This window comes from Serratia sp. ME47 (assembly GCF_903970925.1).
GTDB lineage: Bacteria > Pseudomonadota > Gammaproteobacteria > Enterobacterales > Enterobacteriaceae > Serratia > Serratia ureilytica.
Genome location: NZ_CAJCKE010000001.1, coordinates 227,028 through 282,270 on the forward strand (window position 1 = coordinate 227,028; position 55,243 = coordinate 282,270).

Consider the following 55,243-nt stretch of genomic DNA (forward strand, 5'->3'; position numbering starts at 1 on the left):
TGGCCATCTCGGCCCACTGCTTCTCGCGCGCGGCGTCGTCGGGCGCACCGCCCAGTTCGGGCAAGTTCGCCGCCGGATCTGCGCCGGCCTGTTCGGAAGAGACAACGCTGTCCGGCGCCGGTGGGGATTCGGCGCACGCGGGCGCCGCGCCGGCCAGCCACACCAGCGGCCCGGCCAGCCACGCCGTCTGGCGTCGGCGCCAGAATCGTTTTTTAGTCTTGATGAGTACTGCCTGAATGACGTCTTTCATGACACCGTTGGCTTCCCTCCTTCCTGGAGCACGCCAACCCACTGCTTTGCCGCCGCCATTCCCGCGACAGCGCTGAAAAACCTCACGTCCCCGGCCCGGCGGGGGCGCCTATGTCCTCATAGCCTAACGGCTTGACGAGCAGAAACAATAGGATAAACCCCAATCGCTCCCCAGTGACGTCGTCACTTGTACCCTTTACCGATCCATTCCGGCCGCCAGGTGAATTCACCGCATTTTAGCGCCGATTTTGCCGATAAAAAGCACAGTACCCCGCGGCTGCGCGCCACCGCGCAGGGCATTGTACACCCCTGCAATACGCAGCGTGGCGATGCGAACGCCTGCGCACTCCTCACAACTGACCGCGTTTTCCCCTGATGAAATACGCATTTTGCCGTTATTTTAGCCGTCTGTTTACGACTGGCGGAGTCCGGATGTTACTTTCTTTACTGTGGCACGCGCTGTTTTTCACCGCGCTGCTGTCGGCGGGCCTGATCGCCTTCGCGCTCATTACGTGGCTGGAACGCGTGGAGGGCGTCAACGGTCGCCCACAGAGGTTGCGCCTTCAGGGGCCGCTGCTGACGGCACTGGGGCTGGCGTTGGCGACGCTGCCCCTGAGCCTGGCGGCAGCGCCTCGATGGGGGTTAGTGCCGGCCGCGGCGCTCCTGATCGCCCTGGCCTGGCTGGACTGGCGCCATCGGTGGCTGCCGGATCGACTGACTCAGCCGCTGCTGTGGGGCGGGCTGCTGTGCAACCTTGACGCTCGCTGGGCGCCGCTGGAAGACGCCGTGCTGGGTGCCGTCGCCGGTTACGGCGCGTTATGCCTGCTCAATGCGCTCTACCGGCTGACGCGGCGGCGTGACGGCATCGGCCAAGGCGATTTCAAACTGCTGGCGGCGCTGGGCGCCTGGCTCGGCTGGACGATGTTGCCACTGCTGGTCTTTCTGGCGGCGGCGTTCGGATTGGGCGTCGCGTTGGCGCGTGGCCTGCACAACCGCCGAGCCTGGCGAACGCCGCAACCTTTCGGTATCGGGTTAGCGGCGGCAGGCTGGCTATGCCTGCTGACCGGTCCCGTCTCACCTGGCCCGCAGTGGAATTTCATTTATTTCACAGCATCAACCCCACATGAAATCGAGGCAGAACGCGGTTCTGCGCGTTTCGCACCGTTTTTACCCAGCCTCGCCGACGGCTATTTTTCCGCTGCCGGCAAGGGATGATAGCCCGGTGAAATTTTGCCTATTTCACCAAAACTCACTGTGTCCCTTTAGGCCCCGGTGTTATGTTCCCCAGCTGGATCACGCCATGGAGCATCCCATGCAAAACCCGGTCAGGCCACTCGCCGCCCTTCCCGACAGCGAACAGGCGCATTCTTCCGTGCAATGGCTGCTGCTGGGCGCCGTCGCCATCACAGGCGTTTGGTTCGCCCCCTATTTATCGTTGGTGATTTGCAGCGGCTTGATCGCCGCCTTTATGCTGCTGCGCCAGCAACCCGATCGCGTACTGAATCTCACCGCTTTCCTGCTGCTGACCGTGATATCCGCGGTGCCGCTGGCGACGAAGAACCTCGAGCCGGTGATGAACGACAAGGTGAACTACTACCTTGAGATGCAGCAGTACAGCGGCTACGGCCTGATGGACTGGCTGGCGCAGTTTTCCGGCACCGACTTTGTCTCGCACCTGTTGTTTAAACTGACTGCCACCTGGTTTGGCGTCGGTAATGGCGCATTCGCCGCCTTCTTCCTTATCAGCTTTTCGCTGCTGGCGCTGGGCGTTTACCGCCTGTCGCGCACTTACTTTGCCGTGATCCTGTTTTTGTTCTGCTGCCAATACAATTTCCAGGGGCTGTACGGCAACCTGTTGCGGCAGGGGCTGGCGCTCTCTTTCCTGGTGCTGGCCGTGTCGGAACAGCACCGCGGCCGCATGCTGCTCTGGATCGTGATGGCGTCCTTCAGCCATTTTTCCGCTTTCCTGTTTCTGCCCTATCTGCTGCTGCCCGCGCGCTGGCGCACCGTAGGCACCCTGCCGGTGCTGGCGCTGTTCGCCGCCTGTTACCTCGGCGGCGCGGTGCTGATGCCTAAACTGATCGCCGTCGTCGGCAACGACTTTCTGGCCTCGCGCGCCGAAGCCTACGTCAGCGGCGACTTCGGTAATAACCCGGTGCGCAAAATCCAAATCACGCTGCTGTACGTCGGCGTGGTGGAGGCGCTGTATCAATTCGCCCGCTACAAGTTCCGCACGCCATCGCCTCAGTTTGTACAAGCCGCCTATGCCGTGCGCCTAATGTTCCTTTATAACTGCGCGGTGTTCTTCGCCACCATCAGCTTTGAAGAGGTGGCTAACCGCTATTCATTCAACATGATGATCTTCGTGCTGATCTTTATGGTGATGGTATGCGGCAATCTGAAAGACGCGGTAAGCCGGGTGCTGCTAACGTTGCTGTGCTTCTCGCTGGGCATCGCGTCCTATCTGTATATCAACCAGGTCGGCGTGCAGCAGTTTTGGTACGGCGATCTGCAGGCGCTGGTGACCGACAGCCTGCCGACAATCCTCAATAAGCTGAATCTCGCCGGCACGCCGTGGTGAGCTCGCCGCGTTAACACCGGCCAGGCCCCCTCTCCTCTCGGCGGCGAGGGGGCATTTTTCGTTCACGGCTGCGTCTTATTCACCCGATCCAGATACAGCATGCTGTTGGCGATATCCACCCGGGCATCTTCAACATTGTCCCGTAATGCCACCAGCGTTTGCCCCTGCAGCGCCAGCACATAAGGCGAACTGGCCTGCAGTTCCCGTTGCAGCGCGGCGTAACGTGCGCTGCGCGCTGCGCTGTCGCCTTCCGCAGCCGCCGCACGCGTTTCCGCGCTGATGGCGGGAATGCTCCACTGGGTGCGCCAGGCCAGGGTCTTCGGCCCGCCCGGCACATTGTAGGCAAAGGCGCTGGCGTTGGTGTTCGGATCCAGATAGTCGGCGCCCCAATAGGTGAAGATCGCCTGGAAATCGCGGCCGCGCATCTTGCCCCACAGATCGCTCTCCACCACCGGATGAATGTCCAGCCGCAGCCCAGCCTGCGCAAAGCTGGCCTGCAGCGCCTGCGCAATGTCGGTATACGGCGGCTGGTTGATAACGATCAGGCTGATGCTTGTGCCCTCGTTGATGCCGGCATCGCGCAGGATCCGTTTGGCCTTGTCCACATCGAGCTTAAACGGCCGCTCGTCGAGCGCACCGTCCAAGCCCTGCGGCAAGAAGGCCTGATGCACGCGATATTGCCCTTTCAGCAACCGTTCGGCGATGCTCTGATAATCCACCAGCCAGCGCGCCGCCTGCCACAGCGCCGGATTGCCCAGCGCCGGGTTGTCTTTGCTGCCGGTATTGAAACCGAGGTAATACACCTTGGGCGCATCGGCCTGCTCAATACGCACGCCCGGCGCTTTGCGCAGCGAGTCGAACTGGTCGGCGCCCAGATCGTAGGCCACGTCGGCATCCCCCTTCAGCAACAGTAAACGGCGGGTGCCGGCATCGCTGACGTTCTTGAATAACACCGTTTTCAACCGGGCCGGCGACGGCGCGTAGTCGTTGCGGCCAAACAGCAGCGCCTCATGCGGCACATAGTTGTTCACCCGATACGGGCCGCCGCCGGCCGAATGGTTGCGCAGCCAGGCGTTCCCGAAGTCCCCCTGCTGCGCGTGTTCGCTCAACAGCTTCTCATCCACGATCGAAGCCACGTTCGCCGTCAGCAGCCGCAGCGCCAGCTCGCTGCCGATGTTGGCCGACCAACTGAGCTGCACCTGGTTATCCCCGATCTTCTTCAGCTGCTGCTCGACGTTATCCGGCGTCCAGCCAAACTCAGCGAGAATAAAGGACGGCGCCTTGTTCAGCTTCACCGCACGCACCAGTGAGTAAATCACGTCCTCGGGACGCAGCGGATTGCCGGAAGCGAAACGTTGCTGCGGCTTCAGGGTAAAGATCAGGCTGCGCCCATCGGCGCCCGCTTGCCAACGGGCGGCGGCGTCCGGCGCCAACTTTTGCGGCGCACCGCGATCCGGCGCCACCAGGCGCTGATAGAGATTAACCAGATTGGCCGAGCTGACGGTTTCAAAGCTCTCCGCCGGATCGAGGCTGATGATGCCCTCGAGCGAACTGACCACCACCAAGGTATCCGGCGGGGTGGCGGCCTGCGCGCCGAAAGCGGTCGCCAGCGCGCCATACAATAAGGTTGGGATTAACCGTTTCATCGATACACTCTCCACAATCACGCGGTTGCGTTGTTTTTCGAGTGTAGGGGGTAAGAATTAACAGAAGAACGACGATAAATTGCTTTATTTATTACCAAGATGGATATGCCCGCCGCATTGACGGGCATTGGCTCAGGCAAGGAGACGGCCGTGCGCCATCGCCACCGCGCGATCGCACATATGGTCGATCACATCCGCATCGTGACTGACCAGCACCAGGGTCAGATCGCCCGCCTGTTTCAGCTCGTTGAGCAGGTTGAGGATCTCCGCCTGCACCGACATGTCCAATGCCGAGGTCGGCTCATCCAGCAGCAGCAGCTTCGGCCGCAACAGCAAGGCGCGCACGATCGCCACGCGCTGCCGTTGGCCGCCCGACAGCTGATGCGGATAGCGATCCAGCAGGCGCGGATCCAATCCTACCTGGCGAAAGCCCGCGCTGATTTTGCGTTCGATGTCGCTTTCTTGCAGCAGTTTGAGCGGTTCCGACAACGTGCGCAACAGCCGGTGCTTGGGGTGAAGCGAAGCATAAGGATCCTGAAACACCATCTGCACTTCACGCCGCAGTTCGCCGGTGAACGCCTGTCCCGGCTGCAGCCGCCGCCCGAGCAGTTCAAAACCGCCGCGCCAGCTGTCGTTCAGCCCGGCCAACACCCACAGCAGCGAGGACTTGCCGCAGCCGGAAGGCCCCACCAGGCCGAAGCACTCGCCCGGTTCGATACGCAGGTTAACGTCGTGCACCACGGTGCGCTGTTCATAACCCTGGCGATGGCTGACGCTGAGGTTCTCCAGTGCAATCACGCTCATTTCAATGCCTCCAGCAGCGCGCGATCCAGCACCGGCAGCGGCTTGCCGCGCGTCTCGCGGCTCGGCCGACACGCCCACAGCGTGCGAGTATAAGGGTGCGTGGCCTGCGCCAGCTCTGCTGCCGGCAGCTGATCCAACAGCTCGCCTTTGTACATCACCAGTACCCGCTCGCAGTGGTGCGCCACCTGCTGCAGATCGTGGCTGATCAGGATCAGCCCCATATTGCGTTGCGCCACCAGATTTTCTATCAGCTGCAGCACCTGATCGCGCATCTGGTGATCCAGCGCCGAGGTGGGTTCGTCGGCAATCAGCAGCTGCGGATCGTTGATCAGGGCGATGGCCAGCATCACCCGCTGCCCCATCCCGCCGGAGAGCTGATGCGGATAGCGGCGACACAGCGCCGCCGGATCGGGCAAGCCCACCGCCGCCAGCATCTCCAGCACTTTTTCACGCCGCTCGGCGCGGCTCAGCTTGGCATGCAACACCAGCGGCTCCTCCACCTGACGGCCAATCGGCTGATTGGGATTCAACGCATGTTTGGGATCTTGCATCACCATCGCCACCCGGTCGCCGCGCAGGCGGCTCCACTGGCGCTCGCTCAGGCGCGTCAAGTCTTCGTCGTCCAGCGTCAGGCGCTGCGCCCGCAGCTGCAACGGCGGCGGCAATAGCCCCATCAGCGCACGCGCGGTCAACGACTTGCCGGAGCCGGACTCACCGACCAGCGCCAGCCGCTCCCGCCCCATGCTGAACGAAATATTCTTCACCAGCGCCGCCGGCTGCGGCCCCGGCACGCCGATCGCCAAACGTTCAACGGTCAATAAGGTGTTATCAGTGCCCATGACGAGGATCCATTTTATCGCGCAGGCCGTCGCCCAGCAGGTTAAAGGCCAGGCTGGCGAACAGGATCGCCCCGCCCGGTGCGGCGGCGACCCACCATTGATCGAAAATCACTTTACTGCCTTCGGCCACCATCGAGCCCCATTCGGCGGTCGGCGGCGCGACGCCCATGCCGAGGAACCCCAGACCGGCGGCGGACAGGATGATGCCGCCCAGGCTCAGCGCCGCGCGCACCACCGCGCTGGGCAGGCATAAAGGTAAAATGTGGCCGACCATCAGCCGCAGCCCGTTGATGCCCTGCATGCGCGCCGCCGCCAGATAATCGCTGCGGCGCAGCGCCAGCGTTTCGGCCCGCGCCTGGCGGGCAAAGGCCGGCCAGCTGGTCAGTGCCAGCGCCAGCGCGCCGTTCATCAGCCCCGGCCCCATCACCGCCACGAACGCCAGCGCGATCACCAGGCTCGGCAACGACAGGAAAATATCGGTCAGACGCATCAAAATGCGTTCTGCCCAGCCGCCGAGATAACCGGCGCAGATGCCCACCAGCAGACCGATAGGGATGGTCAGCACCAGAATCAGCGACACCAGAATCAGCGTCGGCCGCGCGCCGTAAATCACGCGGGAGAGCAAGTCGCGGCCGAAACCGTCGGTGCCCAACCAATGCGTGGCGGAAGGCGGCAGCAGCCGCAGCTCGATATGCTGCAAATTGGGATCGAAAGGCGCCAGCCACGGGGCCAGCAGTGCGGTGACGATCAGGATCGCCACCAGCGCTGCGCCGAGCGTCAGCGTGGTCAGCCGCTGACCGGTGCGATAGCCGACGGCCGGCTCGCTTTGCGGTTCGTGTTCAGAGAGATGTTGGCTCATCGGGTTCGCGGATCCACTAGATAGGTCAAGGCATCGGCCAGGGTATTCAACAGCACGAAACAGGTGCCGATCAGCAGCGTGGCGCCGAGGATCGCCGGGGTGTCGGCGGCAAACAGCGCCGAGGTCAGATAGCGCCCGACGCCGGGCCAGGCGAACACCGTTTCGGTCAATACCGCGCCCTCCAGCAGGCTGGCATAGGAGAGAGACAGTACGGTGATCAACGTCCCCAGCACGTTGGGAAACACGTGGCGCAGCAGAATGCGCAGGCGGCCGGCGCCTTTGGAGCGCGCCAGCGTCACGTATTCCTTGTTGCACTCTTCCAGCATCGCCGCGCGCAGCAGCCGGGTGATGCCCGCCATCGACAGCAGCGCCAGCGCCACGACCGGCAGCCACAGGTGGCTGATGGCGTTGTAGAACATCTCGCGATCGCCGGACAGCCAGCTGTCAATCAACACGAAACCCGTACGCGGCTCCATGCTGTACAAGTAAATGTCATCCAGGCGCCCCGGCCCCGCCGACCAGTGCAGCGTGGCGTAGAACAGCAGCAGCCCCAGCAGGCTCAACCAGAAAATCGGCACCGAATAACCCACCAGCGACAGCAACCGCGCCGCATTATCCAGCCAGCTCCCCGGTTTGAGCACCGCCAGAAACGCCAGCGTAATGCCGCCTAACGCGCCGAGAATAATGGCGCAGGTGGCCAGTTCCACCGTTGCCGGGAAGGTACGCAACAGATCGCTCAGCACCGGCTGGGCGGTAATGCGCGAAATGCCCAGATCGCCGTGCGCCAGGTGCACCAGATAGCGCCAAAATTGCACCGGCAGCGGCTGATCCAGCCCCAGGTCATGACGCACCTGCGCATAGGTGGCTTCGCTGGCGTGATCGCCCGCCACCTGCAGCGCCGGATCGATCGGCGCCAGGTGCGACAGCATAAAGGTGAACAGCAGCAGGCCGAGCAGCGTTAACGCCAGCGACAACACGCCGCCGAGCAGCCGCCCGCCCCAGCGCCAATACCGCCGGGCTAGCCCGGCGGAGGCGGAGAGTTCAGCGGCCATTACTTGCTGACCTTGCTGTAGAACACCATGTCAGGGTTGATGCCCTGCACATAGCCCTTGAGGTTGTCACGCACCGCGATCAGGCTGCGCGCCTGCAGGCCGATGACAAACGGCGAACTTTGCTGCACCTGTTTTTGCAGTTGCTGATAGTCGGCCACCCGTTTGGCGGTGTCGTTTTCCGCGGTGGCGGCCAGCGTCAACTTGCTCAGCGCCGGGATCTGCCAGTTGGCTCGCCAGGCCAGCGTCTTGCTGCCGTCCTCCGGGTTGTAGGCAAAGGCGGCCGCGTTGGTGTTGGGATCGAAGTAATCCGGCCCCCAGGAGGTCAGCGTCGCATCGTAGTTAAGCGCTTTCACCTTGGTGGAGACCTGCGAGCTGATGCCCGGCACCAGTTCGACCTTCACGCCGCCCTGAGCAAAACTGGCCTGCAGCGCCTGAGCGATATCCAGGTACGGCGGCTGGTTGTTGACGTCCAGACGGAAACTGACGTTGCTCAGCCCCGCTTTGGCCAGTATTTCTTTGGCTTTCTGCGGATTGAAGCTGTACGGCCTATCCTTGAGCGCGCCCAGATAACCGTCCGGCAGGAATGCCTGATGGCTCTGGAACTGCCCTTTCAGCAGATCGTCGGCGATGCCTTGGTAATCGAACAGCCAGCGCGCCGCCTCCCAAAACGCCGGGTTGCCGAGCGCCGGCGACGCCTTGGCGTTGAACTGCAGGAAATAAAGCGAGGCGTAAGGAATGGCCAACGGTTTGACGCCCGGCTTGCCCTTCAGGGCCGCCATCTGGTCCGCCCCCAGGTTGCGCGCGATGTCGGCATCGCCCTGCTCAATCAGCAAACGGCGCGCGGCCGGATCGGGCACGTTTTTGATCAGGATGGTTTTCAACGTCGGCGCCCCTTCCGGCGAGCCGGGGTTCGCGTCCAACACCACCACTTCGTGCGGCACATAGGTGCGGATTTTGTAAGGGCCGCTGCCGGCGGAGTGGCTGTTCAACCATTGGTGCCCCAGATCGTCGCCCTGCTGGTGCGCCAGCGCCTCTTTGGCGTCGACGATCGAGGATACCGGCGCCGACAGCAGGCTGAGCACGAAGGCCGGGCTGACGTTTTCATCCCAGCTGATTTTTACCGTATGGTCATCCACCTTGGTCAGGTGTTGATCCACGTTCTTCGCGTTCCAGCCCAGCTGCGTCAGGATAAACGACGGTTCGAGATTGAGTTTCACCACCCGTGAAAGCGAAAAGATCACGTCCTCCGGCCGCAGCGGGTTGCCGCTGGCGAATTTGGCGTCCGGGCGCAGGCTGAAGGTCAGGCTGCGGTTATCGGCGCCGGCCTGCCAACGGCTGGCCAGGGTCGGTTTGAGATCGACGGGATTGTGCGGATCGGACTGGATCAGACGTTGATACAGGCTGTTGAACGACTGCACCGTGGTTAACTCAAATCCCTGAGCCGGGTCAAAGCTGACCACGTCATCGATAGACTGCGCGATCACCAACGTGTTGGCCGGCGTCGCCGCCTGTACGTCAACGCTGGCCGCCACGGCCAAAAACAGCAAAGAAGGAACGAGCGCTTTCATCTGAAACTCTCCAAGCGGATGGAATTTATAATAATTTCGCGAGTGTATGCGAGCGCGATCGGCAGCTGAAGGTACTTAAATCACTATAGATATTCTTTTTATGTATATAGATGGGGTTTTGATTATTAGGCGGGCAATGCAGAATGCGCGGCAGGAATTGCCTGCCGCTTATCGGTTAAATCTGGTAATCAATCACCGCGTCCAGCTGCGACGAGAAGACCTTGTCTTTTATTTCGGTCAGCGACAGCGTCGGGTTGCACAGTTGGATAAAGCGCCAGGCATAGTTGCGCTGCAGCTGGCTGCGTTTCAGGCCCAGCCATACCGTATTAGGCTCAAACAAATGCTCGGCGTTGAGACTGACCAAGCCGCGATCGCGCTCTTTTTCATACGACATGTCCGCCAGCACGCCCACGCCTAACCCCAGCTCGACGTAGGTTTTAATCACGTCGGAGTCCTGCGCGCTGAGCGCGATGTCCGGGGTCAGGCCCGCCGCTTTGAACGCCGCATCCAGCTTCGCGCGCCCGGTAATGCCCTGGCGGTAAGTGATCAGCGGCAAGGTGCTGAGCATCTCCAGCGTCACCTGCGGCTGACGCGTCAACTCATGCCCTTCCGGCACCAGGATGGTGTGATGCCAGCGGTAGTAAGGGAACGCCGCCAGCGATTCGTCACTCATCAGCCGTTCGCTGGCGATGCCGATATCGGCTTCTCCGGCGGCCAACATCGAGACGATCTCCTCAGGGCTGCCCTGATTGAGCACCACCCGCACCCGCGGATAAAGCGCGCGAAACTCTTTGATCACCCCCGGCAGACTGTAACGCGCCTGAGTGTGCGTCGTTGCGATATGCAGCTGCCCCGAGTCGTTGCTGCTGAAAACGTCCGCCAGGCGACGGATGTTGTTGGCGTCGTTGAGAATGCGCTCCGCCACCACCAACAGCTCTTTGCCGGGTTCGGTCATGCCCAGCAGCCGTTTGCCGCGGCGAATGAATATTTCAATGCCCAGCTCTTCTTCCAGCTCGCGAATATGCCGACTGACGCCGGACTGCGAGGTAAATAACGTATTGGCGACCTCAGTCAGGTTGTAGTTGCAGCGCGCCGATTCACGAATAATTTTTAATTGTTGAAAGTTCATCCCCGTCTCCCTGTTTCTTCCAGTAGCGTTAGCCATATTGATACGGAGTCCGACGAGTCTGAACAAATAAGAAATAACCTTTACTTATGCAATTTAATACTAAGTCGATCATTCTGCTTCGCAGGTGGGGTGGGAAACTGACAAAAAACAGCTAATGACTTTAAAAATAACGGGATAGATAACCACAATAAAAGCATGCCTTAAATCACTGTGGAAATTAAGTTATTAAATATAGGCATTAGATATAAAAAAGGGCTCAGCATGCTGAGCCCCTCACCGTTCGTATTCCCGCAGCAGCCTCAGGCGGTGGCCTCGCTGCCGATGCCGCCGGTGCGGTTCTGCTGCAGCCACTGCTGTACACAGCGCACCAGATCGCCGATGCAATCATCCTGCATGCCGTGGTGCTTCAACTCGTTATCCAGCGCAAACAGATATTGCGCGTTGGTGCCCAGCGGGCCGCTGGCGCTGGCGATCAATGGCGCAATCACCTGGTAGCTGGTGTCTTCTTCAAACAGCGGATGCTGCGGGTTCATCACGAACACCAACGCAGTAACCTTCTCGCCGCCATCCAACTGCAGCTCGCACCAGGTGGGCACGTAGCAATCGGTCACCATTTCACGCTTCCAAAGCAGCTCCAACTCTTCACGCAACTTGCTTTCCGGCAAACGAAACGCCAGGCCCGTGGTGTGGCCGCCGGCTTTTAACGCCAGCATGCGCCCCGGCTGATGCAGCGTGCCGCGCCCGGCGGTCAAGCGCATGCAGAACGCCCGGTGCCAGCCGTGCAGCGTGGCCGGCCGCACTTCTTCCGATTCGAAAACCGGGTTCCACATCAGCGAACCGTAACCGAATATCCATACGGGGCTGTGATCCGGCCGGCGCGATAAGGTGCAATCCAACGAGGCTGCACGCTGTTCAGGCGTCAGCAACAACGACTCCTCAATAGCGCCGAATGCAGTTTTGCAATCCGCTTTTTGCAGAAAATCTCGCGTTAACACTGATATTACCTCCCGGGAATACGATTTCTCGCCTTCCCTCGCCACTGCTGAACCTTTGATGTTTTATTTTCGGCTGCGGATTTTTATTAATTCAATCACCGCGCCTTATAAGAATGACCTTATTCTTTTCCTGACGTGCAATCAAGTTACAAAGCGGCGTTAAAGTGAAAAAGTATTTGTACTGAGCAGCAATAATATTAATTGCCGAGCTCCACATAATGTCTGCGCGATTTTACTGCGTGATAATTCGTTACTTTTTATGCCAGCGTTCGTCGTCGCCCTTGCGATAGCTTTGCTTGACCGCCGCCCAGGCCACCTTATGCGCCGTCTCTTCCCGGCTGTCGTCACCGCGCCGCTCATCGGGATCCCGGTATTGTTGCCAGGCGCTGTTGAACGCTTCTTTATAGATCGCCTGCGCATGTTCCGGCAGCACATGCTTAACGTTGTCCGGCAAGTCGTTCGTGCTGTGGTAGGGCATATGGCCTCCCCTTTCAGGATGAGTGAACCTTAAGCCTAGCCCACATGCGGTTTCGTCTCAATTAGCAAACAATTCTCATTATCAAACGACATGTTATACTCACCGCCAAACGAACTATAAGGAGAATCCCGTGACTACCGAAGCCCCTCGCTCACGCGCCCCCTACCTGATCGCCGTCAGCCGCGTACAGGACATTACGCCGCACCTGCGCCGCATTACCTTTACCGCTCCCGATCTGCGTTACTACCCGGCCAATGCCGCCGCTGCACACATCAAAGTCTTTTTGCCGCTCGCCGGCCAGACGCAGCCGGACCTGCCGACGCTGACCGAAAACGGCCCGCGTTGGGCTGCGGACGCCGTGCGCCCGATTGTGCGCACCTATTCCATCCGCGCCGTGCGCCCGGAACTGGCGGAAGTGGACATCGAGTTCGCCATTCATGATCATCAGGGCCCGGCGGTGGACTTTGCACGCCAGGCGAAAGCCGGTGATAAAATCGGCATCAGCAACCCGGGCGGCCCCAAGCCGATGCTGCCGGCCGCCGACTTCTACTGCCTGGCGGGCGATCCTTCCTCACTGCCTGCGCTGGCAGCACTGCTGGAAAACCTGCCGCCACACAGTGCCGGACGCGCTTTCGTCCGCGTCGACAGCAACGCTGACGTCATTGACCTGAAGAAACCCGCCGACGTTGAGGTCAATTGGGTCGTCGGCGGCACGGAGAAGACCGACGAGTTGGTCGCTCGGTTCCGCGCGCAGTCCCTGCCGCAGGGCGAAAGCCACTTCTGGCTCGCCGGTGAAGATCGCCTGGTGGTTGAGCTGCGCCGCTACCTGCGTCGCGAACGTCAATGCGATCGTAATCGTCTTTATGCCGTACCTTACTGGCGTGAGGGGCTAAATGAAGAGGGTTACCACAATAAACGGCATGAAATCATGGACAACATTGACGACTGACGCTCTCATTTTCCTTGATTAACCACGAGCTAAACAAGTAAACACGACTTTTCTCAAATCTAACGCTAAAAATTGGCGTTATTGCGTAAAAGTAAGTAAATAAAACCGCACCCCGTGCGGTTTTTTTGCTACCCTGATCACATAAGCAAGCAATTGCTTTCTCAGATAAAACAACATCACACCGGCGCCGCGGGTGTATCCTAATATAAAATACCTACTGGAAACGCAACGTTGCCGTATCACGGCGACCGGCGCTGACGGGCTACGCTGTTTGAGAAGGAGTGCCACCCTCATGAAGTCGCAACACGATCCTGGCCGATCCACCAAATCTCGCCACACCGAATACTCGCTGATCTTCCCTATCGCCGCGCTGGTGGTGTTAAATCTATGGGGCAGCACCGATAACTTTCCGCTGATCGTCGGCATCAATATTCTCGCGCTGGTGGGGATCCTCAGCAGCGCCTTCAGCGTGGTGCGCCACGCCGACGTGCTGGCTCACCGATTGGGCGAACCCTATGGCTCGCTGATCCTCAGTTTGTCCGTCGTGATCCTCGAAGTCAGCCTGATTTCCGCGCTGATGGCCACCGGCGACGCCGCGCCGGCGCTGATGCGCGACACGCTGTACTCCATCATCATGATCGTTTCCGCCGGCCTGGTCGGCTTTGCGCTGCTGCTCGGCGGGCGCAAGTTCGCCACCCAGTACGTCAACCTGGGCGGCATCAAACAGTATCTGATGGCGATTTTCCCGCTGGCGGTGATCGTGCTGGTGTTCCCGAGCGCGCTGCCAGGCGGTAACTTCAGCACCGGGCAAGCGCTGCTGGTGGCGTTGATCTCCGCCGCCATGTATGGCGTGTTCCTGGTGATCCAGACCAAAACCCACCAGAGCCTGTTCGTGTACGAGCATGAAGACGACGATGGCGACCCGCACCACGGCAAGCCCTCTTCCCACAGCAGCGCCTGGCACGCCGCCTGGCTCATCGTGCACCTGATCGCGGTTATCGCCGTCACCAAGTTCAACGCCAACCCGCTGGAAGGCCTGCTGACCAAGATGAATGCACCGGCGCAGTTCACCGGTTTCCTGGTGGCGCTGCTGATCCTGTCGCCGGAAGGCCTGGGCGCGCTGCGCGCCGTGTTGAACAATCAGGTGCAACGCGCCATGAACCTGTTCTTCGGTTCGGTGCTGGCGACCATCTCCCTGACGGTGCCGGCGGTGACCATCATCGCTACTCTGACCGGGCAGACGCTGATCTTCGGCCTGCAAACGCCGCATATCGTGGTGATGTTGACGGTGTTGCTGCTGTGCCAGCTGTCGTTCTCGACCGGCCGCACCAACGTGCTGAACGGCACCGCCCACCTGGCGCTGTTCGCCGCCTACATGATGACTATCTTCGCCTGATCAAAAAGGGGCGCACTCTGTGCGCCCCTGCCTTCGTTATACCGAGAAGAATATCGCCGCGGCGATCCCCCCGAACAAAATCCACTTGATGATGTAATAACCGGTGCGGTTCCAGGCCTTCAGGCGTTTCCCCACCCGGCGTATCGCATAGATGTATTTGAACATCTTGTTGACGCCGCCGGTGCGATCGCCCTCTTCATTCGGCGCCGTGGCGGCGCTCATCAGGTTGCGCCCCAGCCAGTGATTTACCGCCTGCGCCCAGCGGTAGCGCATCGGCCGTTCGATGTCGCAGAACAGGATCAGACGATTCTGCCCGCTCTGGTTTTCCGCGTAGTGCAGATAGGTTTCATCGAACATCACCCCTTCACCGTCGCGCCAGCTGTAGCGCTCACCGTCCACCTCAATGAAGCAGCGGTCATCGTTGGGGGTAATCAACCCCAGGTGATAACGCAGCGAACCGGCGTAAGGATCGCGGTGGCGCGGCAAACGGCTGCCGTCCGGCAGTTCGGCGAACATCGCCGCTTTGACCGAAGGCAGGCTGCGCAGCAGTTCCGTGGTCTGCGGGCACAGGGTCATGGCGGAAGGATGGCTGTCTTCATACCATTTCAGATAAAAGCGTTTCCAACCGGTCTTGAAGAACGAGTTGAAACCGGCATCGTTGAATTGATCGGACGCTTTGATCTGCTGGATCTCCATCAGCTTCTGTCCTTCGTCGCGGATGGTTTCCCAGTTCTCCCGCAGTACCGCCAGCTCAGGGAACTGCTCCGGCTTCAGGTACGGCGTAGTCGGCACACGAGAAAACAGATACATGAAGACGTTCAGCGGTGCGGTAAAGGTGGAATGGTCAGACAGCTGCCGCCAAACGTTATAGCGCACCCGTCCGCGGTAATGCACATAGACGACGCATAAAATAAGCAAAATCAGAATGATATATTTCATGTTTGAATCGCAGCAAGGAACCCACACTCAATGCGCCGCGCGGCGCACACCCCAGAAAATGTCCTTTTGGCGGCGCAGGCAAACTGCGCGCCAATCTGGAACCCATTAATCATTAACGCTAACTCAACGAAAATCTATACAGAAAACCACAATAATTTACACAAAGGTTAAACGAGAGGGGAAATGGGGGGCGATAAAAAGGCCGCCGAAGCGGCCTAGCAAAGATATATTAGTCATTTGAAGTAAAAGGATTTACTTCTAAGCGTGTCCACGCATTGACCACACTTCGAAAAAAAGCCCCGGATTTCCGGGGCTTCTTCGTTCGGTTACATCAACATGCTTTGCTGACCGTAATTGTTTGGGTGCGGCAATACCGGCACCACATGGCCGGGCTTCATAATGGTGCGCTCGATGGTTTCCATGGTGACAAATGTATGACTGCAATTGATGTTCTGACACTGGTGATAGCGCTCTTTGGTGTTCTCACTGAGATAACGACTTGAGCGAGCGTGTGCAGCAGTTCCGCAGATATTGCAATGAAACATAATTTATCACCTCCACCATTCAACATTGATAAAGTGATTTTAGACTTTTTATCTTTAATATCAATGAATTATTATCGATTTAATCTTGTGAGATTTCCTCCTCGTACTCCACATCAGAAAGCTTCACCTCAAGCTCTAACGCCGTCGTGTAGCCGTTATCGCTGAGTGAATGGGTCACCTTAGTGATTGTCCACGCCTGCTCATCTATGACGCGCTTAAACCCCTTCACCGCTACCGGCGTTTCAGGATATAAATCTGCGCGCCCCATGGCGAGACTGATAGAAAACTCCGCCACACCACGTTGCAGCTTGTCCCACTTCGCCAGTGCGGCGCGCATCGCCTGCGCCTTGCTGGCATAGACTGTAGTGATGGCAAACACATTATCGGCCTCGCCGGTCATGTATTCCCCTTCCCTCGCCTCTTTCGGCTTGGCCGCCGTCTTTTTGGCAGTAACCGGCTTTGCCTTGGGGTGCTGCAACGCACGCAGGTGCTGAGGCTTCGGTTTGCGTTTGAGCTTGACCCGCTGCTTTTGCGGCTTCGGGTCTTTGGTGTGCAGCCATTTCGCCGTAACGCCGGTATACGCGGCCCGGTCAGCAATCGCAAATTGATGCCGGTCACCGTCGCGGCGCTCGATGGTCATCTGCGGTATCGGCTTGCCGCTGGCAGTCACGCCATTACCGGCCCGGATAAATAGCAACCTCCCGGCTTTTATCGACACCTCCGCCCCGTTGCGGCTGGCAAGTCGCGTCAAAAACTTGGCGTCGGACTCCTGCGACTGGTCGATATGCGGGACTTTAATCCCGGCCAGCTCTTTCGCAACACAGGCGGCCAGCTTGTTCCTCTCGGCAATTTTGCCAATCACCGCACCGAGTGTCGTGTCATGATAAGACTCCTCCCGGCGGGCATTGAGCGAACCGCGAAAATCAGCGGAACGGGCGCGAATAGTCAATGTGTCAGGCGTTCCCCGATGCTCTATCTCGTCGACGGTAAAGTTGCCTTTGTTGAACAATGGCGCACCCTGCCAGCCAAGATGAAGCGACAGCACTGCGCCCCGGCGTGGCATCATGACCTGACCGTCAGCGTCGTCCAGTTCGATATCCAGCTGGTCAGCCTCAAATCCGCGGTTGTCCGAAAGCGTCAGGGAGAGCAAGCGGGCGCTTATATCGTGCGTGATGTCCTTGTCGCCCATTTTGAGCATAAACGCCGGGACGATGGTTGCCCCTGCATCCAGCGTCATCCCGGTAATCATTGGAACAGCCCTCCCGCCATGTTCCTCGCCTTGGCCGCCAGCTCGCTCACCTGACCGAGCATCCCCTCGGCCTGCGCCTGCAAATCGCCATACATGGCCGTAAAGGATTCATCCACGCGCGTGAGCGTGAGCGTAAACTCGATGCGGCGGGCGCTGCCGGTGGAGAAAAACTCCGTGCGGGTTTCGCTGACGCTGTTCACGACAAACATGCCGTAAATGGTGCCTGTCCCTTCCAGCAGCGGCCACGCCTTGCCCTCGGCCGCCATCGCATCGAGCAGTTGCATCGAGATTTTGCCACCGGTGATTTCGGGCAACAGTACGCCGGAGAGCGTGATTTTTTCCTCATTCACGCCGAGAAATTGCAGCGCAGGCCGCTGGCCGACGCGGCTGTTTGACGGCCAGCGATAATCTACCGAGCGCGCCAGCGTTTGATACGGCACCGTCTGCAACTGGAACACAAACAGCCCAAGAATCAGCATCATCAGCACAACCCCTTAATCCGTCGCCATATTTGAGCGTTGCGCCGCGCGGCGCTTGCGCTCCCGTTCTTCCACCACGTCCAGCAACATCCGCTTGGTTTCCGCCGCGCTGGCTCCGCCGGGGTGCTGGCTGCCGACGTGGAAATTATTGACGCTGTTATCCACATAAGATTTTCCGCCCCCGGCCGTAACCGGTACATAACCGCCCGTCAGCAAGCCACCCGACGGAGAATACCCGCGCCCGTTCGCCCCGTTGGCGTAGTCATTGGCCTTCTGCGCTTTCTTGTCGAGGTCGCTGGATTCAGCATTGATGACGCCAAGCTTTTCCAGCACCCAATCAATGCCCTGACGCAGCTTGTTGAATGCCCTGAGCGGCAGCATCAGCACGTCGGCCAATCCGCGGCCAAACGCCAGCCCGGCGTTTTTACAGTTGTCGAGGGTCTCCTTCGTTGATTTCACCGGCTCGATTAAATCTTTGAACCATTGCCAGACCGCCTTTAGCTTCTCGCCGAGCCAGTCAAAAGCCGGCTTCAGCGGCCTGAACAACTCGCCAACCGGCGCAAATGCACTGATAAGCCCCTCAATAACGCCGCTGAAAAAGGTGCTGATAGGCTGCCAGTATTTGCGGATCAGCAGCGCACCGGCCACGATGGCCACACCCACCGCCACAATCGGCCACGTCAGCGCGCCGAGCACCGCCATGATGGCCCCGCCCGCCACGCTAAAGGCCGTCCCCAGCGCACCAGCAACCGCAATGATGCCGTTAATCCCCATGATGACCGGCCACGATGCCAAGCCAATCGCCCCCAGCGTGCCGACAATCGCAAGGCCACCGAGCGCGACTTTGGCCAGCGTCCCGGCAAGCTCTTTGTTGTTTTTGATCCAGAGGTCAATTTTCAGCAGGAACTTTGTCGCGCGGGTTGTCAGCTCACGGAAAGGCGTTTCCAGTTGGTCATACATGTCGATGCCGATGGCCTCATAGGCGGACTGAAGCTCTTTCAAATCCCCGCCGAGGTTGTCCTGCATGACTTTGACCAGCTCCTCCGTCTTGCCGTCAGACTCCCGGAGCAACTTGGTCAGGCGGTCAAGCTTGCCGGAAGCCGCATCCCCCATCAGCACCGCAGCGGCCGACGACGCTTCTTCGCCGAAGATGACTTTCATGTACTCCGCGCGCTGGGCAGTGCCGAGCTTGTTTTTATCGAAGCTCCTTTGCATTTCCTTCAGGATGGTGAACAGCGGCCGCATATTGCCTTTGCGGTCGGCGGTTTTGACGCCCAGCTCGGCCAATGCGTCATTCGCCTTACCCATGGGAGCCTGCAACCGGGTAATCACTGCGCGGCTCCCCGTACCGGCCATAGAGCCGGTAATTTTGGCATCCGCCAGCGCCCCGGCAATGGCCGCCGTTTCCTCGACGCTGATACCGGCATTTTTCGCCACCGGCGCGGCATAGGTCAGGGTGTCGCTGAGTCCTTCGAAGTTGGCGGCGCTCTTGTTCATGGTCTGTGAAATCACATCACCAATGTGTGCGACTTGGTCGTTTGCCAGCCCAAAAGCGGATTTCACCCCCATCAGCAGGGTGGCGTTTTCCTCCATGGTTTTACGGTTGGCCAGCGCCATATTGAGTGTGACCGGCGTCGCGGCGGTGATCGCATCTTTGTCGCCGCCCGCTTTGGCAATGATTATTTGGGCCCCGGCAGCGTCATCCGCCGACGCTGCCGTGTTATCACCAAGCTGCCGCGCTTGCGTGCGAAGCGCCACCATGTCAGCCGAGTCTTTTGCCACGCCGAGCACGGCCTGTAGCTCGGAGTTTTTTTGCGCAAAATCATACCCCGGCGTCAGGAGCTTTTTGGCCGCAAAACCGCCCACGGTTGCCGCCCCGACACCCGCAGCGCCCGCGCCCGCTACATTGCCTGCCAGTTGCTTTCCGGCCTGATAGCGCTGGCTCACTGCGCTGAGTTTTGCCTGCTGCTGGCTGACGCGCGACAACGCCTCCCGCTGGCGGTTGAGCTGGGCGGTGGTCTCACTGATGGAGGATTTCAGGCGACGCTCGTCGGCGGCGAGGGTGCGGGTGTTAATCCCGACTTGCGCCAGCTCTTGGCGCTGACGCTGCACCGACTGGCGCAGCCCGTTATATTTGAGCTGCAACTCGGCGGCCGAACGCTTGGCCGCCTCCATCAGCTGCGCCTGTGCGCGGGTCGGCTTCTCGGTGTTTTTGAACTGCACCGCAAGCGCGGCGGCTTCCTGCTTGGCCTTTGCCAGCGCCTGACCGGTGACGGCAAGCTGCGCGCTCGATTTGCGGAATCCTTCGACGCGCCCGGCCTGTGCGTTCAGTTCTTTGAGGTTTTGCCGGGTGTCGCGGATTTCCGCAGACAGCGATTTACTCGCTGTCTGGATGCTTTTAAACGGGCGGCTCGCTTGGTCAACGGCTTTGAGTAGCACCTGCAACCTGACGTTGTTACTCATTCGTTTGTCCGCTTCGGTGGAGCGCTTTGTCGCGCCAGTTGAGGAGTTCTTGCGGTGTCATCGGGTAAAGTTCTGACGGCGGCCAGTGAAAAATCGTCGCGATATCCGCCATCAGGTCATCAACCGACAAACCGGCAGGAAAATCTAGCGTGCCGAACTCGGTGCCAAAAAACCGATAACCTTCCCGGCCAGCGCCACAAGGTCAGGCAGCTCCAGCGCAGAGACTTCACTCTCGGTCAGTGGCGGATACGTCATGCGTGGCAGCACCTTAATCAGCGCATCGACTTCAGAGTTAGCCAGCGCGGCCAGCCCGACGCCGCGCAGAGTACCGGCATTGGGCTTGGTCAGTGTCACCGTATCGATAAAGGTTTCGCCGCGCTTGACGGGAGTATCCAACTTCACGACGTTCGGGTTTTCGGTTGTGGCGATGATGTTTTCGTCTTTCATGATGTGATTCCAGTTTAGTCAGGGGAATGGCGGCCGGACCTGCCGACCGCCCGGTGATTACAGCCCGATATTGCGACGGTGCTGCGCCAGCATGTCGACGCCGTTCACACGTTCAACCATGTTGACGGTGTCCACCTCGATGCGCTCTTTGCCGTCGACGGTCAGTTTGAAATAGGTGCATTGAGTCGAGATTTTTGTCTCGGTGTCCTCGCCCTGTTTCTGGTCGCCAAAATCAAACTCTTTGTGACGGCCACGCAGCACAATCTCAACGGCGACCACATCGCCGGTGTCATCGCGCTGGTAAGAACCGCAAAATCGAAGCGGCACCGATGCAGCACTGGCGGCGGCGTACTGCGCCCAGAGCTGGTCATCGGGGAAACCGCCGATAGTCCACTCGACGCTGAGGGCATCATCGTCTAACCCCATATCGACCGGGGCCGCGCCGTTCATACCGCCGCCGCGATAGTTCTCCAGCTTGCGCGTCAGTTTCGGCAGCGTCACAGAGCTGACCACGCCCATATAGCTCAGGCCGTCGTTAAACAGGTTGAGGTACTTCAGTTTGCGCGGGAGTGCCATGGTTTAACGCGTCCTCTTAGCTGTTGACGCCAGCGGCCAGATTCACCAGATATTTATCGGTGATACGCTGGCGCAGGGTCAGATCTTCCAGTGGGGGAACCGGGGTATAGTCATAATCGATATACAGTTTCCCGGATTTCAGGGTCTCTTTATCGTTGGCCGATTCGTCGTACCAGCAATCCGCGTCGATGATGTAGCCGTTGGATTTCAGCTCACGGAATTTGGCTTTGATGCCCTCGACAATGTCGCGGATAAGCGTGGCGGTGACGGGCTTATCCACCGCCCACATGTGCGCCTCGGCTATGGTGTCAGCCAATACCTGCGCGGTGCGGGTGTAGTTTTCGAACAGGAACAGCGGGTCATCAGAGCAAGAGCGATTGCCCCAGAAACGAAAACCATCTTTACGCACCAGCGTGGTGACCCCGGCCTCATTGAGCAGGTCGGCATCGGTGACGGGTGCCTGCAAATCCCAGAACACACTTGCAGAAATGCCGGTCACGCCATTGACGCCGACGTTAGAAAGCGTTTTATGCCAGCCGGTTTCCGTGTCGATTTTGGCGCGCAGCCCCAACGCGCGCGCGGTGGCATGAGCCGTGGTGCTGACGTTGCCGGTGGTATCCCACGCAAGGAAATCCGGCCAAATGAGCATCAGCTCGCGCTGACTGAAATTGTCGCGGTAAGCGATGGCCTCGGAAATGCTTTTGCAGCCGTACGCGCTGATATAACCGAATGCGCGCAACTGCTGGCAAATCCCGGCCAGCGCCGTCGCCACTTCCAGCGAATCCAGCCCCGGCACGCCCAGAATGCGAGGTTTCACACCGGTAACGGCCTGTGCTGTGAGCAAGGCTTTCATGCCGGTATAGCGGCCGTTTTCGTCCGCGCCGCCGATGATGTTTGACGTGGTTTCCGCCGCATCTTTGCCCTCTTCGACGCGCACAACAACCGTCACGGGTTTGCACTGGTCGCCAATGGCTGACAACGCTTTCGCCAGCGTGCCGGATTTCCCGGCCTTACCGGCGGCGGCAATCACATCGGTAATCAGCACCGGGGTGTTGAGCGGGAAAAGCTTCGGGTCGGCATCTTTGCCGGTGCAGACCATGCCGACGACAGCCGTCGACACGGTAGAGATGACGCGCGTGCCGTCATTAATTTCGACGACGCGCACACCGTGATGATAATCGCCCATTAACTTGCTCCATGGTGAGTAGGTGCAGGCATGATGACGCCCAGCGCACCGGGCCGCACGCGGTGGACGCTGGAAGGCCGACCAGACAACAGACCGGGCCGGATTGGAGAGCTTGGCGGGAATGACGATCGTTTGTGCCGATCAATAACGCCGCATTGATCTATGCAATCAATTGGACGGATTTTAGCCGGGCGGGGTAAGGTCGAAGAGTAGACGCGGCAACATCAGGGAAAGCCGCAAATACAAAAGCCCGCATCGCTGCGGGCTTTTTTTCTTAGAGGCCGGGAACCGCTGGCCAGTTAATCTCCGGGGCTGACATATCAAGACGATTCACCGTCACACGGTATTTTTTCCAGTCCGCCAACAGCGCTTTTTCTGCCTCGGTCGCCATATCCAAATCAACAGCATCCTGAAGCGGCGCGACAGCCTTACCCGCGCTCGCCAGCAATTCATTTTTTCTGGCTTCAGCGCTCGCCATCCTTTCTTCAGCGGAATAGATACGCTGGCTCACCTTCTTACCGTCAAACACCCACTCACCATTAGCCAGACAGCGCTTTGGTAGTTTCGTTGGGTTCAGCTCAATAACCGATAAGCCAATCGGCCACAGCATCGACACATCGCTGTTAATCGCGCAGATAATGCCGCTTTCGTCATAAGCAAGTTTTACGGTGTCCGGCGAAAACAATTTTTGCGCGGCGTACCAGTCAATACCGTTATCATCCTGAAGATAAATCACGTTCTCGCCGAGGAATAATTCTTCCGGCGTGTATCTCTTCAAATTCTTAATGTGTTGCATTTTACACCGTTCCAATTGTTGCCCATGTGCCGTTAATTAGCACCTGAACCGCTGAATAAGCGCCCCAGATTGAGGGGTTGTAGTTTGAGCCGGACATACCCGTATAAACACAGCCCGACGGTAAATCGATGCGCCCGCCGGTATCCGCGATAACCGTGCGCCCGGCCATGCGCACACCCTGAACCAAATGCTGATAGGCCCAATTCTGCGCATTGTTTTGCGCAGCCGAGATATTTTGATTAAGCCAGTTGCTGAGATAACCGCCCCAACAACTGCCTTGAACGTTGCCGTCAGGGTGCCACGTCGTCCCGCTTGACGTGGTGATCGCGGGCCAGTTACCGCCGATATGAATACCCGACTCAAAGGCGGCGGCACCGGTTCTGACATCCACAGAAAACGGACGCAGGTTGTTGAATGTGCCGTACTGGTCGTTTTCTTTTGTCAGCAGCAGGTAAAGCCGGTTGCCGTCATTGCGCCAGAAGGAACCGAACCCGCCGCCGACCATGCGATAATTATCAATATGGGTAGATTGGATCTCCGCGCTGGTCTTTAGCGTCCCGGTTAACTGCCCGCCGGTCTTCGCCAGATAGCGGCCATCTGCTTCGGTTTTATTCCATGCGTTGACGTCACCGGCCAACAAATTCACATCAGCGGACAGCGGCTTACCGTTCACCTTGATGGAACGGAGCGCGTATTTCTGGGCGGCCTGCGCGTCGGTCAGCGCGCCAACGTCAGCCGCAGTGGGTTTATAGTCCGTCGTATAAACTCGCGCCCAGCGGAGCGAAGCCGCGCTGTCTTTTCGCATTGAGCGCAAGTAAAACGCCAAGTCGCCGGAGCCTACGGCAAATTGCACATTGCGGAACTCGTTCACTTTCCCGGTAAACAACACCCCCATGCCGCCCGGCACGGGATAGCCCTTATTGGCAGAGGCAACCAGAGATTCTACGGTAAAACCATTTTCGCGATTTAAGTCATCGTCAGCATTGGCGGTATTTTCGTTCGGGAATACGATACGCGGCAGAGTCAACGCCCCTTTCATCGTGTCGCCGGTCTGTTTTACAAATCGGCCATCGGACTCTGTTTTACTCCATGCGCCGACGTCTGCCGCCGTCGGTTTAAACTTCGTCGTGTAAGCCTGAAACCACACCACCCCATTACTGGGGATATTCGAACGGCCAAAGAATGCGTTGCCGTTGTTTTGTACCGCCATATACGCCCCCGACGGCCCACCGTCGCAGGGCAAACTCAGCACGCCATAAACATCGCCGCCCGGCGTATTCTTTGATGAACTATTAACCCGGTAGATTTCAGCCTGATTGCAATACGCATCTTCCCGGTGACGTGAGCCGCTTCCCAATCCAAATGCGCCGACCTCCATCAGTTGCCCGCCATCCACCCCGACGTTTTTCGTCGCGGCCGTACCTAACGCCAAATTGCCGCGCGCGGCGGCCTTGTCGGTCAGGTCTGAGAGGTTCGCGGCCTTCTTCATGCTGGCATCGTTGACCGCTTTTAACGCTTTGGGCGTGCTGGCTTTCGTTTCGTCGGTACTGGTTGTCGCGCTGCTCAGCTGTACCAGCCCTTTCGCCGTGGTGCTGGCGTCGGGGTGATTGCGGGTTTTCTCATGCGCGGTAATCGCGTCGGTAACATAGTCTTTTGTCGCCAGCACGGTGTCGCCACCGGCGATCACCTGAATCGCCTCGGTGCTGCTGACAATCAAAATCATACGCAGCGTCTGCGTGCGGCCGCTGCCCTCTTCGAGCTTCGGCTTGTAGCTCTCCGCCATGTTGCTGACGGCAATCAGCGTCCCGGCCTCGTCATAGAGGCCCATTTCACGCAGCCAGAAGCCGCCAACATTCGCCGGAATAATCATCTCGGCCAGAATGTGATTTTAGCGCCTTATCGATAGTCAGCCCGTTGAGTGCCGCGCGGTATTTCTCGTTGACGAGTTTTGTTTGCGCCGGATTGGGCGTCGGCAGCGTGCCGCTCCCGTCGCCGACGGCCATAGAGACGATTTTCAACTGCGTGCCGCCCGCGCTTGCGGCGGCAATCTTGGCCGCCCCGGCGGTGGTAATAATCGCTTTGTATTTGTTCATGATTCTCTCTTATCCGGGGTAAACGGTAATGACATCACCATCAATGGCAGCCGCACCGGTGTAAATCCGGCCGGGGATGTCCTGCAAAATGTTAAGGCCAATCAGGTGGCGGCTCAGGGGCTTGGCGTCGGCGATAAGGCGCTCCATTTCCTGATACATTTCCTCGGTAATGCCGGTTTCCAGCACGCCAATATCGAGCCGGAACGTACCGGGCGGATCGGCACCGTCGGTGTGAAACCATTCAATGACGTTAATCAGGTAGCCGAGCGGCTCCACCACGCGGCGCACGGCACCGATAGTGCCCTTGTGTCGGTGAATGTAGAATGCGGCGGACACCACGCCCCGCTTCACGTCCTCCGGCCAAGCCTCATCCCATCTATCGACAGAGAACGCCCACGCCAGATAAGGCAGCAGATGCACCGGGCAGGTTTTCGGGTTCCACAGGTCACGCAGGGGAACAGGCACGCGCTCCAGCTCGGCACACGCGTCAGCGGCAGCGACTTCCAGCACTGAGGAGCCAACAGGCAATAAGCGATTAGTCATCGGCGCGCCCCGGTGTGATGTTCACGCCGGTGCAGTAACCCGCCTGCGTTTTATCAAGCACGATGTCGGCGGCCGGTTGAGCAACTTCAACACGTTCAACGCCTTCCACAGTCAGCGTCGCGATGATGCCGGAACGCCGGATACTGCGACCTAAGCGGCGCATGGTCAGCACATAATTGTGTAAACGTTGTTTTGCCGCAGAGAGGATCGGCGCAACCTCCGGGCCGGGGTACAGGTATAAAACGGCCTCGATGCCATACGGGGCAATTTTGGCCGATTGCACGATGACGCGATCGGCGACAGGACGCACGTCCTCGTCATTCAACGCAGCGCTGACAACCTGCAACAGCTCAGCGCTGGCGCTGCCGTCGCCGTCCCGTGACAACACGGTGACGGTCACGTTAGCCGGTGATGGGCTGATTGCCGTCACATCAGCCACCCGACCATCGGCCGAGCGGGCGTGAAAACGGTAGGAACCGGCCGAACCTGCTGTGCTCATCCCCTCGAACGCGTCTTGCAGGCGTAGGCGGTAATCTTCATCCGCTTCCATAACTGCCGGTGTTGGCGGAATGGTGCTTTCATCCGCCGGAGCAATCACCAGTCGCGGCGTGTTGAAGTTCGCACCGAGCTGGTCAAGGTCTTCGCCGGTGGCGTGCGCCAGCATCACCGCTTTGGCGGCATCGTTAACGCGCTGGCGTAGCAATACCTCCCGATACGCATTTTCCTGAAGCAGCTTGACGATAGGCTCCGATTCAAGCGCCAAAGTTCGGGCAACAGCTTCTTGCTGGTCGGCCGGGTACAGGGAAATCAGCGTCGCTTTGCGCTCGGCAAACAGGGTTTCATAGTCCAGCGGCTCAACGACGTTCGGCGCAGGCAGTTGGCTTAAATCGATAGTGGCCATAGTGTCAGCTCAGTGGGACGGTTAACGAAAATGTGCCGCCGGTGGTGTCTTGGCGCACGCCGGTAATGTCAACGAACATCTGACCGTTGAAGGTCTTCTCGAAGGTGATGGACGTTAGCCTGATGCGCGGCTCCCATTTGAGGATTGCCATGTAGCAGGCGGCCATCACCTGCCCGTTCACCGCCGGGCTTTGTGGCTGGTCAATCAGGGCAGACAACAGCGAGCCATATTCCCGCCGCATCACTCGGGAGCCGACAGGGGTAATGAGGATGTCGCGAACGCTCTGGCTGATATGCTCGCTGTCCGCCAGGGTCTGGCCGGTGTCCCGGTTCATGCCGATATATCGCACGGTCATCGGGTTTCCTCCGTCCAGTCTCCGCCGCGCTGCACACCACCGTGGCCGTGTTTATCCACCTGCACGCCGTTGGATTTAAAAGTACCCCCGCCGTGATCGATATCGCCCGACATTTTCCCGCCCTTTTTCAGCTCCAGCGTGTCGGCGGTCAGCTTGTTGGTGCAGACCACCTCCGGTGTATCAAGCGTGATTTTTTGACTGGCGATAATCGTCACCTTCGGCGCAGAAACGTCGACGGCTACTTGCGCACTGATATTGGCCGTTTTAATGCCGGTAACGCTCAGCGCGCCGGTTTTGGGCTCATATTCGATGACCGCACCATCGGGAAAACTGGTGTGATATGCCTCCGGCGACACTGACGGAGCCGGAAAATCATCGGAGTTGATAGCTGGCAGCACAAAGGCGGTATCCAGCTCGCCCCCCAGCGCCAACACCACCACTTGCTCGCCGATGGAGGGTGCCCACCATGTGCGCGCACCTCCGGCACGGCAGGCCAGCCACTGCAACCAGCCCGTCGTATTGCCCCCCAATTGAACGCGGCAGCGCGGAGGCGTGTACTTAACGTCTACGATGACGCCAATGCGGATGAGATCGCGGACGGCTCGTGCAAGTTCTGAAATCGATTCGAGTGTGTTCATGGGGGAAAGGATGCCGCGGGTAAACCCTCAATACCACTTGATGACGTAGGGGGGGCGATCAAACAACGGTGTTAACGAGAAACATAATTAGAACCATATCCGCCCCCTCAGGATAACACTTAGCATTCTGTTCAAAGTTTAATCGCACACATCCTAGTAATGCAGTAACTCAAGAGTAACAAGCGCCAAATCAACAACGAGTAAATAATTTCAACCACGTATTATATCTATCAAAATCATTAACGGATAACTTTCACTATGAGTATCATTAATTTAATGTTAAATTAATTTGATGCAAGGATCGTTAACATCCTCACACCTCATAGTAATTAAAGAGATGATTGCATAATAAAATTAAGCACAAAAAAATTAAAGCAACAATATATATTTATAGGAATAAAAATGGTCTCATATAAAACCATAGAGTGTAAAAAATTTAAGGATTTTTTAGAAGTTATCACCCCTTGGAGCTCACCTTATAAACTTTCTAATTTTGTTTTTAGAGGTTTATCAGATGAAAACTATCAACTTCTACCGAACTCATTTAGGGATAAAACACACGCCAACATCAAAAATATAGCCAGAGTTGATATCAACGATAAACATAAATTTGCTAAAGCCATGAGAGCTGTAGGTTATGGAAATATTGGAATTCAACATGCCAGTATGGAATTTCACATTTTAAGGAGATTTTACAGAAAGGCCAACTCACATGGATTATACGTCCCACGTTCTAAGTTTATGAGTCATGCGATGGAAAAGGAATTCGTCGGGTTAGAAGCATTAATGAGGTTATATGGCTATGATACATGGCTGGACCGTGACTTCGTTGAAATAGCGTCCCTAGCACAGCATTATGGCCTACCAACAAGACTTATTGATTGGTCATACAACCCTTACACTGCTGCTTTTTTTGCCTCTAATAATATAAAAAAGAAAGCTGATGGAAAAATATCATTATGGATGATGGATTTCACCAAGCTAGCTGATGTATTTGACTCAAACTATTCGGATATAAAAATTTACAACCCGCATTATCAGTGGAATGATAATGCAAGATCACAATTTGGCCTATTCACATATAAGGCATTAAACTTCAACAAAGAGACACGAGGAATTCTAAATGAATTTTACACAGAAATAACTGAAAGCGGCACAATACCCAAAGATGATAAATTTATCCCCCTTTATACAAGCTATGAAACGTTTGATGAAAGCGTAGCCAGACTACTAAAAGCATACAATTTATTAAAGGTCAGAGAAATAAAGGATGAGGTCATGGTGAAAATAACATTACCACACAGCGAGGTAGATAAACTAAACAAAAGCCTTAGAGCAATAAATATATCAGAAAGCTCCATCTTCCCTGGGTATTCTGGAGTTGTAAGTGACATGATAAATAAAAATAGCATCTTATGATAAAAACATATAACTAAGGTGAAGACTAAAGGCTCACATGCTACTGAGCCTTTACAACAAAGGAAGTCGAGCTAAAGATATTAATAATCATCAGCATTCTAAAAAATCGAATTTACAATAAATAAACCACGTCACAGAGTGCACACTAAACCCTAATTGCTTATCCAATTTAAAACAACGCCTTCAATATATCGCATCTCTACTTGAGTAAATCCTAACAAAGCACGTCTATCATATTGCACCTCTTTGCTATACCTACCAGGTCGGTCACGCAAGCCCTCTTGGTGCACACGCGCGATACGCTGCACGCGTCCGGCAAACTCGACCAGCGCCTCATCAGCGGTGCCTTTGGCTTTCATGTAGCGATGGGTGCGTAGCTTAGCGAACATCTCGCGCTTAACCCGCCCTTTTTTGCTACGAATCGGCTGCCGCTTACGGGCGGCATACGGTGTGCCGCTCGGTGCCTGCTGGCGCTTAATGCGCTGCTGCTGACTGATGCGCAGCCGCTTCGCAATCTCGGCCGCCATATCGCGACGGCGGGAAGCCGATAACCCGGCAATCAGCCCGGCGAGTTTGTCATCAAAAGGCTTAAGCTCACTCATCCCACGCGCTCACCAGCTCACCGTTAATGTAAAGCTCCATCGGGCGCGCTACCGGCTCAGGCAGCGGCGGCTCCGGCACATGGGACACGTGCAGCGCCCGGTCAACTTCCTTCACCAGCGTGCGCTCAGTCAGTTGCAGGCTGATACTGATGTCATAACTGTCGTCGTTGTTGATGTCGGCGAAGTAGGTGAACCCCTTTTTCTTGCCCTCGTCCGTGGTCATGATATCGGGCTGATTCTCCCGCAACCACGCCCCAATCGGCACCAGCAGCAAATCCACATCATCCGGGTAATCTTCGACTATCACATTGAGCGTATAGCGATTCTCAAATGACAGAGAGGCGGCCAGCGTAGCCCCGATGACGCCGCTGTCGATAAATATGCGCAGCATATCCGGATTCGCCCTGAGCTTCGGCACCGCGTCATAAAGCGCTTTGCGCAGACTTTTCGGCTTTAACATCGAGTTCCTCCTGACACTTTTTCACGGTCTCCACCTGAAGCGCACAGCTTGCCAGCGCGCGCTCAAGATTGAAGATATCGGTACTTAAATCACCGTTGGTCTTCGGGTTGCTGCCGGGCAGCGGGCAACTGCTGACCTTCGGACAGCCAGCGTAAATAATCGTCGGGGGTGGCGAATTCGGGGCGGGTATGCAGCCAGATAACGTCATCAGGCAAAGCAGACTGATACCAGCGGCGCAGCGCTTCATTTTCATTGAGCAGCCTCGTAATGGTGTGATTGCGGCGGGTGGCCAACTGGTCAGCGGCGGCGATGCGCTGACGCAACATGACCTGTTCGCGCTCGTTGCGCAGAGCGCTATCCTGTAGCGCAGCGATAGCCGCGCGACTTTCGGTTAGCGCTGCCGCCACCCTGACGTTTTCCAGCTTCGCGGCATCCAGACTGTCGCCGAGCGTAATGACCTGCCATTTCAACAAAGCAATGACCGCCAGCGACACCAGCGACAGAAAAAGCTTATTACCGCGACTCATAATGCCCCCGTCATACACTGCGCCAGCTCGCGCGCCCGGCGATTCTCCAGCCCGGCAGACCTGACGCCGTTGACGAATACCCAGCGGGGAAGCTGATTGCACGCGGCGGGCCACTGCTTTTTATTGATGAAATGCGCCAGCGTTGACGCGCACGCAGCGCCCGTGCCGACGTTGAACGAAAAGCTGACCACGGCGTCATAGACCGGCTGCGGCATGATCACCGGCATGCACTGCGCGAGGCGTTTCTCGACCTGCATCACATCGGCCACCAGATTGACCGCCGCTTCACGTTCAGTGATAACCCCGCCGGGTTTCACCCCGGCGGTATGGCCGATACCGCTCGTCCAGACGCCCGCGCTACACTGATACGGACTCAGGCGGCACCCTTCCAGATTGGCAATCAGCTCAAGGCCCGCCAGTGACGTATGCAACCGGGTAAAATCCGGCAACAACGCCGCCAGCGCCAGCACGACTGCGACGCTGCAACGTTTAACGATTGATTTCATCGAAAACCTCCCGTCGAATGCCGACATTTTTCAGCAGCAAATAGCTTTTGCGGCGGTAATACCAGTTGGTGACAAAGGTGCCGACACCGACCACCGCACCGACGATCAGTGCGATGTCCTGCGCGGAATACTTTCCGACCCATGCCAGCAGCACCGCGACGGCATAAGCAATGAACGATGTGACTTTCTCCATGGTTAATCCCATAGCTGAACGGTTTCGGATGCCGGGGCGGTATCAATGACCGGCAGCGTGACCACCGTGCCATGCGGCAGGATGACACCCCGCTCAGCCAGCCCCGGATTCGCCAGCAGCACCGCCTCGACCACGCCTGCGGTGCGGCCGTAGACGCGATAACACAGTGCGTCTAGCGTGTCCCCCTGAAGCGCGACGGCGTTCATCAGATTTGCCCGACAATGCAGCGCGGCTTACCCTGCAACCGGGCGATTGACCAGCGCATATCCCGCCAGTGCTCATCAATGGACTCCTCGACGCTGTCGGCCTTTTTGTCCCCCTTGGCGCTGGCATCCGCCCCCCGGTAGCGCTCGTACAGCGTGGCGGTTGTCATGGCGCAGACCGCACTCAGGTAGTGAAAGCACTTCTCACTTTCGCCGTCGACCTCGTCGGCCGGTACGTCGGCCAGCGTTTTGAAACCGGCGGCGAGTTGCTGCTCGCGATAGAGATACAGCTCGGCATTCGTCTCCGAGATACCGCTGCGAATGGCAAAGCGCAGACGCTCCGGCGAGACCGTGTACTCAAGACGCATCAGCTCGCGAATGCGTTTCGGGTCAACGTCCGGGAAAAAGAACGTGTTTTTAATCACCGGCTCCGGTACATCCGGTTGCGGGATAATGGCCGTCGGCTCGTCCGGCGGCTTAATCGGGTTACGCATAATCACTGTCGTCATGACGACCTCAAAAATAGGGGGCGGTGGAGGGCGGCCTTGATACGTCAAAAGACGCTCGCGGCCACCGTGCCGCCCGGCGCGGGGCGCGTTCTGTTAACCGGCGGTTTTTACCGCCTTGCGTGGGCGTCCGCGCTTGGCCGGCGTGGCGGCCTTACGCGGGCGCGTGGTTGTTCTTTTGGCGGCGGCCGCCGGCTTCGGCTTGAGGGCGCTCTCACATTTTTGGATCTCTTTTCTCACCCCGGCGTGACCGTCGAGCTGCATCGCGCGCTCGAGGTGCTCCAGCGCCTGCGCATAGTCACCGCAGTCGCTCAACATCAGGCCGGTCACCTTGAACAGTTTGGCCTTGACCATGTCAGGCATATCCTCTGCGGCCGTCATCTCGATGGCGGCGCGAAGGTCATCCATCTTGGCCGGGTTGCCCGCCTTGCGGCTGCGCTCCGCCGACAGCGCCACCTCTTCGGCCAGCAAGTACGCCACCGGGCGCTTGTTGTTCGGCACTTTGAGACGGTATTTCAGCGCATAAGGCGCAATTTCCAGCGCGCCGGGAATGTCATCGGCGTCGAGCATCCACTGCATGACGGTCATCAGGATGTCGTCCTGCGCCCCCCGCCCTTCGGCCAATACCCCGGCCACCCAAGGCACGTAGAACGGCAACATGGCGCGTTTGTGCTCAGCCTTTTTCTCGACGGAATGGATCTGTTTCAGCTTGGTGCGGTCTGCGGCCAGCTTGACGAGCATTTGCTCGTAGGCGGTGGCATGGCGCAGCGGGTCATCCACCCGCTGCGCAGCCTCCACGGCCGAGACCCGCATCATGTGACGCTGTGCGGGACTCGTCATGGTTACGCTTCGCCTTCAGTTTTTGGCGTTTCCTCACCGGCTAGCGCAGGTTGCGCAGCCGCCCCTTTCACTGCCAGCACGATAGCGTCAGCCAAGGCGCTGATATCGGCCCCCGATGGCTGCGGGTCTTCTTTGGATACCCGTACGCCCGACTTTTCTGTCAACGCAGGCAGCAGCTCGATATTTTCAATCAGGCAACCGGCGGCGTAATCCTCGATGACGTAGTCAATTTTCATCGACTCGTAATTTTCGACGCGGTCACGCTTGGCGTTCTCTTCGATATGGCGGCGGTGACTCTCATCCATGATGTAAATCGACAGATTCTCGAGCGTGGTGACCATAATCGCGTTGGCCGGGAAGAACGGCACACGGACGGCGGGAAGGTTGCCGATGCGCTTCTGGCTGACAATCACGTCGGCGGCCATCGCCTCGGTGTTCGGCTGCTCTTGGTTAACCAGCGGGAAGTATTTGTCGGCCAGCAGCTTACGGCCGCAAATCACCACAAGGTCAGGAGATTCCTGATGCCATGGCGCAATCAGGTTGTTGGTCGCATCCATGACCACGGCGTCAAGGTTGGCGTAATCGCCCCCCTTGCCGATGCGGATGACCGGGGAAATCACCGCACCATCCTCGCCGGTGATGTTGCTCATCACGCGCGCCGGGGCTTCGTTGCGGTATTTCTGCAACCAGCCTACCGCCACATCCTGCAACATCGGTTTTTTGGCCCGGTCAGACGTGGCGGCGCGGCTGATGCCGTTGAACCCGGCCATGATGAAATCCAGCGCCTGACGCTTGGCGATGGCGTTACGGATGCGCAACTGGAAGTCCTGATAACGCGCCCATAAATCGAGCTGGTTATAGCGCATATGGAAATCAAAGTTCACCTGCTGGCACTCGTACTTATTAGACTCCAGCGAGGTGAAATCAGCGGTCTGACGTTCTTTGCCACCGTCGGTGTCGGTGGTGCTAGCAATCGAGCCATTGACGCCCACGCCGACCTTCTCGCCTTTCAACTCGGCAACCGGCGTCATGTTGATACGGGTCAGGAACTCGGAAGACTCCTGCACGACGTTCATCAACGACTGTGTCACCGACAGCTCTACGCTGAATTTTTTGCCGACGTCGCCGACGTCCGTGATGCTGTTCAGCTTGGCAACCTGTTGCAGATAGGCGTTAAATTTAAAGCGGGTCGTTTTTTTCATTGAATTGTCCTGATTCGATAAATTCGGGTCATCTCACAGCGGCGCGCCATACGCCCCGCCCTGACTGTTCTCAGCAGTTGGTCAACAGGCTGTCTTCACCATTGCCGCCGGGCGCTTTCGGGCGGCGCTGCTGGTTCAGGTTTTCGGTGGTATCGAGCGCGGCCTGAAGCTCGGAAAGCGCTTCCTGACCGGTCGTCACCTCACCTTTCAGCCCCGCGATTTCCTGCTCAAGCTGCGCAAAACGCTGCTCGGCGCTGTCGCCGTTGGTTTGCACCTGCTCGGCGACGGCGGTGACTGCGTCATGCACATCGCTGAAGCGCGCGTCGTCGCTGGCCTGTTTGCGACTGAACATGCTTTTCACGCGCTCGGTCAGATTGGTCAGCAGGCTGTCAGGCTGTTCCTCAAACTCGAGCAGCACCTCAGTCGCCACCGAGAACAGATCGCCCGGCTCGGCTTTTTTACCGGCCAGCGGGTTAGTTTTGGCGCGGGAACAGAATTCGAGGTATTCGGTGCCGAGGCTGGCCGGGTCATCAGTAACCGCCAGACCGATGAGGTAGCATTTGCCGGTGTTGGCAAAGTTCGGACGGATTTCCATAGAGGTGTAAACTTTCTGGCTCGCCTTGACCATGGCGACCAGTTCGTCGGTCGGGGTCATTTTGGCGAACAGCGCCCATTTGCCGTTGAGGATGGAGTCGTCATCAATCTTCTCGGCTTTCAGCTCAACCACGTCGCCGAGACGCTTAAAATCGCCGTTGGGAAACAGCCCCTTGATGTGCTCCAGATTGATGCGGCAGCCGTAGACGCGCGGGTCGAAGATTTCCGACATTTCCTGAATGTCGTTGCCGTCAATCACGCGGCCGTCGCAGGTGTCGCCCTCGACGCCGATGCGGAACCATTTCGATACTTTCTTTGCCATGTGCCATTGTCCTGAGTGGTTAAGGTCGGGGCTAGTTTCCCGACTGACCACCCTCGCGGCCAGCGACTGCCGACGGACTATCCCTCAGACAACAGCACCTTAGCGCACGTCCGGCGAGGCTTGCGTAGCCTTGCCTCATCATGCAAATGAGGACATACCATGCAAATCCAGACAGACACATCCTTACTCAGCGACCCACGCAGGCAGGCCGCCTTGCTGTACTGGCAAGGCTTCTCCGTGAAGCAAATCGCCGAAATGCTGAAGCAGAAAGCCCCCACGGTGCAGAGCTGGAAGCAGCGGGAAAAATGGGACGATATCGCGCCGATTTCCCGCGTTGAATCCAGCATTGAAGCGCGAATGGTGCAGCTCGTTCTCAAGACAAAAAAAGAGGGCAGCGACTACAAAGAAATTGACCTGCTGGGCCGCCAGATTGAGCGCCTCGCGCGCGTCAGCCGTTACATGAACTCAGGCAACGAAGCCGACCTCAATCCCAACGTCGCCAACCGCAACAAAGGTGAACGTAAAAAGCCGACAAAGAACTATTTCAGCGAGGAAGCGATTGCGAAGCTGGAGGAGATTTTTTATGACGAGTCTTTCGAATATCAACTCGGCTGGCACAGGGCCGGGCTTGAGCATCGTATTCGCGACATCCTGAAATCGCGCCAGATTGGAGCCACGTTTTATTTCTCCCGCGAGTCACTGCTGTACGCGCTGAAAACCGGCCACAACCAGATTTTTCTTTCCGCGAGCAAAACGCAGGCGTATGTCTTCCGCGAGTACATCATTCAGTTTGCCCGGCGGGTTGACGTTGAGCTGACCGGCGACCCGATTGTGCTCGGCAACAACGGCGCGAAGCTGATTTTTCTCGGCACCAACTCCAACACAGCGCAAAGCCATAACGGTGACCTGCTGGTCGATGAGATTTTCTGGATCCCCAACTTCCAGAAGCTGCGCAAAGTCGCCTCCGGCATGGCCTCGCAAAAACACCTCCGGTCGACCTACTTTTCTACCCCATCAACGCTGGGGCATGGCGCGTTTCCTTTCTGGTCCGGCGAGCTGTTTAACAAGGGCCGCAAAAACGCCAGCGAACACGTCGAGATCGATATCAGCCACAGCGCGTTAGCGGCCGGGAAGCTGTGCGATGACGGCCAGTGGCGGCAAATCGTTACCATTGAGGACGCCCTGCGCGGCGGCTGTAACCTGTTTGACCTCGACGTGCTGAAGCGGGAGAACAGCGCCGAGGACTTCCGCAACCTGTTCATGTGCGAATTTGTCGACGACAGCGCGTCAGTATTTCCCTTTGAAGAGTTGCAGGGCTGCATGGTCGACAGTCTGGTCGAGTGGACGGACGTTAACCCCTATGCAGGCCGACCTTTCGGTGACCGGCCGGTGTGGGTCGGCTATGACCCGGCGCACTCCGGCGACAGCGCCGGTTGCGTGGTGCTGGCCCCGCCGATGGTCACCGGCGGCAAATTCCGCATACTGGAGCGCCACCAGTGGAAAGGCATGGATTTCGCCACGCAGGCCGAATCCATCCGCAGACTGACCGAAAAATACAACGTGGAATACATCGGTATCGACGCCACTGGCATCGGGCAAGGCGTTTTCCAACTGGTGCGCGCGTTCTACCCGGCCGCCCGCGAAATCCGCTACAGCGCCGAAGTGAAGACCGCCATGGTACTGAAGGCGAAAGACACCATCGGCAGCGGCAGGCTCGAATACGACACCGCGTATACCGACATCACCAAATCGTTTATGGCCATCCGCAAAACCATGACCGCCAGCGGCAGGGGCATGACCTACGAAGCGAGCCGCAGCGAGGAGGCCAGTCACGCCGACGTCGCATGGGCCACCATGCATGCCCTGCTGAATGAACCGCTGACCGCCGCCAACGGTCAACCGTCTAAATCCATTCTGGACTTCAACCGATGAGCAAACGCAATCGCCGCAAGGCAAAAGTAAATCTGGCCGCCACCGAGCCGGACCAGAAAATGCAGGCGTTCACCTTTGGTGAGCCGTCGGCCGTATTGGATCGCCGCGACATTTTGGACTACACGGAATGCGTCGGTAACGGTAAATGGATTGAGCCGCCCGTCAGCTTTTCCGGGCTGGCGAAAAGCCTGCGCGCCGCCGTTCACCACAGCTCGCCCATTTACGTGAAACGCAATATTTTAGCGAGCACCTACATCCCGCACCCGCTGTTATCACAACAGGATTTCAGCCGGTTTGTGCTGGATTATCTGGTGTTCGGCAACGCCTTTTTAGAAAAGCGTTTCAGCGTGACCGGCAAACTGTTGAAGCTGGAGACCTCCCCGGCCAAATACACCCGGCGCGGCGTTGACCCGAGCGTTTACTGGTTCGTGCAATCGTTCGCTGAACCACACCCGTTCGCGCCCGACAGCGTTTTTCACCTGCTGGAGCCGGATATCAATCAAGAATTGTATGGGATGCCGGAATATCTTTCGGCGCTCAACTCCGCGTGGCTGAACGAGTCCGCCACGCTGTTCCGCCGCAAGTATTACCAGAATGGCGCGCACGCGGGCTACATCATGTATGTGACCGACGCTGCGCAGAACAATACCGATGTTGAGGCGTTGCGCGAAGCGATGAGCGACTCTAAAGGCATGGGGAACTTTAAAAACCTGTTCTTCTACGCACCGAACGGGAAGCCTGACGGTATCAAGATTGTGCCGCTCAGCGAGGTGGCGACAAAGGATGATTTCTTCAACATCAAAAAGGTCAGCGCCGTCGACCTGCTGGACGCTCACCGCATCCCCTATCAGCTGATGGGCGGCAAGCCGGAAAACGTTGGGTCAGTGGGTGACGTAGAGAAAGCCGCAAGGGTGTTTGTTCGCAATGAGCTGACACCGCTCCAGCAGCGCATCAAAGAAGTGAACGACTGGGTCGGCGTCGAGGTCATCCGATTTAAAAAGTACAACCTCGAAAACGACGACGAATGATAAACCGGCCGCCAGATTGGCGGCCTTTTTATACCCGCCACCAAACGCCCTCTCACACCCACCACAGCACGCTTTCTCGTACATACCCGCGACTCAAACCAGCGCAACAGAACGCCACCACGCCGTGCTGACGCCGTCAATTCTGATAATTAAATACATGCCTGCGCGCAATGCTATCCCCGCCACGCCTGCCCGCTTCATGGGTCGGTTTTAATGCAGTTCCTAAGACGTCCAAAGCCGTACTGGTTATGGAGACACGTTGAAAATAATTATTGGAATTAGTAATGCAAAAAAATGCATCTCCATGCCATTTTTTATTTATACTGCACATCCAAATTAGCAACGCTTTAAAATACTCCATTTTCATGAGTCGTTGGACTAACTTATCGCATTTTCAAAGTAGTAAAAATGCATAGCACCACTAATTAAGGTGGCTCTATCCATCAAATTGAAAAAGACAACACCAGAGCCGAAGCCAAAGCTGGTTATAGACAGGAGACTAAAAATACAAATAAAAATCACTTACTCCAACAAAAAGCCACAACTTAGCACTCTCACATTTAAAAATATAAGACTTCAAATACAAATAGAGACCACAAAATAAGAGCCTTAGAAGCTCCGCATTAGCGAGGGATGCTAAAATCCCTCATGCACTGTTAAACAGCCAAGTACCAATCTATTGTAGAATAAAATTCAATTTTAATTTCTGCATTCAACAACTCATTTCTAAGCTTAAGAATTACCATCTCTAAAGCATCACTATCCTCCACATCGACAATCCCCCCCCGAATTTCTTCACTTAGTTTTTCAATAACCGCCTTTCTAAAACCTCTTAACCTGCCACAGTCAAGATTGAGCTCATTAATAGTCGATTGAGCTTTACCCTCTATATTAGCAGGGCAATTTTCACTAACAAAAATGCCTCCATCCTCGTCGAACTTAAAAAAAGTCTGATCCACACCCAAGTCTAACAAGGGATTGAAAATTACACCATCAAGTATTTTATTTCCTTTTGGCGCGTCGCAACTATGATGTTTTTTCCCAAATGATGAATTACCGTAGCTTCTTGACGTCTGTTGAGTCCCACCATGACAACATCCGAGTAGGTTATTCCAATCAAGTGAATAGTTATGGCTATTATCATCACCGCAATTCTCAGGATGAAAATGATCTATTCTAAAATCGTCAGTAAATTCATCACTCGGACACCTCATAGCTATTTCACAATAGGCACAAACTCCGCGTTGATCGGTATATATCTCATTGTAAATGGAGTCCAAGTCTTCTTGTGGGGCATCATCCTTAAAGCCCTTCTTCCACTTCGCCTCAGGATGATCACGTAAGTAGCTAGATAAAATATCGTTATTATTATTAGCCTTCCTAAACCCTCTCACTTATTCCCCCTCCTTTTCTTTCTTAGTGATACGTCAAGACGCAACTTGGTAATAATAGGATCACGTCCTTCCGCCCATTTACAAAGTTCAGAAAAAATCTGTTCAGCCTCTGGTGTATCCCACTCATCATTAGCAACCATTTTTTTATATTTTTTTAGTTTTTTAATGATATCAAGACTTTCTGGCCTTGATGGCACACCCTGAATTTCTTCCTGCAAAGTTGAATTTTCGGCACCCAATGAGAAATAAGGTATTTCAACTTCATAATTACCACTCCCCCCACCCTCGGAAGCTACAATCCCTCTAATACACTCGCTACTTACGGTACTTAATACATTTGAGCTATGTGTACTTATTACAAATTGGATATTGGGGAATGTCTCATTAAGCCTTACAATAATAGATTGCTGCCAAATAGGATGTAAGTGCAAATCTATTTCATCAATTACAATAACACCATTCCCATCAAATGGATTATTGCTTTTCTGATTTGCAGATATCAACCTCAAGGCTATATCACAAACAAGGGAAAGCATCGTCTTTTCCCCTTGAGATAACTGCGACACGCTAAGCTTACAATCGTTTTTAATACAAAACAGTTCTATTGCTTTGCTATTCTCATCATATTCAAATGAAAAATCCTTCACCTCAGGCATGAATGTGCTAATTGCGGAAAATACCATATTTACTTTTTCAGTGAATTCTACTTTCTCATTATAACGCCGTGTTGACTTAGTTCTATTGATGGTTTTGGTTAATTCATCAATTAATTTATTAACTGAAGGATCAGTAGATGATAGTTTGTTTAGGAGTTCTAATGCTTTTATATTTGCATCTAAATCCTTCACATCACTATCTATTGCATCATTTATTGTTATTTTTGTGGTTTCATTGAGAAGCCACGCTAAAAAAGCTTCAAACTTTGGGGTATTTGAAGTATTTAGAGCATAGTCGATAGAACCAAAGTCCAGAACTGAGTAGTCAGATATTTTTTTAAAGTCGTTTCTTTTTATAGCATTTCCTCTCTCCACAGAATAGAAAGCAAAAACAGGAATACTATAACCTAAGCTCCCGAGGTCCCTATAAAGATCTGCTAAATATTTAAATTCTTTATAGTCACTATCCTGTTTTTCATCCGCATCTGAGTGTGTTTTACTAAGGTTAATCTTATAAGTGGAATTTTCAACATCTCCTTGCATTAAACTTACATTAAGAACTATTGATACAGCATCAACACCTTCTTTCGCCCTAATGTCGTCAGGTTTAATGAAATGCCCGTTGGCTCCGGTAACTTTAAAATTTCTTATTATCCATGTAAGGCAGTTATAAATTGACTCTAAAACTCCCGTTTTACCGTATCCGTTATTTGCAGCAATAACAACATAGTCACTAGATAAATCTATTGATAAATCAGAGAATCCTCTAAAGTTTATTAGTCTAATATTTTTTAATTTAATCTTTGTTGTTCTGAAATTATCATCAATCATTTTTAAATATTTATCAGCTTCTTCATCATCTTGGTCAACAAAATCCCCATGTTTATAATTTGAATAAAGTTGATATTGCGCTTTTATACTATTATTCGCAATAGCTTCATTTTGCAATGCTTTTATAGATCTATGTTTTCTCATGATTCCCACTCAAAATTGATTTAATGATTGACGCTCCATACTTTTTTATCATAGACTCTTTAAAGCATACGTCAATATAAAATGCTTGTCCTAGCTGGCCTGTCAACGATGACAAAACTTCATGATCAAGTTCGTTTTTTGATGCTTTAAATATTAATGATGACAGCATCCTCTTCCGTGATCTGCCTACAGAAACCTTTCCCTCATTATTTATTGTAACACCCGTCACATGTCTGTTATGGGCTTTTGAAGTAAAAACTGTTTTTGATTGTTTTATACTTATCCTTTTGTAAGAATTATTTTTAAGTATCTTCCTTACAATTTCAGGAATCATGAATAAGACATTTCTTTTTGAGGTAGAAAAAGTCATATCATCAGCATATCTACTATATGTAATACTATTTGAATTGCAATATTCTTCTATCGCACAATCAAACCTGTACATAATATAGTTAGAAACTAGCGGTGATGATGGTGCACCAACGCTAAGTATTAGCTTTCCATTTTTTCTCTTGCTTGGATTCCAAAAAAGAAGTCTGGTTAACCAATACAATTCATTTTTAGTTATATTTATTTTGTCTTTTTCTACGCTTATATTAAAGAGCTCAGGGTTTATGCTATTAAAAAAATCCTCGAAATCCATTTTCAAAATATAATCATTTCTGGCATGCAACAAGGCATTGGTTTTGATGTCCTTACCTTTTTGATATGCCATTGCTTTATCATGCACAGGAAGAATTTGTTTCAGTATTTCAACTGCAAATCTTTGAAGCTCTTTTATGTCTTTCGATGGTTGTGCAATCACTCGGAATCCAGCACTTCTTTTGGGGATTTTATATACCTTATACATACGCGGGGCTTGATCGACTAGTCGACTAAGCTCTTGCATACCTCTCCCTGTTTTTTTAGATAGATACTCGACTATATACATGATTTTACTCGTAAAAAAGGGAGGATCCCCTCCCTTACTGCCCTTTACTAGAAGCTGCGATACAGAAAACATCGCATCATAAATGAACCGACCGCCAAGGGAGGTGAGTTTATGATGCGATGTTTTCTGTATCGCAATCATAAACCTGTTCAATAAGTTAGAGTCTGGCTAAACGCCCGACTAGACAAAAATGTCCAACGCTAAAGAGCTCTTCGATGATAGCAAACTTTCACAATCAAGTCTATCTCCCCCCAACACTCAGGCGTATGTCATAGCTTATTAAACATCCATAAATATTAGGTATTCTGCACGTTCACACTTTGTTAATCGTGCCGATAGCCTGCTCACACGATTTTGAAAGATTAAAGCTTTGTAGCTGGTGCTTTATTGTTGGAGATCGCCCTCTTACAGCGCCTCTCAGCACCTTGGCAATATCCGGTTTATCACACCAAGCGTCTCCGCTCTCTACTAGTTTCATCACCACCGTGGCAAGCTCAGAATGTGTAGGCGGCAAGCTCGGTTCAAATCCTGTCTGAACCTCCCCACAGTTATTGACAGGACTCCGAGGCGCGCCAGAGGCGCTTTTTAAAGTCAAAGGGTCAACATCAAGGTTAATGGCCTTGCGGACAATGCGCCATTCTGTTGTTCGGGTTTCGTGGATATGACCCGCGCCAAGGTGCGGTGCAAAGATGCCGACAACCTTTTGCACCTCTTCGTCATAAGCGTTCAGCTCATCAGCCACCTTGCGCGCGACTCGAACGGTCTGCACGTCGCGCGGGACGTTTGCGCCCCCCTGTCCAGCTATATAGGCGGCAAAATTTCCAGCGCTGGCAGCCGCGCGCACAGCCTCGACACGCTCATCAAAAGTCTCAGCAAGGCTGATGTGGCGTAAACAGGCAGCCCGGCATTCTCGATAAGCTCCCATGGTAGGGATTCCGATAGTCTTAAACTGAGGGATACGCCATGTTGACGCCCATGAGGTCACCGCAGCGGCCATATCGCGTAACGGTTTGCCGGTATCGTGGTCAATTTGGCCGTCGAGCGCATAACCGTCGATATTTTTAGCGATGTATTTAGCGATGTACCCCGCAGCGCCGCCTTTATTCATGTGCTTGGCTTCAAACCGATTCTTTGCTGCACCGCGCTCGTCACCGTCTTCCTTCAGCGCATACCGACGCATGATGTCGATTATCTGCTGGCGCTGTTTACGCTCGCAGAACAGCATCATATGCCAGTGCGGCGTACCGTCATGGTGAGGTTCAACGACACGCATACCGTAAACGCTCAGGCCGTTGTCTTTAAACGCGGTGCGCATTTTGCTCCAGATGCGCACCAGATAACGCTGGCCGTCTTTCGGTGAAAAAGCCTCTGAATCCCAATTGTGGTTAAACTGGACTTTTTCAGCCCCTTCTTTGCCAACAACGCGCGTCGGGTGATATTTAGACGGGGTAGTGATAGTGATAAACATGCCGACGTGACTCTCGCTGGCAGCATATTTTTCTATCCCTGCGATGGTGCTCATCAGCTCTTTGCGGCGGATTTCCGGGTTAGAAATGCTTGCCATGACCTTATCAATTAGGTCAAAACGTTCACCGGTAGCGACATTCTCCAGATCGCACCCTTTCAGATAATCCATATTGGCGAGCCGCCGGGTCTGCACTTCCCTAATCGCCTGCTTGCTCGCGTATGGGTATTTTTTTAGGTTTACTTCACCGGCGGCAATCAGTAGCGCCTCGCGCCAGCGTGTGCGTTGGGCTTTCAACTGGCGTTCCCACCACTCCGCGTTAGCTAGCCGTGACAAACTGGCTACAGCCGAATGCGCGTCCAGCTTGCCTTTACAGTATTTTTTCCAGTGCATTGGCGTGATATTAAAGACTCGCGCCATACATGCGATACGCCCATAAAACACAGCCTGTACGCTGTTACTCAGCAGCAAAGAATTATCTCCGTCATTTGCAGCAAGAAACTCCTCGCAGTAACGGTCATAATTTTGTAGTAACTGCCCAGCGATACGGTCAGCAAAACGCCGCAAATCCTTATCTCCCATACCCGGCAGACACGCATAATTATCCACCTCAGCCATAAAGCATGGCGAGGCGTTAAGGTTCATCGCATTTTTCTCATTAACGATTTCAATGCGCGGCCAGATACGGCGCTCAAACTGGAGGACGAGCCACTTATTCGCCGCATGCAGCCCCCGCTCTTTCAGCAAGAAAGAGTGACGCCCAAGAAAGATACTGCTGAGGAAATGGGGTAAGGCGTGAATTTTACGCAAAACAGCTTGCCCCTGAGCGTGTTGCTCACGGGTAAGGGGTCTTGCCGTGCCGGGCAGTACCGGACGCAGTGTTGCGCCCGGGTAAGCATAAGCGAGAACAGCAGCATCACTGTCCGGATAAAGTAACGACTCGCATGGAATGAGGTGTCCATGGAAGGAAATAGGTAAGTTTTTGACCGTTATCTCTTGTTTATGGTTAACAAGATTTTGGTTATATTGCTTCCCGATCATTTGACGTTCAGAACGAGGCGGCATGGAAGACAAGCAGACGTTAAGTTACAGGGGTTCAGCGGGATACTATGCTGACAACCTGAAATTCCTTGAAGATATAGATACAAAGCCAAAGTCATTTATTCTGGCTCCTGCACATCGTTTGATTGAGATTTGCGAAGTTCTTTGTCAGTGCGCACCGCTTCGAGTAAAAGAGCGCTGGCCTTTATCAAAAAAAGATCGAAGAAATCTTGCTCTTCAGATGGAGTGGAATCTCCCCAAAGCTCCCCCACCGCGCGAGCAATGGAAAGAAGCAATTCAGACCTCATTAAGAATCGTGTATCAACAAATGCCGAAGCCCCAAAGATTTGAATGGGAAAAGACGGGCTATCTGGCAGAGCTAGAGACAGATATTCATGTTGCTGCTGATTGCACACTTCAGACGGTACGTTTTTTTTGCAATGATAAGATTCATTTGCCGCTAAACACCTCTGTTTTTCTTGCGTCACCAAATTGGAATGAATTTGTGTCTTCGCTAATTGCTGGAGACTTGTATCCTGCTTGGGTTGCTCCTGTCGATTCAGCAAAAACGCCGGGGTGTATTCAGGGGCAATTTCCACGCTACATGCCTCGGTAATTATCTTGTTGGCGAAGTTTTCCGTATTCATTGTGTGCAGCTTAGATACCATTTCCTTTCTCCTCACAGTGAATGCAGAAAGCTTCTTGGCAGAACTTACTAACCTGATGAATCTCAGCGGCCAAACCTGCGATACTGGTAACGGTTGAGTCACGGACGTGGTGATGCACCAACCCGGAAACCAACTGAGAGACCGTCGGGTAATAACCGACCGCGTCGAGCCACTCCTCGCCCGCCTTGCCACCGGTTTTAACCAGCTTCTTTTTGTTCAAAATGAACTGATGGGCATCACTGGTGATAACCCAATCCTTACCGACAGGAATGCGCAGCATGATTACCCCCTGAAATGCTTGGTTTGTTGTTCGTGGATGGTCTGACATGACACGCAACGGGTCACACCGGCAAAGGCTGCACGGCGTGCAGCGGGGATAGCTTGGTCACACTCTTCACAAATTGACGCTGACACCCCGCCCTTGATGCGCGCAGCATTAACTTGTGCGGCGAGAGTCTCCTGCTGGCGCTGCTGCACCAAGTCCATTAAATCTGGCATCGTTATTGCTCCGATTCACTATTCAGTTGATTGAGTACCTGCTGAGCTAATTCTGCGATGCGATGCGACTCCTTCATCAGCTCGCTAAGACTGGTAATGGTTTTAAGAAAAACACCGCGCTTTACCGATAGATTAATAAGGTCAGCAACCAGCTTTAACTCATTCGAGTAGATAGCTCGGGTCGGGTAATATTTTTCTTTTGTCTCTTTATCTATTTTTACTTCGGCCAGAATAAAATCGCCCTCTTCCATTTTCACGATGGCGAATACGTTATTAATTTCCACATACTCCCGCTCAACCATGCTTCAACTCCTGCTTGTGCGCCCGTCCTTCATGGTCAAACTTCTCCGACTCCTGACGCAACAGCTCGATGATTTCCACACATGAGAGATGATTAACCGCCGCATGAGTCGCCAAACGGTCAAGGTGGGAGGAGAAACTAACGGCCGCATCAGCCTTGTTTCTCATTTCTTGGCCAACGGTTTTATACATGTGCATAGAGAACTCCAGATAAAAGGATGCCCGACGCAATCAAGCGCCTTTAAATTTAAAGCGAGTTAATTAATGAAAATACGCTTCAGGTTTAACCGACGTTAATATGGTCGGTGCATATTCGAATAAATTAAACAGCTCACGCAGCGCCCTGAATAGCTCCTCGCGCCATTTACAAGACTCATCATCAATACGCCAGTACGGCTGATTAAACTCGACCTCAGTTAGCCCGGCATGCAGGAATAAAGTGCGGCGTTGGCTTATGGTTAATCGGCCAATGAATCCAGATTTACTGATACCGTGCTTACGATAAGTAGCGAAAGCGCTGCGAAGTTCATCAATGGCGCACACAAGACGCTCGCGCTCGCTGTCATTCATTTCCTCTAATCGCATAACAGCATGCCGCTGTTTTAACTGCGCATGGAAACAAATGGTCAATCGCTCACGCTCCATCATCTGATTATAAAAATCGCAGGTGCTTCTCCAGCGAAGGGCAGCGAGGCGCTCCCCAACCAAAGCACGCAGCCCGGCGGGCTGGTTGCGAACAATACCAGCGGTGATAGCTGTCATTTTGAAAAACCCCGCATTGCTGATTTGATAGAGGAGATCCAGCGGCTGGCTGGGCGGGTACGGATGATGATACCTTTCCGCCCCTTACCGTGGGTGATGGTGATGTCGATCTTGTACGTCGTCTGGTGGTTCCACAGCAGCGGAGCAATGGAGATAGGTTGTTGCATGCTCTTACCCCCTGTTTTGCTGAAATCAAGACAATGGCTCACCGAGTCCTAGCCACAGAAGCCACCCATCACGAATTTCTTTCGGGCGACACTCATAGGCCAGTTTCAGACCTGCATTCCATGCGGGGAGATAAACCCATTGCTCCGCGCGTGCTGTAGGAGTCTCCGGATTCCTCATCTCAATCGTTGGTAACTTGCCCTTATCAATCATCCCCCTCACTGCATCAGGGGTTTTTCCAATAACTTTGGCAAATTCCTGATATGGCAATGCGTCCGACAAACTTACGATTTGTTTGCTCATCTGCTAATCTCCTATCGAGATCTAACCAATTGTCTATAGTAGCTTCTGAAGGCTTACAGTTGGTTAGATGATTACTGAAAGATGTTTTATTTGTTCTAGATATTAGAGGATGTTGAAAACATGTCAAGCATGATAGGCGAAAAGCTGGCTCTAGTCAGGGAGTCCGAGAGGATCAATCGAAAGCAATTTGCTGAAATTACAGAGGTTCCTTATAGCTCGCTTACCTACTACGAAAGCGGGCGCTCAACACCACCAACAGACATAACGATGAAAATATTTAGCCATCCACGTTTTCAGAAATACGCACTTTGGTTTTTTACTGACCAGATAGCACCAGAATCCGGGCAAATAGCACCGGCACTCGCACACTTTGGGCAAGATGTAACAACCTCACAGCACTCAGGCCAAAAGATTGGTTAAGCATTCACCTAAGTTATTTATTTAACACTTTTGGGGTAAGGGCTTGCTACATACCTGAAAGTAAAATCTTCCTTGGAGGGCTTCGCGATGGCGATTAAGAAGCTCGAAGATGGTCGATATGAAGTGGACATTAGGCCGAACGGGCGCAACGGAAAGCGCATCCGTCGGAAATTTGATAGGAAACATGAAGCACAAGCTTTTGAGAAGTACATAACCGTCAGCTATCACGACAAAGAATGGCTCTCAAAACCTACGGATAAAAGGTCATTATCTGAGCTGGTTAAATTGTGGTGGAAGTACCATGGCAAGAACAATGACCACGGGCAGTCCTACCTAAGAAAACTGGAGCGCATTACGCGAATGATGGACAACCCAGCCGCATTTCAGATTGATAAATCTCGTATTACAGCTTATCGATCGGCGCGGCTAGCCGAAGGCATCAAAGCATCCAGCATTAATCGCGAAATGACCGCGATAAGCGGGATGTTTACCGACCTTGTCGACTCGGGGCTTTACTGTGGTGAGCATCCGATTCGTGGCAGCGGCAAGCTCAAAGAAGCCAATACGGAAATGACTTATCTTGACCGTGATGAGATAAGCGCATTGCTACTGGCGTTAGATGGTGATAACCGCCGGGTGGCCATTTTGTGTCTTAGTACTGGCGCACGTTGGGGTGAGGCCATGAAACTCAAAGCTGAGCATGTCATTCACAACCGCGTGACCTTTGTGCAAACGAAAAACGGTAAACGGCGCAGCGTCCCCATTTCTCAGGAAGTCTCCGACGAGATCGTATCCCATAAGTCTGGGCTCTTGTTTCCTCAAGCCTCCTACAGCAGTTTCAGATATATCCTTAAGGCGACCAAACCTAACCTACCCCATGGGCAAGCATCCCATTCGTTACGCCATACATTCGCAACTCATTTCATGATGAACGGGGGCAATATCATCACGCTCCAACGGATACTTGGCCATGCTCGAATTGAACAGACAATGAGCTACGCTCACTTTGCACCTGATTTTCTACAGGATGCAATTTCCTATAATCCGCTAGGAGGCAAAATCCATGTTTAGCGTCCACATCGCGTCCACACATAGATAGTTTCCTGAGGGTTATAGTTGTCTCTAGTGCAACTTAACCATCTGTTTTATATAGACCGTACTGATATTCAAGGCAAGAAAAAGGCCGCCGAAGCGGCCTTTCCATTAGCGGATAGGTTAACTGTAAGCGTTGAGCGTGCGCTGGCACAAAGCGGAGCGCACGCAGTCCTGTTTTTCAAAGCGGATAACGCCGATCATCTCGTCCTCTTCGAAGCGCTCCAGGGCATCGCTGAGACCGGATTTCACGCCGCGCGGCAGGTCGCACTGGGTCACGTCGCCGTTAACGATAACCGTCACGTTTTCCCCCAGGCGGGTCAGGAACATTTTCATCTGGCTGGCGGTCACGTTCTGGGCTTCATCCAGGATAACGACCGCATTTTCGAAGGTGCGTCCGCGCATATAAGCGAACGGCGCAATCTCTACCTTGCCGATTTCCGGGCGCAGGCAGTACTGCATAAAGGAAGATCCTAAACGACGTACCAGAATGTCATACACCGGGCGGAAATAAGGGGCGAACTTCTCGGAGATATCCCCCGGCAAGAAACCGAGGTCTTCATCCGCCTGCAAAACAGGACGGGTAACGATAATCCGATCCACCTCTTTATGGATCAGCGCCTCCGCCGCCTTGGCGGCGCTGATGAATGTTTTGCCACAGCCGGCTTCGCCGGTGGCGAAGATCAGCTGCTTATTCTCTATGGCTGATAAGTAATGACCCTGAGCTTCGGTTCTAGCCTCGATGGGTGAGCTATCGCGCTTGTCTCGCGCCATGCCGATAGACTCGACTCCCCCCATTTGCACCAGCGAGGTCACAGACTCTTCTTCCAGCTGGCGATGACTACGAGCGTCACGACGAATAACGCGTTTCGCTTCACGACGTGCTTTGATCACTGCTTTCTGTCTACCCATAGTGGCACCTTACAGTTTGTTTCACCTACCGCAACGGCCAGGCCGCGCGATTATGTTTCACACACGTATTAGGTTTTGGCCTCCTCCGAGCCAATAAGAGCCAAGGGACAATGTGAATTGACGGCAACGTTTAAGCGCCGTTGCTTCACGGGACAACGCGGACTGCATCAATAAACGTGGAGTAAAAAGTGGTGAGATTCGGTAGCGATAAGAGTGCGGAGTTGCCGGTAAAAGAGAGTCGGAGAGAGAACCCTCGTTACAACGAGAAATCAGGGGAGATGTGTTATTTTTTCTTTCCAGCCCAACCAAGGACTTTACCATTAGCGATCCCCGCAGTGATATTTACAGCTTCAAGCTGTGCACCGTGTGAAAACTACCGCCAGATGATTACAGTATAATGACATTCAATCCCGCCGCGTTACTAAAATGTAAAAAAATTTTATATGTTTTGTTTTTAGTTATCGCTAAAACACTATATCACGCGCGACACGTCATTCCATAAAAATTTTTAACATATAAATTTCAACGAATTACAATTAAAAACCGCGAATGACACTTTGGTTTCCTGATTAAATTTTGCACAACCCAAAAACGCAGGCGGTGCGTGCTTTTTAATCCATAGGCCAGGTGTCGAATTGACTTTCGACGCTCAATCTTCCGTACGGCAGGCAACACAAAGTAAAACGAGGCAGGCGAGCCCGCCTCGTCATTGCGGGTTCAGGCCTTGAGCAAACCGCTGGCAAAATAATCGCCGCGTTCTTTCACACCCGGCAGCACGAAGAAATACCCGCCGCCAATCGGCTTGATGTATTCCTCCAGCGCTTCGCCGTTCAGCCTTTTTTGCACCGTCAGGAAACCTTTCTCCAGATCGGCCTGATAGCAGACGAACAGCAGCCCCATTTCCAGCTGGCCGGCATTGGATACCCCCAGCGAATAGCTGTAGCCGCGTCGCAGCATCAGATTGCTTTGGCTTTCCGGCGTGCGTGGGTTAGCCAAGCGAATGTGCGCGTCCATCGGGATCACCTTGCCGTCGGGATCGTTCGCGTAATTCGGCTCGTCATGTTCATGCTTCATGCCCAGCGGCGCGCCGCTGTGCTTCTCGCGGCCGAAAATGGTTTCCTGCTCCTGCAGCGGCGTGCGATCCCAAAACTCGACGCGGAAACGAATAATACGCGCCGCCTGATAGCTGCCGCCCGCCGTCCACGCCGGTTCACCGACGCTGTCGCCGACCCACACCACTTTATCCATCAGCGGCTTGTCGTCGGTTTTCGGGTTAGCGGTGCCGTCTTTGAACCCCAACAGGTTGATCGGCGTCTCTTTGCCTTTGCTGCGCGCCGCGTGCGCGGAGATGAACCCTTCCCGCTTCCAGCGCACGCTGAGCAGATCCGGCGAATGCTTAATGATATCGCGCAACGCGTGGAGAGCGGTTTCGTTGGTGTTGGCGCAGATCTGCAGCAGCAGGTCGCCGTGGCAAAGCGCGGCGTCCAGCGCATCGTTGGGGAAGCGCGTCATCTTCTGCAACCGCAGCGGTTTGTGCGCCTGCAGACCAAAGCGTTCGTCGAACAGCGATGCGCCGACCGAGACGGTGATGGTCAGGTTGTCCGGGTAAATCTCCGGCCCCATGATGCCGGAATCGAGCGGCGGCAACTTGGCGTCCACCTCCGGCGCCTTGCCGCCGTGGGTCAGAAAGGCGATGCGATCGGTCAGCAGCCGGAACAGACGCTCCAGATCCGCTTTGCTGGTCGCCAGCACATCGAACGCCACCAACATCATCGCTGCCTGTTGCGGCGTCAGCACGCCGGCCTGATGGCGGCCATAAAACGGCTGTTTCTGCCAGCGCTCATCCTGCGGCGTCGCCAACGGCTCCGCCGCGTTACCCGCCGCCTGCGCCAGGCGGCTGCCGCCCAACGCCAGCGCGCCCAGCCCCAACCCTTGCAGCAAACGGCGCCGCGAAGGCGACGCCGCTCCCTGAGAGTGCGGATGCGGCCCGTTATTCGGGCCTGCCTTGTTGCTCATAACCGTATGCCTCAGTCCAGACCCAATACGCCGCGCAGTTGGGAAAGATCTTCCGCCAGCGTGGTGATCGGCCCTTTCAACGCATTGCGATCGGCATCGGTCAGCTTCTCATAGGACTCATAGCCGTCTTTGGTTTGGTACTTCGCCAAGATGGTGTCCACGGTTTTGAAGTTGGCGTCGATCTTGTCCAGCAGCGGCTTATTGGCCTTGACCAGCAAAGGACGCAGCAGGTTGACTATCTTCTGCGCGCCGTCGACGTTGGCCTGGAAATCCCACAAATCGGTGCGGCTGTAGCGGTCTTCTTCACCGCTGATCTTGCTGGCCGCCACCTCTTCGATCAGCCCGGCTGCGCCGCCCACCACTTTGCTCGGCGGGAAGGTCAGTTCACTCACGCGCTTTTGCAGTTCTACGGTATCGTGGTACAGGCGATCGGCGTAGGCGCCCATGTCTTTGGTGGAGTTGTCGGCAAACAGCGCCTTCTCCAGACGGTGGAAGCCGGTGAAGTTCGGATCCGCCGATTTCTTCTCGTAGTCGTCTTCGCGGGCGTCGATGCTGCCGTCCAGATCGGAGAACAGCTCGGCGATCGGCTCGATGCGCTCATAGTGCTGGCGGGTCGGCGCATACTGCTTGCGCGCCTGCTCCACGTTGCCGGCCTTCACCGCGTCGGTAAACAGCTTGGTCTGTTTCACCAACCCATCGACTTCTTTGGTGACGTAAACCTTGTATTCGGCAATCGGGCCGACCAGGTCCAGCGCGTTCGGCTTGCCGTCGGTGGCGCCGTTGGCCGCTGCGGTGACAGTCAGTTTGCCTTTCGGGTTGCTGAGCAGCCCGCAGGTCATGTCATATTCGCCCGCCTCCAGCGTGGCGGTCATTTTCTGGGTAAAGCCCGGCGCGATGTTCTCACGCTCTTCCACCACCATCACCCCTTTCAGGATTTCCCATTCGACGTTTTTCTGGCTGGTGTTGTGCACCACAAACTGCGTCTTGCCGGCCGGCACCGTCAGCTGCATCGGTTCGCACTGCTTGTCGTTGACCGTGACCTTGACCTGCGGCACGTCCGCCGCCAAGGCGTCGATGCTCAGCGCAAACGCCGGGATAGCCAGTAATGCTGCGTGCAACGCCTTGCGGCGAAATAACGGAGTAGACATACGAGATTCCCTATTAAACATTAATGATTGATTTTACGTTGCGCCGGGGCCGCTGCCGGCTCCGCGCGCTGCGGCAGAAAGAAGAAAATCAGCGCCGGGATCAAATACAGGAAGTAGACCGCCACTTCGCTGACCGTCGGCGCTTCCTGATAACCGAGGATGCCTTCCAACAGGGTGCCGAACAGCGAATGGGTCGACAGGGTGGTGCTGAAATCGAAGGCGATGTCCTGAAAGTGGTTCCACAGACCGGCTTCGTGGAAGGCGCGGATCGCCCCGGCGGCCAGCCCGGCGGCGACGAACAGAATGAACAGGCTGGTCCATTTGAAGAATTTGGCCAGATGCAGCTTCACCCCGCCCCAGTAAATCATCATGCCCAGCACAATGGCGGCGACCAGGCCGAGCACCGCGCCGATCGGCGCTGCGGCGCCCACGTCTTGCTGAAACGCCGCCAGCAGGAAGAATACCGACTCCAACCCTTCGCGCGCCACGGCGAAGAACACCATCGCCACCAGCGCCCACCCCTGCCCTTTACCGGCGCTGAGCGCCTGATCGATAGCCCCTTCCAGATGTACCTTGACCGACCTGGAGACTTTGCGCATCCAGAACACCATATAGGTGAGGATCAGCACCGCCACCACCGCCACGATGCCTTCGAACAGCTCCTGCTGTTTCTGCGGGAACTCGCCGGTGGTCTCATTGATGAAGATGCCGAGCGCCAGACACAGCGCCGCCGCGACAATCACGCCGATCCACACCGCGCCCAGCCATTGGCTGCGCTGCGTGCGTTTCAGGTAGCTGGCGATCAGGCTGACGATCAGCGCGGCCTCCAGCCCCTCACGGAACATGATAAGAAAGGGAACGAACATAACTAATCACCCCTGAAAAGACCGCGGCGGCAGAGAAAACCGGCTCGCAATGAGCCGCGGCGAGTATGTAAAGAAACGTAAAATACAACGAGAGTGATTATCATTCTACCAAAAAGAAATACAAGAGGCGCAAGCGTGATTTTTTCTAATCAAATGTCGCCAGGTGTTACAAGGCGGAGAGCGCAGAACGTTCATGAAGAGCCATGATATACTGCAGTGAGTGGAATACCCCGCCCTGACACGGTAAACCTGAGGGATATGCCGGCTCTGTTCCTTATGAGCAACACAGAAACGGTGTGGCAGCAAACTTATCATGATCGACATGGAAACGATTTAATCCTGCCGTCAGAACCTGGTTAACCGGCATGAGGCGAGCCTGCAGCGAGTAAAATGGAGTGAAAATGAAGATATCTGCCATCGTTCCGGCATTTAACACGGAAAAATACATTGGTGAATGCGTTAGATCATTACTGCAAAACGATCATGAGAAAATTGAAATCATCTTGATCAACGATGGTTCAACCGACAAAACCGGCACGATACTGGATAGCTTCGATGTACCATGCATTAAAGTGATCCATACCGAAAACCAAGGCCAATCGGCGGCCCGAAACACGGGGCTTGCCGCTGCATCAGGCGATTATGTGATCTTTGTGGATAGCGATGACAAGCTCGCCGACAATGCCTTGGATCGTTTGACTGACATATTAAAGGATACCCAAAGTGACGTCGTCTTCTTTGAGTCTTCCGTCTTCTTCGACGATGAAAAACTGGCTGAGAGATTCAACCCAAAGTATGAAAGAAACGGTTTATTGAGTAATTTCACCTGCTCCGGTACGCATTTTTTTCAGCAAGCTGTTAATCTCGGCAATTACATCGTCAGTCCTTGCCTTTACATATCCAGCAGAAAAGCTTTAAAAAACATCCAGTTCAAAAATGGCATCGTACATGAAGACAACATATTCACTACGCGCCTTCTGCTTGAAAATGATATTACCGTTCATTGTGTCAATGAAAAATTCTATTTACGCCGCGTGCGGCATGGCTCAGTAATGACGCAAAAGAAAGGCGATGAACATATCAACGGCTACTATAACTGTATCATCGAACTGATTAATCATCCTCCAGCCAATGCCAATCAGGTGCAGGACGAATACAATAAGTTCATTTGTCATATGGTCGATTGTTTCAAGTACACCAATAGCGACATTATCGCCGACCTGAAGGGCGAACTCATCAAACACAATGACATTGTGTCTGGTGAGGTAGCGGGATTGAAACGAGAAATCGATGAGCTGCGCAACTCGACATCCTGGAAGATGACCTCACCATTAAGACGCATGGTGACTTTCTTTAAAGGGTAATGCCTGCGGCTTGGTCAAAAAAAGGGGCGCCGTGGGCGCCCCTCGTTATTTATCGTCAGTTATACCGTTTTGTACTCGGCTTCCGCCTGATCGAAACGTTCGGTCATGGTGGAAGACGGCTGGCGGCCCATCAGGCTCACCACCACAATGGCCAGACAGCCCAGGATGAAGCCCGGGA

At 54.9% G+C, this 55,243-nt stretch carries 63 protein-coding genes and 1 pseudogene (2 of these 64 only partly in view); 10 read left to right on the forward strand and 54 right to left on the reverse strand.

Going from position 1 to position 55,243, the window contains the following annotated elements; translation table 11 throughout:
* Positions 1-250, reverse strand: partial view of a YchO/YchP family invasin gene (locus H7A77_RS01150; RefSeq protein ID WP_182073700.1) — the 5' end (the start) only. Its footprint begins 1,262 nt before the window's first position; only the first 250 of its 1,512 coding nucleotides appear in the window; the start codon lies at positions 248-250; the stop codon falls past the left edge of the window.
* Positions 251-681: 431 nt separating this feature from the next.
* Here H7A77_RS01150 and H7A77_RS01155 point away from each other — a divergent pair, with 431 nt between their 5' ends.
* Both H7A77_RS01155 and H7A77_RS01160 read left to right on the forward strand, forming a co-directional pair.
* A complete protein-coding gene (locus tag H7A77_RS01155) occupies positions 682-1,464 on the forward strand; it encodes an A24 family peptidase (protein WP_147880022.1) in 783 nt (260 codons plus the stop codon).
* Positions 1,465-1,561: 97 nt separating this feature from the next.
* Positions 1,562-2,830, forward strand: coding sequence for an EpsG family protein (locus H7A77_RS01160; RefSeq protein WP_033650891.1), 1,269 nt, complete (start codon positions 1,562-1,564; stop codon positions 2,828-2,830).
* Between the two features lie 62 nt (positions 2,831-2,892).
* On the opposite strand, the gene H7A77_RS01165 is transcribed toward H7A77_RS01160, so the two are convergent.
* The 9 genes from H7A77_RS01165 to chaB form a co-directional block, all read right to left on the reverse strand.
* The gene (locus H7A77_RS01165) at positions 2,893-4,476 is read right to left on the reverse strand and encodes an ABC transporter substrate-binding protein (RefSeq protein ID WP_072627456.1); all 1,584 of its coding nucleotides are present in this window, start codon (positions 4,474-4,476) and stop codon (positions 2,893-2,895) included.
* A gap of 132 nt (positions 4,477-4,608) precedes the next feature.
* Complete coding sequence (locus tag H7A77_RS01170; protein ID WP_069100013.1) at positions 4,609-5,280, reverse strand: ABC transporter ATP-binding protein; 672 nt, start codon at positions 5,278-5,280, stop codon at positions 4,609-4,611.
* The gene (locus tag H7A77_RS01175; protein ID WP_060660594.1) at positions 5,277-6,119 is read right to left on the reverse strand and encodes an ABC transporter ATP-binding protein; all 843 of its coding nucleotides are present in this window, start codon (positions 6,117-6,119) and stop codon (positions 5,277-5,279) included. Before H7A77_RS01175 ends, H7A77_RS01170 begins: the two co-directional genes overlap by 4 nt.
* Entirely contained in the window at positions 6,109-6,978 is an 870-nt protein-coding gene (locus H7A77_RS01180; protein WP_182073701.1) for an ABC transporter permease, read from the reverse strand. The genes H7A77_RS01175 and H7A77_RS01180 overlap by 11 nt, the downstream gene beginning before the upstream one ends.
* Positions 6,975-8,030: an ABC transporter permease gene (locus tag H7A77_RS01185; protein ID WP_033650886.1), complete on the reverse strand. Its 1,056-nt coding sequence runs from the start codon at positions 8,028-8,030 to the stop codon at positions 6,975-6,977. Before H7A77_RS01185 ends, H7A77_RS01180 begins: the two co-directional genes overlap by 4 nt.
* A complete protein-coding gene (locus H7A77_RS01190; RefSeq protein WP_089197169.1) occupies positions 8,030-9,598 on the reverse strand; it encodes an ABC transporter substrate-binding protein in 1,569 nt (522 codons plus the stop codon). Before H7A77_RS01190 ends, H7A77_RS01185 begins: the two co-directional genes overlap by 1 nt.
* Positions 9,599-9,773: 175 nt before the next feature.
* The gene (gene cbl / locus H7A77_RS01195) at positions 9,774-10,727 is read right to left on the reverse strand and encodes an HTH-type transcriptional regulator Cbl (RefSeq protein WP_033634950.1); all 954 of its coding nucleotides are present in this window, start codon (positions 10,725-10,727) and stop codon (positions 9,774-9,776) included.
* A gap of 299 nt (positions 10,728-11,026) precedes the next feature.
* A complete protein-coding gene (locus H7A77_RS01200) occupies positions 11,027-11,722 on the reverse strand; it encodes a gamma-glutamylcyclotransferase (protein ID WP_182073702.1) in 696 nt (231 codons plus the stop codon).
* A 250-nt stretch (positions 11,723-11,972) separates the two neighbouring features.
* Positions 11,973-12,200, reverse strand: coding sequence for a putative cation transport regulator ChaB (gene chaB, locus H7A77_RS01205; RefSeq protein ID WP_033643458.1), 228 nt, complete (start codon positions 12,198-12,200; stop codon positions 11,973-11,975).
* 130 nt (positions 12,201-12,330) lie between these two features.
* On the opposite strand from chaB, the gene H7A77_RS01210 reads away from it, so the two are divergent.
* Together H7A77_RS01210 and chaA are read left to right on the forward strand one after the other, a co-directional pair.
* Positions 12,331-13,149: a siderophore-interacting protein gene (locus H7A77_RS01210; RefSeq protein ID WP_033650884.1), complete on the forward strand. Its 819-nt coding sequence runs from the start codon at positions 12,331-12,333 to the stop codon at positions 13,147-13,149.
* 292 nt (positions 13,150-13,441) lie between these two features.
* Positions 13,442-14,545, forward strand: a complete 1,104-nt coding sequence (gene chaA / locus H7A77_RS01215; protein WP_025303229.1) for a sodium-potassium/proton antiporter ChaA — start codon at positions 13,442-13,444, stop codon at positions 14,543-14,545.
* 36 nt (positions 14,546-14,581) lie between these two features.
* Here chaA and lpxO read toward each other — a convergent pair whose 3' ends face one another.
* The 16 genes from lpxO to H7A77_RS01290 form a co-directional block, all read right to left on the reverse strand.
* Positions 14,582-15,484, reverse strand: a complete 903-nt coding sequence (lpxO, locus tag H7A77_RS01220; RefSeq protein WP_025303230.1) for a lipid A hydroxylase LpxO — start codon at positions 15,482-15,484, stop codon at positions 14,582-14,584.
* 326 nt (positions 15,485-15,810) lie between these two features.
* A complete protein-coding gene (locus tag H7A77_RS01225) occupies positions 15,811-16,029 on the reverse strand; it encodes a DNA-binding transcriptional regulator (RefSeq protein ID WP_033643461.1) in 219 nt (72 codons plus the stop codon).
* A 79-nt stretch (positions 16,030-16,108) separates the two neighbouring features.
* Complete coding sequence (locus H7A77_RS01230) at positions 16,109-17,278, reverse strand: phage late control D family protein (protein ID WP_182073703.1); 1,170 nt, start codon at positions 17,276-17,278, stop codon at positions 16,109-16,111.
* A complete protein-coding gene (locus H7A77_RS01235) occupies positions 17,275-17,760 on the reverse strand; it encodes a phage tail protein (protein WP_182073704.1) in 486 nt (161 codons plus the stop codon). The genes H7A77_RS01230 and H7A77_RS01235 overlap by 4 nt, the downstream gene beginning before the upstream one ends.
* A 12-nt stretch (positions 17,761-17,772) precedes the next feature.
* Positions 17,773-20,220: a phage tail tape measure protein gene (locus tag H7A77_RS01240; RefSeq protein ID WP_182073705.1), complete on the reverse strand. Its 2,448-nt coding sequence runs from the start codon at positions 20,218-20,220 to the stop codon at positions 17,773-17,775.
* A complete protein-coding gene (locus tag H7A77_RS01245) occupies positions 20,213-20,332 on the reverse strand; it encodes a GpE family phage tail protein (RefSeq protein ID WP_071796738.1) in 120 nt (39 codons plus the stop codon). The genes H7A77_RS01240 and H7A77_RS01245 overlap by 8 nt, the downstream gene beginning before the upstream one ends.
* Before the next feature lie 32 nt (positions 20,333-20,364).
* Complete coding sequence (locus H7A77_RS01250; RefSeq protein ID WP_182073706.1) at positions 20,365-20,667, reverse strand: phage tail assembly protein; 303 nt, start codon at positions 20,665-20,667, stop codon at positions 20,365-20,367.
* Positions 20,668-20,724: 57 nt separating this feature from the next.
* Positions 20,725-21,243: a phage major tail tube protein gene (locus H7A77_RS01255; protein WP_048321694.1), complete on the reverse strand. Its 519-nt coding sequence runs from the start codon at positions 21,241-21,243 to the stop codon at positions 20,725-20,727.
* A 16-nt stretch (positions 21,244-21,259) separates the two neighbouring features.
* Positions 21,260-22,429, reverse strand: coding sequence for a phage tail sheath protein (locus H7A77_RS01260; protein WP_182073707.1), 1,170 nt, complete (start codon positions 22,427-22,429; stop codon positions 21,260-21,262).
* 274 nt (positions 22,430-22,703) lie between these two features.
* Complete coding sequence (locus tag H7A77_RS01265; protein ID WP_182073708.1) at positions 22,704-23,225, reverse strand: tail fiber assembly protein; 522 nt, start codon at positions 23,223-23,225, stop codon at positions 22,704-22,706.
* A 1-nt stretch (position 23,226) separates the two neighbouring features.
* The gene (locus H7A77_RS25520) at positions 23,227-25,095 is read right to left on the reverse strand and encodes a phage tail protein (RefSeq protein ID WP_255443850.1); all 1,869 of its coding nucleotides are present in this window, start codon (positions 25,093-25,095) and stop codon (positions 23,227-23,229) included.
* A complete protein-coding gene (locus tag H7A77_RS25525) occupies positions 25,055-25,318 on the reverse strand; it encodes a phage tail protein (protein ID WP_255443851.1) in 264 nt (87 codons plus the stop codon). The genes H7A77_RS25520 and H7A77_RS25525 overlap by 41 nt, the downstream gene beginning before the upstream one ends.
* A 9-nt stretch (positions 25,319-25,327) precedes the next feature.
* Positions 25,328-25,861 carry a phage tail protein I gene (locus H7A77_RS01275; protein ID WP_182073709.1) on the reverse strand — a complete coding sequence of 178 codons (534 nt, stop codon included), beginning with the start codon at positions 25,859-25,861 and terminating at the stop codon, positions 25,328-25,330.
* Positions 25,854-26,762, reverse strand: a complete 909-nt coding sequence (locus H7A77_RS01280; protein WP_182073710.1) for a baseplate assembly protein — start codon at positions 26,760-26,762, stop codon at positions 25,854-25,856. Before H7A77_RS01280 ends, H7A77_RS01275 begins: the two co-directional genes overlap by 8 nt.
* A 4-nt stretch (positions 26,763-26,766) precedes the next feature.
* Positions 26,767-27,117 (reverse strand): GPW/gp25 family protein, encoded by a 351-nt coding sequence (locus H7A77_RS01285; RefSeq protein ID WP_182073711.1) that lies wholly within the window; start codon positions 27,115-27,117, stop codon positions 26,767-26,769.
* Entirely contained in the window at positions 27,114-27,755 is a 642-nt protein-coding gene (locus H7A77_RS01290; protein WP_182073712.1) for a phage baseplate assembly protein V, read from the reverse strand. Before H7A77_RS01290 ends, H7A77_RS01285 begins: the two co-directional genes overlap by 4 nt.
* Positions 27,756-28,157: 402 nt before the next feature.
* On the opposite strand from H7A77_RS01290, the gene H7A77_RS01295 reads away from it, so the two are divergent.
* Positions 28,158-29,174, forward strand: coding sequence for an FRG domain-containing protein (locus H7A77_RS01295; protein WP_182073713.1), 1,017 nt, complete (start codon positions 28,158-28,160; stop codon positions 29,172-29,174).
* A 152-nt stretch (positions 29,175-29,326) separates the two neighbouring features.
* On the opposite strand, the gene H7A77_RS01300 is transcribed toward H7A77_RS01295, so the two are convergent.
* The 11 genes from H7A77_RS01300 to H7A77_RS01345 all read right to left on the reverse strand — a co-directional run bounded on the left by H7A77_RS01300 (position 29,327) and on the right by H7A77_RS01345 (position 35,129).
* Entirely contained in the window at positions 29,327-29,776 is a 450-nt protein-coding gene (locus H7A77_RS01300) for a phage virion morphogenesis protein (protein ID WP_182073714.1), read from the reverse strand.
* The gene (locus H7A77_RS01305) at positions 29,769-30,236 is read right to left on the reverse strand and encodes a phage tail protein (protein WP_037421614.1); all 468 of its coding nucleotides are present in this window, start codon (positions 30,234-30,236) and stop codon (positions 29,769-29,771) included. Before H7A77_RS01305 ends, H7A77_RS01300 begins: the two co-directional genes overlap by 8 nt.
* Positions 30,199-30,444 (reverse strand): Rz1-like lysis system protein LysC, encoded by a 246-nt coding sequence (gene lysC, locus H7A77_RS25485; protein WP_255443852.1) that lies wholly within the window; start codon positions 30,442-30,444, stop codon positions 30,199-30,201. Before lysC ends, H7A77_RS01305 begins: the two co-directional genes overlap by 38 nt.
* Positions 30,326-30,763 carry an Rz-like lysis system protein LysB gene (lysB, locus tag H7A77_RS25530; protein WP_182073715.1) on the reverse strand — a complete coding sequence of 146 codons (438 nt, stop codon included), beginning with the start codon at positions 30,761-30,763 and terminating at the stop codon, positions 30,326-30,328. Before lysB ends, lysC begins: the two co-directional genes overlap by 119 nt.
* Positions 30,760-31,269 (reverse strand): lysozyme, encoded by a 510-nt coding sequence (locus tag H7A77_RS01315; protein ID WP_182073716.1) that lies wholly within the window; start codon positions 31,267-31,269, stop codon positions 30,760-30,762. The genes lysB and H7A77_RS01315 overlap by 4 nt, the downstream gene beginning before the upstream one ends.
* The gene (locus H7A77_RS01320; RefSeq protein ID WP_033652228.1) at positions 31,253-31,462 is read right to left on the reverse strand and encodes an HP1 family phage holin; all 210 of its coding nucleotides are present in this window, start codon (positions 31,460-31,462) and stop codon (positions 31,253-31,255) included. Before H7A77_RS01320 ends, H7A77_RS01315 begins: the two co-directional genes overlap by 17 nt.
* Before the next feature lie 2 nt (positions 31,463-31,464).
* Positions 31,465-31,668, reverse strand: coding sequence for a tail protein X (locus tag H7A77_RS01325; protein ID WP_037421624.1), 204 nt, complete (start codon positions 31,666-31,668; stop codon positions 31,465-31,467).
* Positions 31,668-32,174 (reverse strand): head completion/stabilization protein, encoded by a 507-nt coding sequence (locus H7A77_RS01330; RefSeq protein WP_182073717.1) that lies wholly within the window; start codon positions 32,172-32,174, stop codon positions 31,668-31,670. The genes H7A77_RS01325 and H7A77_RS01330 overlap by 1 nt, the downstream gene beginning before the upstream one ends.
* A 93-nt stretch (positions 32,175-32,267) precedes the next feature.
* Complete coding sequence (gene gpM, locus H7A77_RS01335) at positions 32,268-33,011, reverse strand: phage terminase small subunit (RefSeq protein ID WP_182073718.1); 744 nt, start codon at positions 33,009-33,011, stop codon at positions 32,268-32,270.
* Between the two features lie 2 nt (positions 33,012-33,013).
* Positions 33,014-34,213 carry a phage major capsid protein, P2 family gene (locus H7A77_RS01340; protein ID WP_182073719.1) on the reverse strand — a complete coding sequence of 400 codons (1,200 nt, stop codon included), beginning with the start codon at positions 34,211-34,213 and terminating at the stop codon, positions 33,014-33,016.
* A 70-nt stretch (positions 34,214-34,283) separates the two neighbouring features.
* Entirely contained in the window at positions 34,284-35,129 is an 846-nt protein-coding gene (locus tag H7A77_RS01345; protein ID WP_182073720.1) for a GPO family capsid scaffolding protein, read from the reverse strand.
* A gap of 159 nt (positions 35,130-35,288) precedes the next feature.
* On the opposite strand from H7A77_RS01345, the gene H7A77_RS01350 reads away from it, so the two are divergent.
* Entirely contained in the window at positions 35,289-37,061 is a 1,773-nt protein-coding gene (locus H7A77_RS01350) for a terminase ATPase subunit family protein (RefSeq protein WP_182073721.1), read from the forward strand.
* Positions 37,058-38,089 (forward strand): phage portal protein, encoded by a 1,032-nt coding sequence (locus H7A77_RS01355; RefSeq protein WP_182073722.1) that lies wholly within the window; start codon positions 37,058-37,060, stop codon positions 38,087-38,089. The genes H7A77_RS01350 and H7A77_RS01355 overlap by 4 nt, the downstream gene beginning before the upstream one ends.
* A 656-nt stretch (positions 38,090-38,745) precedes the next feature.
* On the opposite strand, the gene ptuB is transcribed toward H7A77_RS01355, so the two are convergent.
* From ptuB to H7A77_RS01415, 12 genes and pseudogenes are all read right to left on the reverse strand, one after another.
* Positions 38,746-39,483: a retron Ec78 anti-phage system effector HNH endonuclease PtuB gene (ptuB, locus tag H7A77_RS01360; protein ID WP_182073723.1), complete on the reverse strand. Its 738-nt coding sequence runs from the start codon at positions 39,481-39,483 to the stop codon at positions 38,746-38,748.
* A complete protein-coding gene (gene ptuA, locus H7A77_RS01365; RefSeq protein WP_182073724.1) occupies positions 39,480-41,114 on the reverse strand; it encodes a retron Ec78 anti-phage system effector ATPase PtuA in 1,635 nt (544 codons plus the stop codon). The genes ptuB and ptuA overlap by 4 nt, the downstream gene beginning before the upstream one ends.
* Positions 41,101-42,045 carry a retron St85 family RNA-directed DNA polymerase gene (locus tag H7A77_RS01370; RefSeq protein ID WP_220457353.1) on the reverse strand — a complete coding sequence of 315 codons (945 nt, stop codon included), beginning with the start codon at positions 42,043-42,045 and terminating at the stop codon, positions 41,101-41,103. Before H7A77_RS01370 ends, ptuA begins: the two co-directional genes overlap by 14 nt.
* A 241-nt stretch (positions 42,046-42,286) precedes the next feature.
* Positions 42,287-44,461: pseudogene (locus H7A77_RS01375) on the reverse strand (replication endonuclease).
* A gap of 209 nt (positions 44,462-44,670) precedes the next feature.
* Positions 44,671-45,219 (reverse strand): hypothetical protein, encoded by a 549-nt coding sequence (locus H7A77_RS01380; protein ID WP_049295838.1) that lies wholly within the window; start codon positions 45,217-45,219, stop codon positions 44,671-44,673.
* Positions 45,209-45,502, reverse strand: a complete 294-nt coding sequence (locus H7A77_RS01385; RefSeq protein WP_182073767.1) for a DUF5405 family protein — start codon at positions 45,500-45,502, stop codon at positions 45,209-45,211. The genes H7A77_RS01380 and H7A77_RS01385 overlap by 11 nt, the downstream gene beginning before the upstream one ends.
* A complete protein-coding gene (locus tag H7A77_RS01390; protein ID WP_021504068.1) occupies positions 45,502-45,717 on the reverse strand; it encodes a TraR/DksA C4-type zinc finger protein in 216 nt (71 codons plus the stop codon). Before H7A77_RS01390 ends, H7A77_RS01385 begins: the two co-directional genes overlap by 1 nt.
* Before the next feature lie 2 nt (positions 45,718-45,719).
* Positions 45,720-46,019, reverse strand: a complete 300-nt coding sequence (locus tag H7A77_RS01395) for a DUF5405 family protein (protein WP_021504069.1) — start codon at positions 46,017-46,019, stop codon at positions 45,720-45,722.
* Positions 46,012-46,215 carry a DUF2732 family protein gene (locus tag H7A77_RS01400; protein ID WP_182073727.1) on the reverse strand — a complete coding sequence of 68 codons (204 nt, stop codon included), beginning with the start codon at positions 46,213-46,215 and terminating at the stop codon, positions 46,012-46,014. The genes H7A77_RS01395 and H7A77_RS01400 overlap by 8 nt, the downstream gene beginning before the upstream one ends.
* Before the next feature lie 63 nt (positions 46,216-46,278).
* Complete coding sequence (locus H7A77_RS01405; RefSeq protein WP_182073728.1) at positions 46,279-46,779, reverse strand: replication protein B; 501 nt, start codon at positions 46,777-46,779, stop codon at positions 46,279-46,281.
* On the reverse strand, positions 46,776-46,946 hold the full coding sequence (locus H7A77_RS01410; RefSeq protein ID WP_182073729.1) for a hypothetical protein: 171 nt from the start codon (positions 46,944-46,946) through the stop codon (positions 46,776-46,778). The genes H7A77_RS01405 and H7A77_RS01410 overlap by 4 nt, the downstream gene beginning before the upstream one ends.
* A gap of 25 nt (positions 46,947-46,971) precedes the next feature.
* Positions 46,972-47,247, reverse strand: coding sequence for a Cox family DNA-binding protein (locus H7A77_RS01415; RefSeq protein WP_021504073.1), 276 nt, complete (start codon positions 47,245-47,247; stop codon positions 46,972-46,974).
* Between the two features lie 120 nt (positions 47,248-47,367).
* Here H7A77_RS01415 and H7A77_RS01420 point away from each other — a divergent pair, with 120 nt between their 5' ends.
* Positions 47,368-47,667 (forward strand): helix-turn-helix transcriptional regulator, encoded by a 300-nt coding sequence (locus H7A77_RS01420; RefSeq protein WP_072070386.1) that lies wholly within the window; start codon positions 47,368-47,370, stop codon positions 47,665-47,667.
* Between the two features lie 87 nt (positions 47,668-47,754).
* Positions 47,755-48,738: a tyrosine-type recombinase/integrase gene (locus H7A77_RS01425; RefSeq protein WP_182073730.1), complete on the forward strand. Its 984-nt coding sequence runs from the start codon at positions 47,755-47,757 to the stop codon at positions 48,736-48,738.
* Between the two features lie 144 nt (positions 48,739-48,882).
* Here the strand turns inward: H7A77_RS01425 and phoH are convergent, their stop codons facing one another.
* From phoH to efeU, 4 genes are all read right to left on the reverse strand, one after another.
* On the reverse strand, positions 48,883-49,671 hold the full coding sequence (phoH, locus tag H7A77_RS01430) for a phosphate starvation-inducible protein PhoH (RefSeq protein ID WP_015378226.1): 789 nt from the start codon (positions 49,669-49,671) through the stop codon (positions 48,883-48,885).
* A gap of 717 nt (positions 49,672-50,388) precedes the next feature.
* Entirely contained in the window at positions 50,389-51,687 is a 1,299-nt protein-coding gene (gene efeB, locus H7A77_RS01435; RefSeq protein ID WP_182073731.1) for an iron uptake transporter deferrochelatase/peroxidase subunit, read from the reverse strand.
* 11 nt (positions 51,688-51,698) lie between these two features.
* A complete protein-coding gene (gene efeO / locus H7A77_RS01440) occupies positions 51,699-52,835 on the reverse strand; it encodes an iron uptake system protein EfeO (protein ID WP_182073732.1) in 1,137 nt (378 codons plus the stop codon).
* Positions 52,836-52,855: 20 nt separating this feature from the next.
* The gene (gene efeU, locus H7A77_RS01445) at positions 52,856-53,701 is read right to left on the reverse strand and encodes an iron uptake transporter permease EfeU (RefSeq protein ID WP_182073733.1); all 846 of its coding nucleotides are present in this window, start codon (positions 53,699-53,701) and stop codon (positions 52,856-52,858) included.
* A 401-nt stretch (positions 53,702-54,102) separates the two neighbouring features.
* Here efeU and H7A77_RS01450 point away from each other — a divergent pair, with 401 nt between their 5' ends.
* Complete coding sequence (locus H7A77_RS01450) at positions 54,103-55,065, forward strand: glycosyltransferase (protein WP_049866685.1); 963 nt, start codon at positions 54,103-54,105, stop codon at positions 55,063-55,065.
* Between the two features lie 59 nt (positions 55,066-55,124).
* On the opposite strand, the gene putP is transcribed toward H7A77_RS01450, so the two are convergent.
* Positions 55,125-55,243 carry the final stretch of a sodium/proline symporter PutP gene (gene putP / locus H7A77_RS01455; protein ID WP_033643494.1) on the reverse strand. The gene runs 1,366 nt beyond the window's last position, so 119 of the gene's 1,485 nt are visible here — the last part of the coding sequence; its start codon lies off the right edge, out of view; it ends in the stop codon at positions 55,125-55,127.

Bases quoted from the DNA above. Each gene is read 5' to 3' on its own strand.
- H7A77_RS01155 (WP_147880022.1), top strand. From the start codon at position 682: ATGTTACTTTCTTTACTGTGGCACGCGCTGTTTTTCACCGCGCTGCTG.
- H7A77_RS01160 (WP_033650891.1), top strand. From the start codon at position 1,562: ATGCAAAACCCGGTCAGGCCACTCGCCGCCCTTCCCGACAGCGAACAG.
- H7A77_RS01165 (WP_072627456.1), bottom strand. From the start codon at position 4,476: ATGAAACGGTTAATCCCAACCTTATTGTATGGCGCGCTGGCGACCGCT.
- H7A77_RS01170 (WP_069100013.1), bottom strand. From the start codon at position 5,280: ATGAGCGTGATTGCACTGGAGAACCTCAGCGTCAGCCATCGCCAGGGT.
- H7A77_RS01175 (WP_060660594.1), bottom strand. From the start codon at position 6,119: ATGGGCACTGATAACACCTTATTGACCGTTGAACGTTTGGCGATCGGC.
- H7A77_RS01180 (WP_182073701.1), bottom strand. From the start codon at position 6,978: ATGAGCCAACATCTCTCTGAACACGAACCGCAAAGCGAGCCGGCCGTC.
- H7A77_RS01185 (WP_033650886.1), bottom strand. From the start codon at position 8,030: ATGGCCGCTGAACTCTCCGCCTCCGCCGGGCTAGCCCGGCGGTATTGG.
- H7A77_RS01190 (WP_089197169.1), bottom strand. From the start codon at position 9,598: ATGAAAGCGCTCGTTCCTTCTTTGCTGTTTTTGGCCGTGGCGGCCAGC.
- cbl (WP_033634950.1), bottom strand. From the start codon at position 10,727: ATGAACTTTCAACAATTAAAAATTATTCGTGAATCGGCGCGCTGCAAC.
- chaB (WP_033643458.1), bottom strand. From the start codon at position 12,200: ATGCCCTACCACAGCACGAACGACTTGCCGGACAACGTTAAGCATGTG.
- chaA (WP_025303229.1), top strand. From the start codon at position 13,442: ATGAAGTCGCAACACGATCCTGGCCGATCCACCAAATCTCGCCACACC.
- lpxO (WP_025303230.1), bottom strand. From the start codon at position 15,484: ATGAAATATATCATTCTGATTTTGCTTATTTTATGCGTCGTCTATGTG.
- H7A77_RS01225 (WP_033643461.1), bottom strand. From the start codon at position 16,029: ATGTTTCATTGCAATATCTGCGGAACTGCTGCACACGCTCGCTCAAGT.
- H7A77_RS01230 (WP_182073703.1), bottom strand. From the start codon at position 17,278: ATGATTACCGGGATGACGCTGGATGCAGGGGCAACCATCGTCCCGGCG.
- H7A77_RS01235 (WP_182073704.1), bottom strand. From the start codon at position 17,760: ATGATGCTGATTCTTGGGCTGTTTGTGTTCCAGTTGCAGACGGTGCCG.
- H7A77_RS01240 (WP_182073705.1), bottom strand. From the start codon at position 20,220: ATGAGTAACAACGTCAGGTTGCAGGTGCTACTCAAAGCCGTTGACCAA.
- H7A77_RS01245 (WP_071796738.1), bottom strand. From the start codon at position 20,332: ATGGCGGATATCGCGACGATTTTTCACTGGCCGCCGTCAGAACTTTAC.
- H7A77_RS01250 (WP_182073706.1), bottom strand. From the start codon at position 20,667: ATGAAAGACGAAAACATCATCGCCACAACCGAAAACCCGAACGTCGTG.
- H7A77_RS01255 (WP_048321694.1), bottom strand. From the start codon at position 21,243: ATGGCACTCCCGCGCAAACTGAAGTACCTCAACCTGTTTAACGACGGC.
- H7A77_RS01260 (WP_182073707.1), bottom strand. From the start codon at position 22,429: ATGGGCGATTATCATCACGGTGTGCGCGTCGTCGAAATTAATGACGGC.
- H7A77_RS01265 (WP_182073708.1), bottom strand. From the start codon at position 23,225: ATGCAACACATTAAGAATTTGAAGAGATACACGCCGGAAGAATTATTC.
- H7A77_RS25520 (WP_255443850.1), bottom strand. From the start codon at position 25,095: ATGATTATTCCGGCGAATGTTGGCGGCTTCTGGCTGCGTGAAATGGGC.
- H7A77_RS25525 (WP_255443851.1), bottom strand. From the start codon at position 25,318: ATGAACAAATACAAAGCGATTATTACCACCGCCGGGGCGGCCAAGATT.
- H7A77_RS01275 (WP_182073709.1), bottom strand. From the start codon at position 25,861: ATGACTAATCGCTTATTGCCTGTTGGCTCCTCAGTGCTGGAAGTCGCT.
- H7A77_RS01280 (WP_182073710.1), bottom strand. From the start codon at position 26,762: ATGGCCACTATCGATTTAAGCCAACTGCCTGCGCCGAACGTCGTTGAG.
- H7A77_RS01285 (WP_182073711.1), bottom strand. From the start codon at position 27,117: ATGACCGTGCGATATATCGGCATGAACCGGGACACCGGCCAGACCCTG.
- H7A77_RS01290 (WP_182073712.1), bottom strand. From the start codon at position 27,755: ATGAACACACTCGAATCGATTTCAGAACTTGCACGAGCCGTCCGCGAT.
- H7A77_RS01295 (WP_182073713.1), top strand. From the start codon at position 28,158: ATGGTCTCATATAAAACCATAGAGTGTAAAAAATTTAAGGATTTTTTA.
- H7A77_RS01300 (WP_182073714.1), bottom strand. From the start codon at position 29,776: ATGAGTGAGCTTAAGCCTTTTGATGACAAACTCGCCGGGCTGATTGCC.
- H7A77_RS01305 (WP_037421614.1), bottom strand. From the start codon at position 30,236: ATGTTAAAGCCGAAAAGTCTGCGCAAAGCGCTTTATGACGCGGTGCCG.
- lysC (WP_255443852.1), bottom strand. From the start codon at position 30,444: ATGACGTTATCTGGCTGCATACCCGCCCCGAATTCGCCACCCCCGACG.
- lysB (WP_182073715.1), bottom strand. From the start codon at position 30,763: ATGAGTCGCGGTAATAAGCTTTTTCTGTCGCTGGTGTCGCTGGCGGTC.
- H7A77_RS01315 (WP_182073716.1), bottom strand. From the start codon at position 31,269: ATGAAATCAATCGTTAAACGTTGCAGCGTCGCAGTCGTGCTGGCGCTG.
- H7A77_RS01320 (WP_033652228.1), bottom strand. From the start codon at position 31,462: ATGGAGAAAGTCACATCGTTCATTGCTTATGCCGTCGCGGTGCTGCTG.
- H7A77_RS01325 (WP_037421624.1), bottom strand. From the start codon at position 31,668: ATGAACGCCGTCGCGCTTCAGGGGGACACGCTAGACGCACTGTGTTAT.
- H7A77_RS01330 (WP_182073717.1), bottom strand. From the start codon at position 32,174: ATGACGACAGTGATTATGCGTAACCCGATTAAGCCGCCGGACGAGCCG.
- gpM (WP_182073718.1), bottom strand. From the start codon at position 33,011: ATGACGAGTCCCGCACAGCGTCACATGATGCGGGTCTCGGCCGTGGAG.
- H7A77_RS01340 (WP_182073719.1), bottom strand. From the start codon at position 34,213: ATGAAAAAAACGACCCGCTTTAAATTTAACGCCTATCTGCAACAGGTT.
- H7A77_RS01345 (WP_182073720.1), bottom strand. From the start codon at position 35,129: ATGGCAAAGAAAGTATCGAAATGGTTCCGCATCGGCGTCGAGGGCGAC.
- H7A77_RS01350 (WP_182073721.1), top strand. From the start codon at position 35,289: ATGCAAATCCAGACAGACACATCCTTACTCAGCGACCCACGCAGGCAG.
- H7A77_RS01355 (WP_182073722.1), top strand. From the start codon at position 37,058: ATGAGCAAACGCAATCGCCGCAAGGCAAAAGTAAATCTGGCCGCCACC.
- ptuA (WP_182073724.1), bottom strand. From the start codon at position 41,114: ATGAGAAAACATAGATCTATAAAAGCATTGCAAAATGAAGCTATTGCG.
- H7A77_RS01370 (WP_220457353.1), bottom strand. From the start codon at position 42,045: ATGTATATAGTCGAGTATCTATCTAAAAAAACAGGGAGAGGTATGCAA.
- H7A77_RS01380 (WP_049295838.1), bottom strand. From the start codon at position 45,219: ATGGTATCTAAGCTGCACACAATGAATACGGAAAACTTCGCCAACAAG.
- H7A77_RS01390 (WP_021504068.1), bottom strand. From the start codon at position 45,717: ATGCCAGATTTAATGGACTTGGTGCAGCAGCGCCAGCAGGAGACTCTC.
- H7A77_RS01395 (WP_021504069.1), bottom strand. From the start codon at position 46,019: ATGGTTGAGCGGGAGTATGTGGAAATTAATAACGTATTCGCCATCGTG.
- H7A77_RS01400 (WP_182073727.1), bottom strand. From the start codon at position 46,215: ATGCACATGTATAAAACCGTTGGCCAAGAAATGAGAAACAAGGCTGAT.
- H7A77_RS01405 (WP_182073728.1), bottom strand. From the start codon at position 46,779: ATGACAGCTATCACCGCTGGTATTGTTCGCAACCAGCCCGCCGGGCTG.
- H7A77_RS01410 (WP_182073729.1), bottom strand. From the start codon at position 46,946: ATGCAACAACCTATCTCCATTGCTCCGCTGCTGTGGAACCACCAGACG.
- H7A77_RS01415 (WP_021504073.1), bottom strand. From the start codon at position 47,247: ATGAGCAAACAAATCGTAAGTTTGTCGGACGCATTGCCATATCAGGAA.
- H7A77_RS01420 (WP_072070386.1), top strand. From the start codon at position 47,368: ATGTCAAGCATGATAGGCGAAAAGCTGGCTCTAGTCAGGGAGTCCGAG.
- H7A77_RS01425 (WP_182073730.1), top strand. From the start codon at position 47,755: ATGGCGATTAAGAAGCTCGAAGATGGTCGATATGAAGTGGACATTAGG.
- phoH (WP_015378226.1), bottom strand. From the start codon at position 49,671: ATGGGTAGACAGAAAGCAGTGATCAAAGCACGTCGTGAAGCGAAACGC.
- efeB (WP_182073731.1), bottom strand. From the start codon at position 51,687: ATGAGCAACAAGGCAGGCCCGAATAACGGGCCGCATCCGCACTCTCAG.
- efeO (WP_182073732.1), bottom strand. From the start codon at position 52,835: ATGTCTACTCCGTTATTTCGCCGCAAGGCGTTGCACGCAGCATTACTG.
- efeU (WP_182073733.1), bottom strand. From the start codon at position 53,701: ATGTTCGTTCCCTTTCTTATCATGTTCCGTGAGGGGCTGGAGGCCGCG.
- H7A77_RS01450 (WP_049866685.1), top strand. From the start codon at position 54,103: ATGAAGATATCTGCCATCGTTCCGGCATTTAACACGGAAAAATACATT.